Genomic DNA, 57,671 nt, shown 5'->3' on the forward strand with positions numbered 1-57,671 from the left:
AGGTATAGGAGAATGTGGTATTTTACGCGGCTTAAGTGCCGACGACAGACCTGATTACGAACAACAACTTAAATGGACTTGCCGAAATATCCATTTAGGTTTAGAAGAATTATATAAAGAAAATATAGAATTTCCAAGCATACAGTTTGGATTGGAAATGGCATTTAAATCGTTGGAAAGCGAAACGCCTTTTGAGTTATTTCCTTCGGAATTCACAAGCGGACATGCTTCCATACCCATAAACGGATTAATTTGGATGGGAGACAAATCCTTTATGAAACAACAAATTCAAGATAAAATCAATTTAGGATTTTCTTGTATTAAAATGAAAATAGGTGCTATCGATTTTCAAACAGAATATAATTTACTAAAATCCATACGGGCAGAATTTTCTAAAGATGATATTGAATTGCGTGTAGATGCTAATGGTGCTTTTAAATACAATGAAGCTTTAGAAAAACTAAAGTACTTAAGTGAACTAGATTTACATTCTATAGAACAACCCATAAGGCAAGGTCAACCGCAGGAAATGGCAAGACTTTGTGAAGAGACACCATTACCCATTGCATTAGATGAAGAATTAATTGGCGTGTTTCATGTAACAGAAAAACAAAAACTGCTACAAACCATACAACCACAGTATATTATTTTAAAACCAAGTTTTGTTGGTGGCTGGCAAGGTAGTCAAGAATGGATTAATTTGTCAAATAAACAACATATAGGGTGGTGGATAACTAGTGCCTTGGAAAGCAATGTAGGACTTAATGCCATTGCACAATGGACGCATACTTTAAAGAATTCTATGCCGCAAGGTTTAGGTACTGGAAGTTTGTTTACCAATAATGTTGATAGTCCTTTAGTTGTAAAAAATGGCACATTAAGTTATCATAGCAATTTAAACTGGAAATTTAATTTATAAAGCATGTATATAGCACAAGTGTTTAATGTATTGCACGATTGGTGGCGATATTTAGTAGGTTTTTTAATTGTAGTAGCTGCCGTAATTGTTGGTCAAATTCCTTTTACAGCAGTAGCTATTTATAAAGCAATGGATAGCGGTAGTAATTTATTTGAAATGAATGAAGCCGAAATGATGTCTATTTTAGAGCCTAACTTAAACCTCTTTTTAATGCTCTTATCGTTTGCAGCTGGTTTGGTTGGCGTATTTTTTGCAGTAAGAATGCTTCATAAACAAACAATAACAAAACTTACCACGGCAAGACCTAAAATTGATTGGAAACGTTTTTGGTTCGCCTTTCTGTTTTGGGGAATACTCTCTACAGGGATGACGCTTTTAGATTATTTCTATTTATCTCCAGACAATTATGTGCTTAATTTTCAATTAGTCCCATTTCTTATTTTATGCGTGATTGCTATTATCATGATTCCGTTGCAAACAAGTTTTGAAGAATACTTATTTAGAGGATACTTAATGCAAGGATTAGGGGTTTTAACCAAAACTAAATGGGTGCCATTACTTACAACCTCCTTGGTATTTGGTTTATTACACATAGCCAATCCCGAAGTGAAGCAGCTAGGCTATATTATTATGATATATTATATAGGAACAGGATTATTTTTAGGTATTATGACCTTAATGGACGATGGTTTAGAGCTTGCGTTAGGTTTTCATGCTGCCAACAACTTATTTACGGCTTTATTAGTAACAGCCGATTGGACAGCGTTTCAAACGTACTCGGTGTTAAAAGATACCTCGCAGCCTACAACAGCTGGATTTATAGATGTATTTATGCCTGTGTTTATTTTATTTCCAATCCTGCTTTTCATTTTTGCTAAAAAGTATAAATGGACCAATTGGAAAGATAAACTTTGGGGTAGCGTAGAAGCTCCAAAACAGCAAGATGAAACCACCACAACATTATAACTTTTGGAAACATTTAAACAAATTCATCACAAATTCAAATTAAACGGAATACACTTTTCGTTTGAAGAACTTAAAGAAGTCTCCTATAGTTTTATTAAAGAAGGGGAGGATTTTGAAAAACAAATAGGGCACTTTTTATTAGAATGGTTAGATAACAATCCATTTCTTAATTTAAAGACATCTGGTTCTACAGGCAACCCAAAGCTTATTAAAATAAATAAGCAAGCTATGGTTAATTCAGCTTTAGCAACGGGAGATTTTTTTAATTTGTCTCCTGGAAAATCAGCCTTACTTTGTTTGCCCGCTAGTTATATTGCTGGGAAGATGATGTTGGTAAGAGCCATGGTTTTAGGCTTAGATATAACATTAATAAACCCTAAAATAGTACTTAACATTAATACTAAAAAAAGCTTTGATTTTTGTGCCATGATTCCCATGCAAGTTGAGAAAAACTTGAGTAAACTAGACAATATAAAAACACTAATTGTAGGCGGAGCTGTAGTTTCAAATCAATTAGCTGAAAAAATGCAATCACTTAAATCGCATGTTTATGCTACTTATGGCATGACAGAAACAGTTAGCCATATTGCGCTTAAAAAGTTAAATCATACTAGAGAAAAAACATACTATAAGCTTTTACCAGATGTAACTATTGCACAAGATGACAGAGATTGTTTAATAATTGAAGCGCCTAAACTAACTAAAGGTAAAGTAGCTACTAACGATATTGTTAAGCTTTATAAAAACAATACATTCCAATGGTTAGGTCGTTTTGATAATGTAATCAACTCTGGAGGCGTTAAACTTATCCCAGAACAAATAGAAGCTAAACTACAACAGCATATACCAGAGCGATTTTTTATAACTTCACTTCCCGATGATAGCTTGGGTGAAAAGTTAATTTTAGTTATAGAAGGGAATAACAAACCAATGCCAGAGTCTATATATAAAACATTAGACAAGTTTGAACACCCTAAAGACGTTTATTTTATAGATAAGTTTATCGAAACAACTTCAGGCAAAGTTCAGCGAGAACAAACTTTAAAACTAATAAACTAAGTCTGCTTATTTAATTATTGCTGCATTTTAAAGTAATAGTCACATGAGTGCTTTCCTGATCCGTAGACTAGGAAAAATACACAAGCTATTAAAGTAATACTAGCCATAATTAAGCTAGTCATGTGCATGTCACCTACAAAGTTTATTAGAACAGCTCCAATCAAAATAGGTAACTGAGCGGCTATTGCCCAACGTGTCAACAAGCCAAAGGCTATCAAAGCGCCACCAATAAGATGTGCTGGAGCCACATAATGAATGGCCAGCATACCACCAGCCCAATTTTGAATGGGGTTGATTAAATCGACTAGCATTTGGCTATTGGCCATAAAATTAATGCCTTTTATAAATAAAAACACACCTAAGGCAATTCTAATAAGATCTAATGGATAATACGTATGTGCATTAGCCCATTTGTTTAAAAATTTTATCGTTTCCATAACTAATAATATATTGATTACCAGTTATTAAGATACGAAAAATTAATGATTTTTTTACTACACTTGTAGCACACCCATATTAAATTGTTTTTCAATAGGAGCGTGGTTAGCAGCTTCAATCCCCATACTTATCCATGTTCTAGTATCTAATGGATCAATAACAGCGTCTGTCCATAATCGTGCGGCGGCATAATAAGGAGACACCTGATTATCGTAACGTGCTTTTATCTTATTATAAAGTTCGTCTTCTTTTTCTTTCGTGATTTTTTCACCTTGCTTTTCCAAAGAAGCTTTTTCAATTTGAAGTAATACTTTAGCAGCACTTTTTCCGCTCATTACAGCAAGTTCGGCACTTGGCCAAGCAAAAATTAATCGTGGATCGTAAGCCTTACCACACATAGCATAATTTCCGGCACCATAGCTATTACCAATAACTACAGTAAACTTTGGTACTACCGAATTACTAACGGCATTTACCATTTTAGCACCATCTTTAATAATACCTGAATGCTCACTTTTACTACCTACCATAAACCCCGTAACGTCTTGTAAAAATACCAACGGAATTTTCTTCTGATTACAATTAGCAATAAATCGTGTAGCCTTATCGGCAGAATCGTTGTAAATCACCCCACCAAACTGCATTTCGGCAGGTTTAGTTTTGGCGCCTTTGGTTTTTACAATATGACGTTGGTTAGCCACAATACCAACAGCCCATCCATCTATTCTAGCATAGCAGGTAATAATAGTTTTACCGTAACCCGCTTTGTATTCTTCATATTCGCTGTTATCCACAAGACGCTTTATAATCTCATACATATCGTACTGATCGGCACGGCTTTTTGGTAAAATACCATAAATATCATCTTGGTTTTCTTTGGGTTTTGCCGCTTTAGTTCTGTTAAAACCAGCTTTATCAAAATCACCAATCTTATCAATAATGTTTTTTATTTTATCTAAAGCATCTTTATCGTCTTTAGCTTTATAATCGGTAACACCGCTAATTTCACTATGTGTCGTAGCGCCACCCAAGGTTTCATTATCTATACTTTCACCAATAGCAGCTTTTACTAAATAACTACCTGCTAAAAAAATGCTCCCTGTTTTATCAACAATCAAAGCTTCATCACTCATTATGGGCAAATAAGCACCACCAGCAACACAGCTTCCCATAACGGCAGCAATTTGAGTAATACCCATACTGCTCATCACAGCATTGTTTCTAAAAATACGACCAAAATGCTCTTTATCTGGAAAAATTTCATCTTGCATTGGTAAATACACTCCAGCAGAATCTACCAGATAAATGATAGGGAGCTTGTTTTCAATGGCTAGTTCCTGAGCCCGTAAATTCTTTTTGCCGGTAATAGGAAACCAAGCTCCTGCTTTTACGGTAGCATCGTTAGCTACTACAATACATTGTTTGCCTTTTATGTAACCAATTTTCACAACCACGCCACCAGATGGGCAACCGCCGTGTTCTTCATACATATCATCACCAGCAAAAGCTCCAATTTCAATACTATGGGCTTTGTTGTCCAATAAATAATCAATACGTTCTCTGGCAGTCATTTTGCCTTTTGCGTGGTGTTTTTCAATGCGTTTCTCGCCACCACCAAGTTTTACTTTTGCTAGTCGTTTCTTAAGTTCAGAAACCAATAATTTATTGTGATCTTCGTTCTTGTTGAAGTTTAAATCCATCTATTTAAGTGTGTTTGTTTTGGGCGTTACCACGTTTTACGTGGTCGGGCTTTTCACTATATCTCCCAAAGGGAGGATGCCGCTGCAATCCCTAACGCAAGTTGTTAATTCCAGGCTAAAAATACAAAACTTAACCTTGCTACGAAAACGTTATAATGCAAAAGCTATGTTAAAATATATTACAAGGAAATAGTTTCCTTGGTAAATAAATGTTTTTGCCATATATTTGCCTAGAAAAATAAAATAATACTTATGAAACATATAATTGCCTTTGCGGGGAGCAACAGTAAAACATCCATTAATAAACAATTAGCAACTTATGCAGCAAATTTGGTGGACAATGTTAAAGCAGAAGTCCTGGACTTGAACGATTTTGATGTGCCATTGTTTAGTGTTGATCTAGAGACAAGTATGGATGGTCAACCTGAAAATGCACATAAACTATTAAACAAAATTAAAGCAGCCGATGGCATAATAATTTCTTTGGCAGAGCACAACGGCGCTTATTCTGCAGTATTTAAAAATATGTTTGATTGGATGTCTAGAATAGAATCAAAGACTTTCTTTGGTAAACCAATGTTGCTTATGGCAACATCGCCAGGAGCTAGAGGAGGCCAATCGGTGTTAACCATTGCAGAAGATCGCTTCCCAAGACATAATGCCAATATTGTTGGTGTATTTTCACTCCCAAAATTCAAAGACAACTTTTCTGAAGGTAAGATAAATGATAAAGAACTTAATAATCAGTTAATAGCTGAACTTGATAAATTCAAAAACGCACTATAACTATGGAGATTTTACACGATAGCGACAATAAAAAAGGTGTTTTTTACATTAAAAAAGACAAGCACCGCATTGCAGAAATGACCTATGTATTTGCTGGGCCGTCAAAAATAATTATCGACCATACAGAGGTCGATTCTAGTTTAAAAGGTCAAGGTGTTGGTTACAAACTGATTGAAGAAACAGTACAATTTGCCAGAAAAAATAATTTGAAAATCACACCGCTTTGTCCCTTTGCTGCAGCTGTTTTCAAAAAGAAAGCAGATGATTATAACGATGTAAAAGCATAACGGTTATGGGAGATATTTCAAAAGATATTAACTCGTCTTTTAAAGATAATCGGTCTAAAGCGTTAATCAATATTTTGTATACCGCAAATTGGATTTCGGCTAAGCAAAACACGTTTTTTGCACAATTTGGGCTATCGCCACAACAGTACAATATTTTACGCATACTACGTGGTGCAGACGAGCCATTAACAATGCAAACAGTAAAATCTAGAATGATTGAACGTGCACCTAACGCCACACGACTAACCGATAAATTATGTGCAAAACAATTAATAGAACGTATACCTTCTAAAACTGATAGAAGGGTAGTTCAGGTAGTCATTACGGACTCTGGACGACAACTTTTAAAAGATATTTCAGAAGACTTTAATGACGATTGGTTAAAAAAAATCACACAAAAAGAAGCATCGCAACTAAGCGACTTATTAGATAAATTAAGATAAAAAAGGGAAACCCAGAAAGGATTTAAAAATGAAAACTATAATACATAAAGCAGATACAAGAGGATTTGCAAACCACGGATGGTTACAAGCTAATCATTCGTTTAGTTTTGCTGGCTGGTTCAATCCAGAGCGTATTCATTTTGGCGCATTACGCGTATTAAATGATGATACTATTGCTCCAAAAATGGGATTTGGAACACATCCGCACGACAATATGGAAATCATTACCATTCCGCTTAAAGGCGTGTTAAAACATCGTGATAATATGCAAAGTGATTGGCAACAAGTTTTGCCAGGCGAAGTGCAAGTAATGAGCGCTGGAACAGGTGTGCAACACTCTGAGATTAATGGCTCGGCAGATGAATACTTGAGTTTGTTTCAAATTTGGGTTATACCAGAAAAGCAAGGCGTAACACCACGTTATGACCAAAAACAATTTAAAACAGAGGACAGACAAGGCAAACTACAAACACTAGTAAGCTCGTTTAATGATGCCGAAGCTGGTAGTTTAAAAATCCATCAAGATGCTAGATTATCTCGTATTGATTTGGAAGAAGGACAAACATTTACCTATAATCTTAAAAGTGATAATCACGGGGTTTATATAATGACTATTTCTGGAGCAATTGAAATAAACAACAATTCATTAGAGTCTAGAGATGCTATGGGTGTTTATGAAACTAAAGCATTTACCATTAAAGCAAATAAAAACTCAGAATTGCTGTTTATTGAGGTTCCTATGATAACATTATAATATTGTAACAAGGCTGTTTTTTTATCAAGAAAAGCGGCCTTCTAATTTAGTTGCTTCAGGAAATAGAATGTTATTTTCTAAATGAATATGTAAATGTAAATCTTGTTCAAACTCGTTAAGCATGGCAAAAGTCACACGATAGGTGTTGCAGGCATCTGCTGGCGGATTGTAGTTATTAGTGAGTTCTGCTATTTTTCTAAAACGCTCACCTTCGTTATCGTGCTCTTCCATCATGGTTGCGATGGGATTTTCTACGGTTCCAAAACCTGGAACTTTAATAGGTTGCCCAGACATTGTGGCTTTCACCATTTTTTTTACAAACGGGAAGAGGATGAGCTCTTCTTTTTTCATATGTGCAGCTAGTTCGCCAGCTGATGCCGTAAAAAGTTCGTTGATTTCAAACAATTCTGGGTGTCGACTTCCGTGTACTTTACATAGTTTAGCTAAAAACTGTTTTAGTACTGGAATTTTTTCCTCGACATAGCGATGATGCTTTTTTTCTATATAATCGGCAAGTAGATCTAAGGGCCAAGATTTGTAATCTATACTTTCGCCAGAATGTGAAGTCATAATAGCGTTTAAGTCATCCAGCAATACATTGGAATCAATGTCTTTCTTTTCACAAACCTCTTGGATGGTTCTATGACCTTTGCAGCAAAAATCGATACCGTATTTTGAGAATACAGCAGCCGTTCTGTAATCGTTGGCGACATAACTTCCTATTTGTTTTGTTGTGTCTTTTTGTAAGGTTTCCATAATTATTATTTTTATTCGGATATATTTGTCCTGTTTATATTTAAATTTTTTTAAACACGCAAAAAAGAGTTGCCAGAATGCACGTTTAAAGCTAATTGCTTCAAATTTGTTGTCTCTAACAAGTCTCTTAAACTATTTCTAACTTTTTTAAAGTCGTTATGAATAGGGCAAGGGTGGAGTTCATTACATTCTTTTAAACCAATCCCACAACCTTTGTAAATGTCATCATCATCAATAGCTTTAACTATATCAGATAAAAAAATAGTTTCTAATTTAGAAGGTTCAATTTCAAATCCACCATTAATACCTCTTACAGAAGTAACTATATTTTCTCGAGCAAGTATTTGGAGAATTTTTGCGGTAAAAGCTTCGGGTGAATTAATATGTTTTGCAATACCTTTTAGGCTAACACGTTTACCTTCGTTAGACTTAGCGGCAATATAAATTGCTGCTTTAATACCATATTCACAAGCTTTTGAAAACATAATTATTATGATAATAATACAAAATTAAGAATATTTTTTTAAACAAGACTATTTTATCCTTTTTTAAACACCTTTTTTCTTGGAAATATGACAATTAATCGTTTGTATTTTCTTAATAGGAGTATGAATAATGCAATAAAAACACCACAGCAGGCCATAGCAGCACCAACCCAATCTGCAGCAGTGTATCCGTATCCCATAGCAATAGGAAGTCCTGCAAAATAAGCCCCTGATGCATTACCAATATTAAAAGCACTTTGATTAAGAGATGATCCTAATGTTTCAGAACCTTTAGCTGATTTTATAATAAGCATTTGTATAGGGGTGGATATAGCAAACGATACAATACCAATTATAAATGTCATAACTAAAACGAGTATTTTGTTTGATGCTAAAAAGGTATTTAAAGAAAGACATAAAGCCATCATACATAATACTATTGCAACAGTGTTTAATGGCGAGTATTTTTCTGTGAGTTTTGCCCCTAAAAAGTTTCCAATAACCATACCTAATCCAGCTAATATCATAGCATAAGACACCACACTTTCAGCATATCCTGCAACATCAGTAATTAAAGGAGCTATATAACTATACCATGCGAAAAAACCACCAGTACCAATAGTTGTAAGTAATATAATAAGCCATAACTCCAATCGTTTAAAAATTTTAAAATCACTTAAAAAATTTGTTTTTGTTGATTGTGTTAACTTAGGCATCCAGAATTTCACACCTAAAACCGCAACTATACCAACTAAACCTACCATTAAAAAAGAAATACTCCAACTAAAATTTTTACCTAAATAAGTTCCTAAAGGTACACCTAAAAGGTTTGCAACAGTTAATCCGCTAAACATAATAGCAATCCCTTGCGCTTCTTTACCGTCTTTAGATAATTTTCCGGCAACTACAGCACCAATACCAAAAAAAGCTCCATGAGGTAAACCCGATAAAAAACGTAAAATTATAAACGAATAATATCCCGTAGCAAATGCAGATAAAGTATTAAAAATTGTAAACCAGACCATAAGTAATAATAATACTCTAGTTGCAGACCATTTATTACCTATAGTTGTAAGTATAGGCGCACCAATAACAACACCTAAAGCATAGGCAGAAATAAAATGTCCAGCATCCGGAATACTAATATCAAAAGCTTTAGCTACATCAGGTAAAATACCCATAATAACAAATTCTGTTAATCCTATCCCAAACCCTCCAATAGCCAATGATAGTAAAGCTTTATTCATATATTATATATTGATTTTTTTTAAATACAATAAACAAAATTAGTTTCGTTGTAAGTAATGAGAGAATAAAAAATGATAAGAAAAAGTTAATTAAGAAATTAAGAAAAAATGAAAGCTAGATTTACGAATTTCAAAATTTATTATAGCATAAAATAGTATATTTATAAGGCTAATTTAATAGCTTCTTGAAGCGCATATTCTAAAGATTATTTAAAACAATGTGCTTTGGTTGAATTATGTTAGTTAAAACACGATATTTGTATTCTTAAACAAAATAGTAAATTAATGGCAATGAATAAAAACACCGTGTTAGCTTGGGCAACATGGATTATGATAATAGTAGGATTAAGTTTAATAGCATTGGGTGCTTTCAGATATGACGATGTCGCTGGCTGGGGATTTGCTGCTGTAGGCATAGGTTTCTTTGCCATTGCATGGGTTTTTAACGCTTTAAAAGGGCGTGTTTAATCCTAAAATATTTTAAGAATTTAAAACTAAAACGTATTTATGAGTGACGATAAAAAAGTAATTTTTTCAATGTCTGGGGTTACCAAGACATTTCAAAGTGCTAATACACCAGTGCTTAAAAATATATATTTAAGTTTCTTTTATGGGGCTAAAATTGGTATTCTAGGTTTAAATGGTTCTGGTAAGTCTACGCTGTTAAAAATTATCGCAGGAGTCGATAAAAACTATCAAGGCGATGTGGTATTTTCACCAGGATATTCTGTAGGTTATTTAGAACAAGAACCAAAATTAGACGATGAAAAAACTGTCTTAGAAATTGTAAAAGAAGGCGCTGCAGAAACTGTTGCTATCCTTGATGAATACAACAAAATAAACGATATGTTTGGTTTAGAGGAAGTATATAGCGATCCAGATAAAATGGAAAAGCTTATGAATCGTCAAGCCGAACTTCAGGATAAAATTGACGCCTCCAATGCTTGGGAATTAGACACCAAGTTGGAAATAGCTATGGATGCACTTCGTACACCTGAAGGTGATAAAAAAATAGGCGTGCTTTCTGGTGGTGAGCGTCGTCGTGTAGCACTTTGTCGTTTATTATTACAAGAACCAGATATTCTACTCTTAGATGAGCCTACTAACCATTTAGATGCCGAATCGGTACATTGGTTAGAACATCATTTAGCACAATATAAAGGCACTGTTATTGCCGTAACGCACGATCGTTATTTTCTAGACAATGTTGCTGGTTGGATTTTAGAGTTAGATAGAGGTGAAGGCATTCCTTGGAAAGGAAACTATTCTTCATGGCTAGATCAAAAGTCTAAGCGTATGGCACAAGAACAAAAAGCTGCCTCTAAGCGTCAAAAAACATTAGAACGCGAGTTAGAATGGGTAAAAATGGCTCCAAAAGGACGTCAAGCAAAACAAAAAGCTCGTTTAAATAACTATGATAAGTTAATGAGTCAAGACCAAAAACAACTTGACGAAAAGCTTGAAATTTATATTCCTAACGGCCCACGTTTAGGAACCAATGTAATAGAAGCCAAAGGAGTAAGCAAGGCCTATGGCGACAAATTACTTTATGAAGATTTAAACTTTAAACTTCCACAAGCAGGAATAGTAGGAGTTATTGGACCTAACGGTGCAGGAAAAACAACCATTTTTAGAATGATTATGGGAGAAGAAACTCCAGATAAAGGTGAGTTTGAAGTAGGCGAAACAGCTAAAATTGCTTATGTAGATCAAAGTCATTCAAATATAGATCCCGAAAAAACTATTTGGCAAAACTTTAGTGACGAACAAGAATTAGTCATGATGGGAAGCAGGCAAGTAAACTCTAGAGCCTATTTAAGTCGATTTAATTTTTCTGGAAGTGAACAAAACAAAAAAGTTTCCTTACTATCGGGAGGTGAACGAAACCGTTTACACTTAGCCATGACACTAAAAGAAGAAGGCAACGTCTTATTATTGGATGAGCCTACTAACGATTTAGATGTTAATACACTTCGTGCTTTAGAAGAAGGTTTAGAAAACTTTGCAGGATGTGCTGTAGTCATCTCTCACGACCGTTGGTTTTTAGACCGTATTTGTACACATATATTAGCTTTCGAAGGTGATAGCCAAGTGTATTTCTTTGAAGGTAGCTTTAGCGATTACGAAGAAAATAAAAAGAAACGATTAGGCGGCGATATTATGCCTAAACGAATTAAGTACAAAAAGTTAATTAGATAGCAGTATCTAAAAATATAACACTCTTAAAGCCAACGTTCTCAACAATGTTGGCTTTTTTATTGTTAATTACTTTATAAAATCTAAGTTTCATTTTATATCACTATATCTTATATTAGCAGTCTATCGCTAACGTTCACGCATATTAATTTTATGGCAGATCAAACCCAATATACCGAAGATAACATACGCTCACTCGATTGGAAAGAACACATCCGTATGCGTCCTGGAATGTACATCGGGAAATTAGGCGATGGTTCTTCCCAAGACGATGGTATTTATATTCTACTAAAAGAAGTCTTAGACAACTCCATAGACGAATTTGTTATGGGAGCTGGAAAAACTATCGAAATTTCCATCCAAGGTAATAAAGTTATTGTTCGCGATTATGGTCGCGGTATTCCTTTAGGAAAAGTGGTTGATGTGGTTTCTAAAATGAATACGGGTGGAAAATACGATTCAAGAGCCTTTAAAAAATCGGTTGGATTAAATGGTGTTGGTACTAAAGCTGTCAACGCCTTATCAACACATTTTAGAGTAGAATCTACCCGTGATGGTAAATCGGCCTCAGCAGAGTTTGAACTTGGTGAGCTAAAAAACGAAGAATTTTTAGATGAAACCTCAAGACGAAAAGGGACCAAAGTCTCTTTCGTGCCAGACGAATCTATCTTCAAAAACTATAAGTATCGTCACGAATATGTGGCAAAAATGCTTAAAAACTATGTATACCTAAATCCTGGACTGACTATAGTTTTTAACGGCGAAAAATATTATAGCGAAAACGGATTAAAAGATTTATTAGAAGAAAACATTAATGATGCCGATAAAATCTATCCCATTATTCACCTGCGTGGTGACGATATAGAAATAGCGCTTACGCACCATAAAACACAATATAGCGAAGAATATCACTCTTTCGTTAACGGGCAAAATACCACACAAGGCGGCACACATTTATCTGCTTTTAGAGAAGCTTTAGTAAGAACCATTCGAGAGTTTTACGGCAAAAATTACGATGCCTCCGATGTAAGAAAATCTGTGGTGTCTGCCATTTCCATTAAAGTGATGGAGCCAGTATTTGAAAGTCAGACCAAAACTAAATTAGGGTCGACAGATATGGGAGGCGATTTGCCAACCGTGCGTACTTATGTTAACGATTTTGTAAAAACACATTTAGATAACTTTTTACATAAAAACCCAGAAACAGCCGAAAAACTTCAACGTAAAATTTTACAAGCCGAACGTGAGCGTAAAGAACTTTCTGGTATTAGAAAACTTGCTAAAGAACGTGCTAAAAAGGCAAGTCTTCATAATAAAAAACTACGCGATTGCCGTGTGCATTTGGGCGATTTAAAAAATGACAGACGTTTAGAAACCACGTTGTTTATTACCGAGGGAGATTCAGCATCTGGAAGTATTACAAAGTCACGAGATGTTAACACCCAAGCGGTTTTTAGTTTGCGTGGTAAACCCTTGAATTCCTATGGCATGAGCAAAAAAATTGTTTATGAAAATGAGGAATTTAACTTACTCCAAGCTGCCTTAAACATAGAAGAATCCATGGAGGATTTACGTTACAATAACATTGTAATTGCCACCGATGCCGACGTAGACGGTATGCACATACGTTTGTTGTTAATTACATTTTTCCTGCAGTTTTTTCCTGAATTAATTAAAGAAGGGCATTTATATATTTTACAAACACCATTATTCCGCGTAAGAAACAAAAAGAAAACTATTTACTGTTATTCTGAAGAAGAACGAAGAAACGCCATAAATGAACTGAAACCAAAACCTGAAATCACCCGATTTAAAGGACTTGGTGAAATTTCGCCCGATGAATTTCAATTCTTTATAGGAGAAGATATCCGCTTAGATCCTATAATGTTAGATAAAGATAAGTCTATCGAGGAATTACTAAGTTTCTATATGGGAAAAAATACTCCTAATAGGCAAGAATTTATTATTGATAACCTAAAAGTAGAGTTAGATATTGTCGAGGAATAAAATATGAGAACCAATAACGGAAAAATGAAAAATGTTATTATCTCGGTATATTTTATACTGGTGGTTCTTGCCATACTTTTGGCAACCGTATTTAACGCCTTTCGCGATGTCACCAAAGATCCAGTTGTAACATTTGCTATAATTTTTGGCGGATTTGCTTTATTATTTTTTCTAGTACATTTTATTTCAAAATATTTCGAATATGATAGCGATGGTGTAAAAGTTGTAGTAACCAACAAAGGACTATTACTTTCAGATCACTTTAATTATCGTGAAAAAACTATAGAATTTGAAAAAGACAGATTATCAGCCTTTAAATTTCATAATTATGTTATTTATAAAACTTTAGTACTATATATTAAAAACTCAAAAAATCATACTAGAAAAGAAACATTTAACGTCACACTAGTATCAAAAAAGAAACGAAAATATATCAAGCAATCATTAAGGAAAATGATTAAGCATAATAAAAAATATAAAACGAGTCAATGAGCGAAGAGTTAGACGATTTGAACGAACAAAACGAAGACCAAGGCACTATTACCAAAGTTACAGGCATGTACAAGGACTGGTTCTTAGATTATGCTTCTTATGTAATTCTTGAACGTGCAGTACCTGCCATTGAAGATGGCTTTAAACCTGTACAACGCCGTATTATGCATGCTATGCAAGAGCTAGACGACGGACGCTACAATAAAGTTGCCAACATTGTAGGGCATACTATGCAGTATCATCCGCATGGAGACGCTAGTATTGCAGATGCCATGGTGCAAATTGGTCAAAAAGACTTGTTAATAGACACACAAGGTAACTGGGGAAATATTCTTACTGGCGATAGTGCAGCCGCTTCTCGTTACATCGAAGCACGTTTATCTAAGTTCGCTTTAGATGTTGTTTACAACCCTAAAATTACCGAATGGCAAGCATCGTATGATGGTAGAAGAAAAGAGCCTGTTAATCTTCCTGTCATGTTTCCATTACTTTTAGCACAAGGCGCCGAGGGAATTGCCGTTGGGTTGTCAACACGTATTTTACCTCATAATTTTATAGAGCTTATCGATGCCTCTATAAAACACCTACAAGGGAAACGCTTTAAAATACTTCCAGATTTTCCAACTGGAGGTGAAGCCGATTTTACAAATTATAATGATGGAAATCGTGGCGGAAAAGTACGCGTAAGAGCAAAAATTGGGCACCACGATAAAAATGTACTTAAAATTTCTGAAATTCCTTACGGAACAACAACAACATCTTTAATCGATTCGATTTTAAAAGCGAATGATAAAGGAAAAATCAAAATCAAAAAAATCGAGGACAATACAGCTGCCGAAGTTGAAATATTAGTGCATTTACATTCGGGTATTTCACCAGATAAAACCATCGATGCACTTTATGCCTTCACCAATTGCGAAAACTCCATTTCGCCCTTATGTTGTATTATTGAAGACAATAAACCTATATTTATTGGAGTTTCTGAAATTTTACGCCGCTCAACAGACAATACGGTTCAGTTGCTAAAAAGCGAATTAGAAATTAAGCTTAACGAGTATGAAGAACAATGGCATTTCGCATCGTTAGAGCGTATTTTTATTGAAAATAGAATTTATCGCGATATTGAAGAAGAAGAAACATGGGAAGGTGTGATTTCAGCAATCGATAAAGGCTTAAAACCTCATATTAAGCACTTAAAACGTGCTGTTACAAAAGAAGACATTACACGTTTAACCGAAATACGAATCAAGCGAATTTCAAAATTTGATATCGATAAAGCGCAACAAAAAATAGATGCTCTTGAAGATCAAATAGCGCAAATAAAACATCATTTAGAGCATCTTATTGATTACGCGATAGCTTACTTTAAACGTTTAAAGAAAGACTATGGAGAAGGGAAAGAACGTAAAACAGAAATTAAGATTTTTGAAGATATTGTCGCAACAAAAGTAGTTATTAGAAATACTAAGCTTTACGTAAATAGAAAAGAAGGCTTTATTGGAACATCATTACGTAAAGATGAGTATGTGTGTGATTGCGCCGATATAGATGATATTATTGTTTTTACTGCAGAAGGTAAAATGATGGTTACCAAAGTAGACACCAAAACCTTTGTAGGTAAAGATATTATACACGTTGCTGTCTTTAAGAAAAAAGACAAACGCACCATTTATAATATGATTTATTTAGATGGTAAAGGCGGAACAACTTATGTAAAACGTTTTGCTGTAACATCTGTTACTAGAGATCGTGAATACGATTTAACCAACGGTAAGAAAGGCTCGAAAGTCCTGTATTTTTCAGCTAATCCAAATGGTGAAGCAGAAGTTGTTACCATATTATTACGTCAGGTAGGCAGCGTTAAAAAATTAAAATGGGACTTAGATTTTGCCGATATATTAATAAAAGGGCGTAATTCAAAAGGAAATATTGTTTCTAAATATGCTGTAAAACGTATAGAGCTAAAAGAAAAAGGTGTATCTACATTAAAACCCCGAAAAATATGGTTTGACGATACAGTACAGCGTTTAAATGTTGATGGGCGCGGCGAATTGGTTGGTGAGTTTAGAGGAGAAGACCGTATTTTAATTATCACACAATCTGGTGTTGCAAAAACCATTGTTCCAGAAATAACAACTCATTTTGACAGCGATATGATTGTAATGGAAAAATGGCTACCTAAAAAACCTATTTCGGTAGTGTATTACAATGGTGATCGAGAGTTGTACTATGTAAAACGTTTTTTAATTGAAAACGAAGGTAGAGAAGAGGACTTTTTACCCGAGCACCCAGACACACAACTAGAAATTGTTTCTACCGATTGGAAACCTGTTGCCGAAATAGAATTTACTAAAGAACGTGGAAAAGACCGTAAAGCTAATCAAGAAATAAACCTTGAAGAATTTATTTCAATAAAAGGTGTTAATGCTATTGGAAATCAGTTGACTAAAGAAAAAGTAAATCAGGTTAATTTGCTGGATCCATTACCTTATGAAGCACCAAAAGAAACACCTGCAGATGAAATAGATGTTATAGATGAAGAAGAGATTTCTGAGAAGAAAAAAACAAATTCTTCAGCTAACAAGAACAATTCTGATGATGATAATGACTCAAAAGATGGTGAAGGACAAACAGCATTGTTTTAATGCTGTTTCTTTTTGCTATTGTTTTTTTGTATCCTAAAGTTTATAAATTCGACAAACAACGAAAAGGCAATAGCAAAATAGAGATAGCCTTTTGGTATTGCACCTACAGTTTGGTCAAAAATAGACGTATGCGATAGGTGAGCTGCTTCGGTAATTAGCATAAAGCCAATTAAAATTAAAAATGCAAGACCTAAAACTTGCATACTTGGGTGTTGGTCTATAAATTTCCTAATAGGATTAGCAAAGCCTATCATTATGATAATAGATATAACCACAGCAATTATCATTAGCACCAAAGCATAGTTATGATTAGGATGCAGACCGTTAGTCATACCAACCGCAGTAAGAATAGAATCGATAGAGAAAATAAAATCTATTATAAGTATTTGTGTTATAGCTTGCGATAATGATGTGATTTTTTTGCTTTTTATTTCTTTTTCATCATGATCTGGCATCTCTACTTTTTCTCGTATTTCGGATGTACTTTTATAAATTAAAAACAACCCTCCTGTAAACAATATTAAGGCTTGCCAGCTTATAGAAATATGTAGCCAATCTTTATCAATTGTATAAAAAGGCTCTTTTAAACCGATTAAAAATGAGACAAAAAATAACAAAACAATACGCTGAAACATAGCTAACAACAACCCAATATTTGTTGCCTTGCTTCGTTGGTGTTCGGGTAATTTGTTTGCTGCAATAGATATAAAAACAATGTTGTCTATTCCTAAAATGATTTCTAGAAATGTTAAGGTTAATAATGCCATAATGGCATCGCCCGTTAGTAAAAAGTCTAGCATATTATTCTATTTTTTTAGCCACACCACGCATTTTTCGGTTATCTCTATTTAAATCATCAACAGCATACTTGTATTCAAATGTATAAGAATCTTCAGTAGTACTTATAATCTTCATATGAATGGGCTTCTTCTCCAAATTTGAAGTTGGATGTAATTTTTTTAAAATAAACTCACAATCGTTTATCCATCGTATTGATGAGGAATCTACTTTTTCACCTATATAATCTACGCTATATGCTTCTGTTCTTACAAAAATGGCTGTTTTTTCTTCACCTTTCTCTACATAAGTAAATTCAAATGTACCTGTTTTATAATCAGCACAATTACGATTAGAGTTATAACAGCTTGTTAGCAATAAAAAACTAACAACTAAAACGGAAAAAGTATTAACTAGTGATTTCATAAGTCAAAAATAACAAAAGACATTTATAAAACAGACATTAAATAGTTGATTAATTCTTAATAAAACTATCTTAAAGTCCTACCAAATTGTTTCTTAAAGTATTATTTTGGCATAGTTTTTAGTTTATTATAATTGAATTAAAACCCAAGTACCTCTATGCGTTTAAAAAGCTGTTTAATACTCACTATATTCTCATTTTCATTTTGTTTTTCTCAACAAAATAATCCATTAGCGTCAACCAACCCCAAAGCCCAAAACAAATGGGTTGACAGCCTTTATAACAACATGACCTTAAAAGAGAAAATAGGACAACTATTCATGGTTCAAGTATTTTCTGACAAAGGGCTTAGGCATGAAAATATTATTTTACAACAAGTAAAAAACAATGCTATTGGTGGTGTTATTTTTTCAACAGGCGACCCTATTAGCCAGGCGAAGTTAAATAACAGACTTCAGTCTGCTTCAAAAATTCCTTTATTAGTAGGTATGGATGCCGAATGGGGACTAAGCATGCGTTTAGATTCCACTTATGCTTTTCCTTGGAATATGACTTTAGGTGCTGTAAACGACCTTAAACTTATTGAGGAAACAGGAAAACATATAGGCGAGCATTGTAAACGTTTAGGCGTGCATTTTAATTTTGCGCCAGTTGTAGATATAAATACAAATCCTAAAAATCCTATTATTGGAAATCGTTCTTTTGGTGAAAATAAAGATAACGTCACCGAAAAAGCATTAGCCTTTATGAAAGGTATGCAAAGTGCTGGGGTTTTAGCAAATGCAAAGCATTTCCCTGGACATGGCGATACCGAGAGCGACTCGCATAAAACATTACCATCTGTTAATTTTACTAAACAACGTATAGATTCGGTTGAATTATATCCTTATAAAACATTAATTAAAGAGGGACTTTCAAGTGTTATGGTAGCTCATTTAAATGTTCCTGCTTTAGATTCCAGAGACAACTATCCGTCATCTATTTCTAAACCTATCGTTACAGGAATTTTAAAAGACTCGCTAGGTTTTGAAGGACTTATTTTTACTGATGCATTAAACATGAAAGGAGCTGCAAATTATAGCGAACCTGGCGATATAGATTTAGCAGCTTTCTTAGCAGGAAATGATGTATTATTAATTTCTGAAAACGTTCCCAAAGCTATTGAAAAAATTGCTGAAGCCTATAAAAACGGTGATATTACTGAAGAGCGATTAGCACTCTCAGTAAAAAAAATACTAAAAGCTAAATACAAGGTTGGCTTAAACCATTATAATCCTATTTCGTTAAATAATCTAGTTTCCGATTTAAATAGAGTAGAAGACAACGTACTTTCCGAAAAGCTTTTCGAAAATGCTATTACAGTTTTAAAAAACAAAAATGATTTTTTACCTATTCGTAACCTTGAAGATAAGCATATTGCCTATGTAAGTTTGGGAGATGATGATGGCTCAGTGTTTTTTAAAGAACTTCAAAAATATGCTAAAGTCCATAAAATTTCTGCCGATAATTTAGATGTTTTATTACAAAAATTGTCGGGTTATAATACAGTTGTTGTTGGATTCCATCGTTCTAATGCCAATCCTTGGAAAAGTAGTTCGTTTAAAAATAAAGAATTAGTGTGGTTATATGAACTTGCACGAACAAAGAATGTCGTGCTCGATATATTTGTGAAACCATATGCCTTATTGGATTTATCTACGGTAGAAAACTTTGAAAGTATTGTAGTAAGTTACCAAAACAGTGAAATAGCCCAGCAAAAATCGGCACAATTATTATTTGGCGCTTTACCAGCTAAAGGAACACTACCCGTTACTGTAGGAAATGGTTTTCATGCTGGAGACGGCATTATGTATAATGATATTTTAAACCTAAGTTATGGCACTCCTGAACGTGTAGGAATGAGCTCAGAAAAACTTAAAAAATTAGATTCTGTTGCTAATTATGCTATTAAAGAAGAAATGACACCTGGCATACAACTACTTGTTGCTAGAAAAGGCAAAGTGATTTACAATAAAAATTTTGGTAAACATACTTACAATAAAAACGCCCAAAATGTTCATTTTGATGATGTTTACGATGTTGCTTCGTTAACCAAAATTTTAGCCACGTTACCATTGCTTATGGAAATGGAAGAGAATGGCATTATTTCTTTAGACACAAAACTATCTAAGATTTTACCTGAATATGCAAATTCAAATAAAAAAAATGTCACTATAAAAGAAATGCTATCACATTACGCACGACTAAAACCTTGGATACCGTTTTATTATGCCACTTTAGATTCTGTTACAAACAAACCAAGCGCAGCATATTATCGTAATGAAGCGTCAGGTAAATTTAGTGTTAAGGTAGCTAATGAACTCTATATGAGAAAAGACTATATGGATTCCATACAAAAAACAATTAAAGATAGTGATTTGCTAGATAGACTCAAATATCGTTACAGCGACTTACCGTATTACATATTAAAAAAGTACATCGAAAAATATTATAAAAAAAGCTTAAGTCAATTAGCTAACAATCACTTTTACAAATCTCTTGGAGCCAATTACACTACCTATAACCCAAACACAAAATTTAGTGGAGATAAAATAGTTCCTACCGAAGTTGATGATTATTATCGTTATCAAGAAGTACATGGTTATGTACACGATATGGGAGCAGCCATGCAAGGAGGTATTGGTGGTCATGCAGGTATTTTTAGTAACGCTAACGATGTTGCTAAAATTATGCAGATGTATTTACAAAAAGGATATTATGGTGGTAAACGCTATTTAAAACCTGAAACACTAGAAAAATTCAACACCTGTTATTTTTGTAGTGAAGACAATAGGCGAGGTGTAGGGTTTGATAAACCTCAATTAGGTGATGTAGGACCAACTTGCGGGTGTATTTCTATGACAAGTTTTGGGCATTCTGGATTTACAGGAACATATGCATGGGCCGATCCAGACGAGGAAATAGTATATGTCTTTTTAGCAAATAGAACTTACCCAAAAGCAGGTAGAAATAAACTATTACGCGAAAATATAAGAACTGAAATTCAACGCTTAATTTACGAAGCAATAATAGATTAAAAATTAATACATGAAAATAGGAATTGTTTGCTATCCAACCTTTGGCGGGAGCGGTGTTGTTGCAACCGAGTTAGGGATAGAATTATCAAAAAGAGGTCATGAAGTTCACTTTATAACTTATAAACAACCTGTTCGGCTAGAACTATTAAGTAATAATGTACACTTTCATGAAGTGAATGTTCCTAAATACCCACTTTTTCATTATCAACCCTATGAATTAGCGCTTTCAAGTAAGTTAGTAGACATGGTAAAACTTCATGGGATTGAAGTCTTACATGTTCATTATGCCATTCCACATGCATATGCCGCTTATATGGCCAAAAAAATGCTTCAGGAGGAAGGTATTCATCTGCCAATTGTTACCACACTTCACGGAACCGATATCACTCTAGTAGGAAGTCACCCGTTTTACAAAACCGCTGTCACATTTAGTATTAATAAATCTGATGCTGTTACGGCTGTTTCCGAAAGCTTAAAGAACGATACCTTACGACTTTTCGATATTAAAAATGATATTCATGTCGTGACTAACTTTATCGATACAGGAAAGCAAAAAGAGGAGTTTTCAGATTGTCAACGTGGCATGATGGCACAAGATCACGAACTTATTATTACACACATTAGTAACTTAAGAAAAGTAAAACGCATTCCAGACGTTATAAAGGTGTTTTATAAAATACAAAAACAACTACCTGCCAAATTAATGCTTGTAGGCGAAGGCCCTGAAAAGAAAGCCGCCGAAGCACTTTGCGATGAGTTAGGCATAAGTAATCAAGTCGTGTTTTTAGGTAACAGTCATGAAATAGATCGTATTTTATGTTTTTCAGACTTGTTTATTTTACCATCCGAAACGGAAAGCTTTGGACTTGCTGCATTAGAAGCTATGGCAGCGGGAGTTCCTGTAATTTCAAGCAACTCTGGTGGAATCCCAGAGGTAAATAAACATGGTGTTTCTGGTTATTTAAGTCCCGTAGGAGATGTTGAGGATATGGCTAAAAATGCTTTATTAATCCTTAAAGACAAAACGACTTTAAAACAATTTAAACAACAAGCCAAAGAACAAGCTTCAAGATTTGATATTCATGAGATTGTCCCTCAGTACGAATCAATATACAAAGAAACCTTATCTAAATATATGGTTTCAAAATAAAAACATACAGCATAAAAAAAGCGCCTGAATCAGGCGCTTTTTTTATATATAAATAAGTAGTTGATTAGAACTGATATCGTACACCTAAACCTATATCAAAATCTAGATCATCATTATCGTATAAATCATCACCAAAACCTAATTCTGGTCTTACATCTAAAGAAAGAAGCAAAGGAAAATCGAATGTGTATTCTATACCAACATCTCCCGATAAAATAACAAAAGAGTCACTATGTTCTTCTTTAACATAACCATAAACAGGGTGATTATATCTATATTCATTTTTATAAGCTCCAAATCCAGCTCCAGCTCCAGCATACCAGTTAAAACCACCATCAATATTCCAAATCCATTGGTATAAACCAATAAGTTTTACACCGTCATAATGTTTACCATCACGCCAACCAAAATCAAACTCTAGTCGGTTATTGTCCATAATGGCGCGTTGATATGATATTTCGGCTCCAAAACCATCGCTGTCTCCCAAACGAAGTCCAATAGCGTTTTTAGAAATATCTTGTGCATAGGTTAATACCGTGACTGCTAATAAACTAGTAAGTGTTAAAAGTACTTTCTTCATAATGTTATGTTTCGTTTATTTATATATACGTTTTTTCTGTCAAATTAGATGACACTAAAAAGCTAATCCATGTGTAAAATAACGTTAAAAACAGAAATTTATTAAATATCTTTAGCCAGTTAACATTTCATTATGACAAAAACAGAAATTGAACAATTAACTAAATTGAAGAAACAACTTCAAGGAAATCTTTTGTTTGATGACTTAATAAAGGCTATTTACGCTACTGATGCTTCGGTTTACAGAATACTCCCTAAAGCTGTGGCTTACCCTAAGAATAGCGAAGATATCATTTGTTTAATTCAATATGCTAATCAATACAATATCAGTTTAATTCCAAGAACAGCAGGAACCTCACTTGCTGGACAATGTGTTGGTGATGGTATTATTGTGGACACCTCAAAGTATTTTAACCAGATTTTAAATTTAGATGAAGTAAATAAAACGGTAACGGTACAACCTGGTGTGGTTAGAGACGAATTAAATAACTATTTAAAACCTTTTGGTTTGTTTTTTGGACCAAATACATCAACCAGCAACCGCTGTATGATTGGTGGTATGGTAGGCAACAATTCATCTGGGACAACATCTATCCAATATGGTGTCACTAGAGATACTGTTTTAAAACTAAAAACTATTTTAAGCGATGGAAGCGACGTTGTCTTTGAAGCTTTATCAAAAAAAGAGTTCGATGTAAAACTAGAATTAGATACGCTCGAAGGAAAGATTTACAGAAAAATTTTTAACCAACTAAAAAGCTCCCATGTTCAAGAACAAATCAGAAACAACTTTCCTAAACCAGAAATTCATAGAAGAAATACAGGTTATGCTATCGATGAGCTTATAAAAAGTGAGGTTTTCACGAATAGCTCTATTCCTTTTAATATGTGTAATCTATTGACTGGTAGCGAAGGAACGTTAGCGTTTACTACTGAAATTACTTTGCAGCTACAAAAGCTTCCACCTAGAAAAAGTGCTATGGTAGCTTGTCATTTTAATTCTGTAGAGGATTGTTTAAATACCGTAGAAACTGTCATGACACATAATTTACACACCTGTGAAATGATGGATAAAACAATTCTGGATTTAACTAAGCACAACAAAACACAACAAAAAAATAGACAATTTGTACAAGGCGACCCTAAAGCTATTTTAATGTGTGAATTAAAGTCTGAAACCGAAAATGATTTAAATAAACAAATTGATACTTTATTAAACAGCTTAGAACAAGAAAAATCTTATGCTAATGTAGTCCTAAAAAATGATGCTATAAATAAAGCGATGGCGCTTAGAAAAGCTGGGCTTGGACTTTTGGGGAATATGATAGGTGACAAAAAATCTGTAGCTTGTATTGAAGATACAGCAGTTGCTTTACCAGATTTAGCTAACTACATTAAAGCGTTTACACAAATTATGACTAATTATCGGCAAGAAGCTGTTTATTACGCTCACGCTGGTGCTGGAGAATTACATTTACGACCTATTTTAAATTTAAAAGATAGCCATGATGTTACATTATTTAGAAAAATTACCACAGATGTGGCTAAGCTGGTAAAAGAATATCAAGGCTCTATGAGTGGCGAACATGGCGATGGAATTGTTCGCGCAGAGTTTATCCCAATGATGATTGGAGATGAAAACTATAAGCTCATTAAACAAATTAAATCTGTTTTCGATCCTAATACTATTTTTAATCGTGGAAAAATTGTCGATGCTTTTCCAATGGACGAAAACTTACGATATACTCCAGGTAGAATAGAACCAAAAATTAAAACTAAAATAGACTTTTCGGCATCTAAAGGTATTTTACGTGAAACCGAAAAGTGCAATGGCTCTGGTGATTGCAGAAAATCACCAGAATTTGGCGGAACCATGTGCCCGAGTTACCGGGCTACAAAAAATGAAAAAGATACGACTAGAGCAAGAGCCAATGCCTTACGGGAGTTCCTAACACATTCCGATAAAGAGAATAAATTTAATCATCAAGAGTTAAAAGAGGTTTTCGATTTGTGTTTAAGTTGCAAAGCCTGTGCAAGCGAATGTCCAAGTAGTGTTGATGTTGCGTCATTAAAAGCCGAGTTTCAATATCAATACCAAAAAGCAAACAGGACATCTTTACGCGATAAATTATTTGCTTACAATAATAAGCTTAACAATATTGCCAGCTACACTCCCAAATTAACCAATGCTATCTTTACTAATAAAATAACGTCTAGTTTTATTAAAAACCTCATAGGAATTTCTCCACAGAGAACGCTTCCTTTGATTTCAACTAAAAAGTTTCCTAACAAGACTAAGTTAATCTCAAATCAAGAGTATAAAAAAGAAATTTATTTGTTTGTCGATGAATTCACCAATCATTTAGATACACAAATAGGGTTAGATGCGATAGAACTACTAACAAAGCTCAATTATAAAGTAACTATGGTAAAGCATGAAGAGTCTGGACGTAGCTTTATATCAAAAGGTTTTTTAGATCAAGCCAAAATTATTGCTAATAAAAATGTCTCTATTTTCAAAAACCTTATTACCGAAAAAACGCCATTAATTGGTATTGAGCCTTCGGCTATTTATAGCTTTAAAGATGAATACCCTAAACTAGCTGATGATAAAGATAATGCCACAAAAATTGCAAAGCACACCTATTTAATTGAAGAGTTCTTAAACCAAGAAGCTCAAAAAGGCAATATTGTTTCTAGTCAGTTTTCAGAAGATAGTAAAACTATAAAAATACATGCACACTGCTATCAAAAAGCATTAGGTAATACAAGCGATACGTTTCATATTTTAAACTTACCTAAAAACTATAATGTGACTATAATATCTAGTGGTTGTTGTGGCATGGCTGGAAGTTTTGGTTACGAAAAAGAACATTACGAAATAAGTATGCAAATAGGCAATCAAACGTTATTTCCTAACATAAGAAACACAAATAAAGAAATTATTGTTTCTGCTAATGGGACGAGTTGCAGACATCAAATATTGGATGGCACAGCAAGACAAGCTCTGCACCCAGTAACCATTTTAAATCAAGCGTTAATCTGATTTCTTTTTTTTACGATCAACCACAGTAATAGCGGCGATTAAATCAGTTATTTCCATGTCTTTCAAATCTTCATCTGCAAAAAATGGTGATAATTTATCGTTGTTATAATTGTAAATTTTCCAACGTTTAAATTGATATTCTAAAGCCGTAAAATTTTCAACCCAATCACCAGAGTTTAAATACATGGTTTGTCCAAACTTATTCTCTTTAATAAGCATTTTGGGTTGATGGATGTGACCACAAATTACGTAATCGTAACCGTTTTCTATAGCCAAGTCTGAGGCCACTTCTTCAAAATCGTTAATATACTTTACAGCACGTTTTACACTGTTTTTAATTTTTTTGGAAAGCGAATACTTTTCTTTACCCATACGCTCTAAAATCCAATTAACAAAACGATTTAAAAGAATAAGCACATCATAACCATAACCACCTAATTTAGCTAACCATTTGGCATTCTGAATAGAGACATCAAAAACATCACCATGAAAAATCCAAGCGCGTTTACCATCTAAATCAAGCACTTTTTTATTAACTATCGATATATTTCCAATAGTCGTATCAGCAAAACGCCTTAACATTTCATCATGGTTACCTGTAATGTAAATAACTTCAACACCATCCGATGCAAAGTCCATAATCTTTTTTATAACCTTTAAATGCGATTTAGGAAAATAACGCTTCTTAAATTGCCAAATATCTATAATATCGCCATTAAGTATAAGGGTTTTTGGCTCGATACTATTCAAGTAAGTCAAGAGTTGTTTAGCATGGCAACCATAGGTGCCTAAATGCACGTCGGATATAACAGCTATTTCTACTTTACGTTTTAATTTCAAGAGCTAAAAGGTTTGTACAAAGAACAGCTTAATTATTCACTTTTACTTTAAGCCTTAATTAATTAACTGTGAGTAATTTGTTAAAAGAATGTAACCAGAATATTAAGCCATATATTAAGGAAAAGTAATGTCGATTTTTGTTTCTTTAAGAATAGGGTTACATTAGCATAAAAATATAGCGATTAATGGCAGGAAATACCTTCGGAAAATTATTTAAACTCACCACTTTTGGCGAATCGCATGGTTCTGCAATTGGCGGTGTAATTGATGGCTGTCCAGCTGGTTTAAAACTCGATTTTAAAGCCATTCAACATGAATTAGATAGAAGAAAGCCAGGGCAATCCAATATCGTAACTCAGCGTAAAGAGCCAGACACCGTCGAGTTTTTATCAGGTATTTTTGAAGGTCAAACCACAGGAACTTCTATTGGATTTATTATTAAAAACACCAATCAAAAATCTAAAGACTACTCACATATAAAAGACGTTTACAGGCCAAGTCATGCCGATTATACTTACGATAAAAAATATGGCCATCGTGATTATCGTGGTGGTGGACGTAGTTCGGCAAGAGAAACAGCTTGTAGAGTAGTGGCAGGAGCCATTGCCAAACAGTTTTTAAGCACCACTTCAATACATGCATACACCTCTTCTGTAGGCAATATTTATTTAGAAAAACCCTACCAAGATTTAGATTTTAACCTAACAGAAAGTAACGATGTACGCTGTCCAGACAATGATGTAGCAGCTAAAATGATTGATAAAATTAAGTCTATAAGAAAAGAAGGCGATACCATAGGCGGAACGGTTACCTGTGTTTTAAAACACGTGCCTGCTGGTCTTGGAGAACCTGTTTTCGATAAACTTCATGCCGAACTAGGTAAAGCCATGTTATCTATAAATGCCGTAAAAGGTTTTGAGTACGGTAGCGGATTTTGTGGTACTAAAATGAAAGGAAGCGAACACAACGATCTTTTTAATAAAGACGGCAGTACAAAAACAAATTTATCAGGCGGCATCCAAGGCGGAATAAGCAACGGTATGGATATTTACTTTCGCATTGCCTTTAAGCCCGTAGCAACAATAATGCAAGAACAAAACACTTTAAATGCTAAAGGAAATATGGTAAAAATGCAAGGAAAAGGCAGGCACGATCCCTGTGTTGTTCCAAGAGCCATTCCCATTGTAGAGGCTATGGCAGCATTAGTTCTTGCAGATTATTATTTACAACATAAAATTTATAATAAGTAGCAAATACCTGCTTTCGGCTTTATCTTTTATGACATAAAAGGATATCGCCTCTATCAGGGCTAAAAAAAATAAAATGAAGAAACTCGCATTACATTGGCAAATTATTATCGGAATGGTTTTAGGTGTTGTTTTCGCACTTATTATGGCAAATTTTGAGTGGGGAAGCAAATTTGTGACCAATTGGATAAAACCCTTCGGAACCATTTTTATAAACCTTTTAAAACTTATTGCCGTTCCTTTAATTTTAGCGTCGTTAATAAAAGGCGTGTCCGACCTTAAAGATATTTCCAAACTATCTAAAATGGGCGGACGTACAATAATCACCTATATCTTCACAACCATTATAGCCGTTTCTATAGGATTAACTGTGGTAAACATTGTAAAACCTGGAAAGTCTATTTCTCAAGAAACCAGAACCGAGCTAGTAGAAAGCTATAAAGGCGATGCCGATTCTAAAATATCTGCCGCCGAAAATCAAAAAAATGCCGGGCCATTAAAAGCGCTTGAAGATTTGGTGCCTAGTAATATTTTTAACGCTGCGAGCGATAATGGCAATATGCTTCAAGTTATTTTCTTTGCTATTTTCTTTGGCATTGGACTAATTTTAATACCAGAAGAACAAGCCAAACCCGTAAAACAGTTTTTTGATGGCTTTAACGAAGTCATTTTAAAACTTATAGATCTTATTATGCTAACAGCTCCTTATGGGGTATTTGCACTTTTAGCAGCTTTAGTGGTAGAATCACCAAGCGCCGATTTATTTAAAGCCTTGGGTTGGTACGCTCTATGTGTTGTTTTAGGTTTAGCCTTAATGATTTGTGTTTACATCCTTATTGTTTGGATTTTCACCAAGAAAAAACCGTCTTTCTTTATAAATGGCATTTCACCAGCACAACTTTTAGCGTTTTCAACAAGTAGTAGCGCAGCAACACTTCCAGTAACTATGGAACGTGTTGAAGAACATTTAGGCGTAGAAGAAGAAGTGGCTAGTTTTGTTTTACCTATTGGCGCTACCATTAATATGGATGGTACTAGTTTATATCAAGCTGTAGCTGCAGTTTTTATTGCGCAAGCTTTTGGTATGGACTTAAGTTTTGGTGTCCAATTAGGAATTATTGCTACTGCAACTTTAGCATCTATTGGGAGTGCTGCTGTTCCAGGCGCAGGAATGGTTATGCTTGTTATTGTTTTAGCTCAAGCAGGGATTCCAGAAGCTGGTTTAGCCTTAATTTTTGCCGTTGATAGACCGTTAGATATGTGTAGAACTACGGTTAATGTTACTGGAGACGCTGCTGTTTCTATGTTAGTAGCAAAATCGGTAGATAAATTGAGTGACCCTGAAACCAAAAACTGGGATGATAACTATCCTAAAAAATAAATTATTAATTTCTTTTGTGTCTCCTAAAGGTGTATTTCATGGAAGATTTTTGCATAAACAACTAACAAAACAATTAAAATTCACGCTTCATCGAATAATTAAGTGTTTTTAAATCAAATGTTTATAAATTAGAGGAAGGAAATTAGAATTTTGTGCCATAATTTTAAATTCTAAATTTCATTTTAGTTTAATTTTTTGGTTAGTTGTTAAGTTTTTAAAAAAGTTCCTTTTCAAAAAAAGGAACTTTTTTCATATAAACTTGTTTTTTAATTCTGGCGTTGGAATCATACACGCCTCACGTTTACCGTACCATTTATATCTATTTTTAGCAATGTAGTCGTAAACCCAATTTCTTATAAATGCAGGTATAATTAAAAATATAGACATTAAATTCCTAGGAAACCCTAATTGTGACGCAATTTTTAAAGCTGCTGTAGATTTATGTGTTAAATTCTTAGAGGACGAGTAGAGTAGTATAGAATCTATTTTAGACGTTTCTATATTAAAATCTTTAATAATCTGTTGGCCAACCTCGCTTTGCAATGCCGTAAACATAAAGCGGTTATGCTTATCATGCTTTATAACATATTGCACAGAACTGTTACAGAGGTTGCAAACACCGTCAAATAGAATAAGTTGTTTATTTTCAGGTAAATTATATGTCACTTTATTTAAGTTTTACGGCTTCAACCAATTCTAATTTATCTAAAGAAACATTGGTTGTAAACAGCCCATAATTTACTATTGCCTTATTTTTTTCAATTTTATCTATACTGCCAACAGCACGTCCATCTTCAAGTCGTACACGATCGCCCACCTTTAATTTTGGTTTAGGTTTTGGTGGCTTTAAAGCTGCTTTTTTCTTTTCAGCTTTCTTTTTCTTTCTAATTACTTCTACCTTTTTTTCAGCCTCTTGTTTTACTTGTTGTTCTTTGGCTTTTTCAACGCGTTTTTCCTTTTTAGATTTTCGTTTACGCTTAGAGTTTTCTATTTGAACAAGTTTAAACAATTCGTTCATTAAATCACGTTTACGCTTATTTTCAAAGTAGGTTTCAGCTAAATCATTTACTTTTTGTCCCAAATAAATTAGACGTTGATTGCTATCGTAAAGTTCTTGATAATCTTCAAGTTTTTTTTGAATTCTGGCATTAACTTCTTCTAGTTTATCGGCTTCACTTTGCTTTTTACGTTCGTTTTGCTTTAAGGAACGTTCGGTTTTTTCTAATTTACTACGCTCTTTTTGAAGTTTCGCAATAGTACGATCAAAACGTACCTTACCACGTTCTATTTTCTTTTTTGCCTTGTTTATTAAACTGTATGGAATACCATTTTTCTGAGCCACTTCAAAAGTAAACGAACTACCTGCTTGCCCTAAAACTAATTTAAACATGGGTTGGAGCGAACGTTCGTCAAAAAGCATATTGGCATTTTGCATATAAGGTAATTCGTTGGCTAATATTTTTAAGTTGGAGTAGTGGGTTGTTATAATCCCAAAGGCTTCACGTTCGTAAAATACTTCTAAAAATGTTTCGGCCAATGCACCGCCAAGTTCAGGGTCACTTCCAGTACCAAATTCATCTATCAAGAAAAGCGTATTCTTATTACATTTTTTAAGAAAATAATTCATTTGCTTTAAACGATAGCTATAAGTACTTAAATGGTTTTCTATAGATTGATTATCGCCAATATCGCTTAAAACTCTATCAAATAAACACATTCTACTGCGTTCGTGAACAGGAATAAGCATACCTGTTTGTAACATAACTTGCAATAAACCTACAGTTTTTAGGGTAATACTTTTTCCACCAGCATTTGGTCCCGAAATAACGATTATACGGTTATCTTGTTTTAGTTCTATGGTTTGCGGAAATGTTTTTTCGCCTTTTCTTTGATTGTTTAAATATAGTAACGGATGATAAGCGTCCCGCAAAAACAAATCACGTTCGGTTGAAATTTTGGGTAAAACAGCCTGCAACGATTGAGCATATTTTGCCTTTGCAGAAATAACATCTATTTTAATTAAAAAATCTTGATACTCTTGAAGTAACGAGGTAAAAGGACGAATAAACTGTGTTAATTCTTTTAAAATACGTGTAATTTCTTCTTTCTCTTCGTATTCTAAATTGTTTAACTCTCTAGTAAATTGCAGCGTAGTTTGCGGTTCTATAAAAACAATACTACCAGTTTTACTTCCGCCTAAAATAGCGCCTTTTATTTTTCGCCTGTACATGGACTTAACAGCAAGTACACGCTTGTTTTCGACTACAGATTCTCTAATGTCATCTAAATATTCTAACTCTGCATAATGGTTTAAAGCCGTTGTAAAACTTTGGTTTATAGTTCCTTTTAGCTTATTTATTCTTTGACGAAGCTCGAAGAGTAGAGGTGATGCATCATTTTTTATATCGCCAAAACGATCTATAATTATATTTATTTCTTTAATAAGTAGTTTGGTTACTTCGATTTTTGAAGCAAAAGAATTTAAATTTGAATAATATTCTTCAAATTTTTTAAGAAATAAAACAATCGTATTACATGTTTCTGATACCGAAGCTATTTTTTGAAAACTATGTATTTCTAAAAACGTATTATCAATTTTTAGTAATTTAATTTCTCTTGTTAATGGCTCGAAATGATGATTTGGTATACGGTTATCGTTATCAAAAGACGCTAAATACTCGTTTGTTAACGCTAAAGAAAACAAGACTTCTTCCTGAGTTTTGTAGGGCAAACTTTGTAAAATAGCTTCATTTCCTAAAGCAGTAAGGGCATATTCACCAACTTGCTCTAGTACAGTAGGGAATTCTAAATCTTGTAATGTTTTCTTATGAATGTTAATCATTTTAATGTGCTACTTTAAAAAGAAAATTACAAAAATACAGATAATTTGCTTTTGTTAAAGCTTATTGCACGATAAAGCCCATTTATACCTTGATTTAAGGTATAAAAAATGATCAGAAGAAATATATATGTAAAGTGTTTAAGGTCTAATTTAACTTAATAGCTTCTTTTTTACATTAACAAACATTAATTGATAGATATAATTATGCTTGCTTTAGATAAATATTATTCATGAATTAACCACACCTAGAGTGCATTCCTAACTAGGATATAAAATAATATTTAAATAAACAAGACGTTCTATCTATTAGAGAAGGTTATTGTTAACAACAACAATATGTTAGGATTTTTTTATATGAATCTTAACTTTCTGTTACTGAAAACTCCCCTCAGGATAGATTTTTGTATCTCCTCTTAAAATTAAAGGTGGTACATTATTAACTTTTTTATTAGTCTTTGTTTTGTTAGAACTAAAGAATAACAACAAAAAATTAATAACTACCAATACTGTTAAAACAATAGTAATAGTTATAACCATATAGGATAGATTTAAAAGCTTACTCAAAAACAAATCTAACCTATTTAATTAAAAAAAAAAATAACTATTGTTGTTTTGCGTTATTTAGAATATTGAAAGTTAATATTTTACATTAAACAAAAACTAAGATAACGTTTTATTAAATTAACAATTAATCAAAATAAATTGTAGCTACAAAACCATAATTGTCAACCATATCATGGTTATAACTGTTAAAATAAGAACTAAAGGATATACAAACTTTAACCATTTATTAAACCCTATTTTCACCATTGCTAATGATGCTAAAATCAAACCAGTAGGATTTAAGAATGAAAAAATTCCCATACCATATTGGTAGCAATTAACAATAACTTCTCTACCAAAACCAAATGTGTCGGCTAAAGGAGACATAATAGGCATTGTCAATACAGCCATACCTGAAGAACTTGGTATAAAAAACGACAAACCACTATAGGCTAATAAAAGAATGTTTGCAAAAACACCTTTATGCAATCCGCTAGTTACTTGAGTAATATTATGTAATATAGTATCACTTATCATACCGTCTTCCATAATAACCGAAACACCTCTTGCTATACCAATAATTAAGGCTACACCAAGTAAGTCACTAGCTCCATTTACAAAGGTTTCAACAAAATGAGCTTCCTTTATTTTACCAATAACACCTATTAAAATAGCGCCAACTAAAAACACTGTTGTCATTTCTATAAACCACCAGTCTAGTTGAGATACGCCAATAATCATAACAATAAAACATAAAGCAAACACCAGTAAAATTAATCGTAATCTGGGTGTTAAGGCTCGAGTTGTTTCTGTATTTGTACCAAATAAAGATTCTATCATAGCTTTTTCCTCAAAGACAAGAGATTTTTCTGGATGTGCTTTTACTTTACTAGCATACCTTAAAATGTATATAATACATACAGTAGTACATAAAACCAACATGAAAATTCGCCCATATAATCCTGTTGTCCAATTTATACCAGCTGCATCTGAAGCTATAATGGTACTAAACGGATTAACTGTAGAACACATTGTACCAACCGAAGTTCCTATATAAATAGCGGCTAATGGCACCATACCATCATATTTTGCAGCTAAAAAAATAGGGATTAAAATAGGGTAGAAGGCTATTGTTTCTTCAGCTAGTCCAAATGTTGTACCTCCTAAAGCAATTAAACTAGTTACTAAAATAATTAACCAATATTCATGACCTTTAAGCTTTTTAGCTAACCAGGAAATACCTGCTTCAAAAGCACCAGTAGTATTCATAATACCAATAAGTCCACCAATAATTAAAACTAGGAAAATAATATCTGCTGCTTCAATAACACCTTTTATAGGAGATTTTAAAAAGGCTGCTAAGCCTTGAGGTGTTGCCTCTAACTCACGATATGTTCCTGGTACAGAAATAGGTTTCCAAATATCGCCATTAGTAAATTTTTCTAACGGTATTTTTATGTTAAGCTTTTCTAGAGTTTCGCTCGAGGCAGGAAGGTTTTTTGCATCAGCATTTGATTGCTGTATAACAAAAGATTGGCTATTCTTATTGTATTGTAATGTATCGTACTTTCCAGCGGGAATTAGCCAAGTTAGCAAAGCTGCAAAAGCTGCAATTATTAATAAAATAGTTTGTGCGGTGGGAAACTTTATTTTTTTCACTAGTAAATATTCTTAAAAAATAAAGATAATACTATTTTAGTATTCCTATTTTAAAAACACATAAAATACATGAATGTTAAAATAAATGACAGTTGGAAACCCTATTTACAAGCTGAATTTGAAAAAACGTATTTTAAAAATCTTGTTTCTTTTATTAAAAGTGATTATCAAAAACACACCTGTTATCCACCAGGAAGTTTAATTTTTTCTGCTTTTAACCATTGTAGTTTTAATGATGTAAAGGTTGTTATTATAGGGCAAGATCCTTATCATGGACCTAATCAAGCAAATGGATTGTGTTTTTCGGTTACAGATGATGTTCCACATCCACCGTCTCTTATAAATATTTTTAAAGAGATTGAAAAAGATATTCATGTATCTTATCCTAAAAGCGGTAATCTTGAACGTTGGGCAGATCAAGGTGTTCTTTTATTAAACGCAACGCTAACTGTAAGGGCAGGACAGGCAGGAAGTCATCAAAATAAAGGTTGGGAAACGTTTACAGATGCTGTAATAAAAACCATTAGTGATAATAAAAAGCATGTTGTTTTTTTACTGTGGGGAGGTTATGCTAAAAAAAAGACTAGATTAATTGATGGTAAAAAACATCATATTTTAACATCTGGACATCCATCACCACTAAGTGCTAATAGAGGATATTGGTTTAATAACAAGCATTTTAGTAAAACTAACTCCCTGTTGGAGCAAGATGGTGCTCAGCCAATTTCTTGGTAGGTGATGAAACTGTTTTTTTTGTTGTTAAGAAGTTAGGTAATTTAATGTCGTTGGCTTCACGCTTGGTTGTTTTATTACAGCTAAAAATAAGAAGTAAAAAATTAATAACTATTAAAGCCGAAATAATAAATACAATTGTTAACAACATAAATGATTGACAGTTTTTAGCTTACTTTATTATGAATATAACAATTTAATACAAAAAAATGTAGTTTTAATAATAATAATAGATGAACAGTCGCTTTTTACAGTTTTTTAACCAATTTATTATATGGTAATTGATTACTTATTATACCTAAGCTTTTTAATTGATCTTGAACATTCATAATTGTTTTCTCGTCGATAAGCTCTTGAGACCACTCGGTTAAAGACAACCATTCTTGAACATCTTCTAATTTTTGGTTATACCTATTAGCTATAGTATTATCGATACTTGGGATTTCTTTAAAATCTTCGGTGACTACATTAACAATATTTAAGATTGATTGCAATTCTTCTGGATGTTGTTCTATAAACTCGTTTCTAGCAGCAACAACAAAACACGGCCAAGGGGTAGGGCAATTTCCAATGCGTCTAAAAATACCATCATCTACAATGGGTTTTGTTGTAAATTTTTCCCACATAAAATAATCGGCAGCACCAGATGACAGCCCTTTAACGGCGCCATCAAGATTTTTTATAACTTCAAAGTGTAAATCTTCTTCTAAATCCCAATTATTATTTTTAGCATTAATATAAGCCATCAAGTGAGAACCAGAACCATAGCGACTAATAGCAGCTTTGGTACCTTTTAAATCGTTTATTTCTTGATAATCGGAATTTTTAGCTACATGTATTCCCCAGATTAATGGCGATTTCACAAAAGTTTGTACAATACTACTCGGGTTTCCTTCAACAATATCCTTTATTATACCTTCAGTAAGAATAACAGCTAAATCTATATCGCCTTTTCTTAACGATTTACACATATCGCCGGTACCACCATAATAATCTTTCCATCTTAGGTTTATACCTGCTTTTTTAAATGTGCCACTTTTTAGTGCTAAATACCAGGCTAAATTAAAGTGCTCTGGAACACCTCCAACGTTTACTGTTTTCATAAATTATTGTGTAAGTTTTTCTAGAGCGTATTGTATTAATTTTTCTGTAATAATTTTGGGAGATTTACTAAATGTACCATTAGGTCTATTAGCTATAATCGCATTTGCAGATAACGCATTGTGCCCTAATAATGAAGACAACCCGTAAATACCTGCAGTTTCCATTTCTAGGTTTGTTATTTTTATACCTTCATAATCAAAACTAGCAAGTTTATCATTTAATAAATCGTCTTGCAATGGAAGGCGTAAAACACGCCCTTGTGGCCCATAAAATCCAACATTGGTTGCTGTACAACCAACAAATGTTTGGTTAGATGATAACTTTTCTAACAATCTATTGTCACCTTTTACAACATAAGGTTGTGACTTTTTTTGATGCCAATTTGTATGTGCTATTAAAGCGTTAGATATATTTTGGTATTGTACTTGTTCGCTATCATAAAAATGAAGCAAACTATCAAAACCTATGGCATATTCACTAAGTAAGAAACTATCAACAGGAATATTCTCTTGTAATGATCCGGATGTTCCTATTCTAATAATATTTAACGATGTATGGTTAGGTTTTACTTCTCTGCGTTCTAAATCGATGTTAACTAAAGCATCTAATTCGTTTAAAACGATGTCTATATTGTCTGTACCAATTCCTGTTGATACAACACTTAAACGTGTTCCGTTTAGTGTTCCTGTTTGTGTATGAAATTCTCTTTTTCTAACCTTAAAATCAATAGTATCAAAATACTTTGTCACCTTGTCAACCCTGTCAGGATCGCCTACAGTAATAATAGTCTTTGCAATATGTTCTGGTTTTAAATTTAGGTGGTAAACACTACCATCTGGATTTAAAATTAATTCTGAATCTTTAATTGGCATTAATAGGTGTTTTTATAAGTTTATTTTCAGTTTTACTAAACTGATATTCTAATCGGTTTACACCACCAAAATCAATATTATTATTAAGTTCTAAAGCAAAATTATGCTGTCCTAACAATGCTTCATGGCCTTTTCTGTTTAGGGTTATATTGTCTTTGGTTTCTTCAAAGAAAATAGATAGGTTTTCTATAAGACGTTCTATTTGTAAATCGCCATAGCCATAGTAACCTTGATAATTTAATACATAACCCAACAAATGATGCCGGGATTTAATGTCGTGATCTTTAATGAGCTGCAAAATATTGTTTTCTAAAACACTTAAACCATTAACCGAGCTAGGGAAACGTTCTAAATGGGCTTTTAAACAACTATTTAAATACTGAAAAGAAGACTTTTTGAGTATAAAAGGTTTAAATAAATTATGATCTTTCCCACAATAAATACCCCAAAGTGTTTCTGCTAACTCTAAGTCGCTTTTCTTTAATGTAGTTTTGTTTTTTAAGTGACTTAACAACTGATTTTGTGAAAGTTCGCCTAATCCTTTTAAACTATCTTCACCTTCAATTCTACCGCTACAAACCAAATAAATAGGTAAGTTAACATGCTTTTGCCTTAATAGACTAATAGCAGCCATTAAGTTAATATGACAAAATAAGTCGTATTCAAACCATAATATTACTTCTGTATATTGATTTGCGTGGTTTAATTTATCTATATCATTTTGAAACTTATCATCTTCAAATTCTAAACCATATACTTCACTAAAAAAAACCTTTCGTTTGTTTATATGAGCCTCAGAATCTAACTGTTCCATAGTTTGGCCTTCACATAACATCTCGTTCCAAGTTAAAATATCACCTGGAATAGAGAGCTCTAATAAACGCTCTGTCATAACGTCTCCATTTGTTATGTGTAGCGTTTGCATACTAACCTCCAACGCGTTTAACAGAAAACCCTTTATCTTTTAAAATAGCCATAATTTGATCGCGATAATCGCCTTGAATAATTATCGTGTCGTTTTTAAACGATCCGCCAACACCAAGTGTTGTTTTAAGCTCTTTGGCTAATTGCTTAAAATCACTATCGGCACCAGTATAACCTTCTAAAATGGTTATAGGTTTTCCTTTTCGTTTTTCGTACTTGCAAATAATAGGATCGTCTTGTAGCCATAAATCATCATCTTCAGAATGATTAGTTTCTTCTGAAGGTTCTGGCACATGATCTGGAAATAAATTTTTTAATTGATCTTGTAAATCCATAAGAAATTACTTTTTAATAAGACCTAACTCTACCAAGCGTTCATGTAAAAACTCACCTGCAGTAATATCTTCGTATTGTTTTGGATGCTCGGCATCAACACAACTGTCTAAAACATCTAATTTCATTTCAGAAATAGGATGCATGAAAAATGGAATCGAGTAGCGTGAGGTTCCCCAAAGTTCTTTTGGTGGATTAACTACACGATGTATTGTAGATTTTAATTTGTTATTAGTATGTCTTGATAACATATCGCCTACATTAATCATTAATTCATCGGGTTCGGCAATTGCATCTATCCATTCACCTTTATGGTTTTGTACTTGCAAGCCGCGACCTTGAGCGCCCATTAATAACGTAATTAAATTAATATCGCCATGTGCAGCAGCTCTTACAGCATCTTTAGGTTCTTGGGTAATTGGTGGGTAATGTATAGGACGTAATATAGAATTTCCATTATGAATATAGCCATCGAAATACGTTTCCTCTAAACCTAAATGTAACGCTAATGCTCTTAAAACATACTTAGCTGTTTTTTCTAGCATTTGGTAAGTTTCTTTCCCTACTTTATTAAACTCTGGAAGTTCTTTTACTTCTACATTGTCTGGGTATTCTTCAGCTAATTTAGGATTGTCATCAACATATTGTCCAAAATGCCAAAATTCTTTTAAATCGCCTTCTTTTTTTCCTTTGGCACTTTCTTTTCCAAAAGAAACATAGCCTCGCTGTCCGCCAATGCCTGGCACTTCGTATTTTTGTTTAACTTCAAGAGGTAACTCAAAAAAGTTTTTAATTTCAGTATAAAGTTTATCTACTAAGGTTTCATCTAAAAAATGCCCTTTTAAAGCAACAAAGCCAATGTCTTCGTAAGCCTTTCCTATATTATCAACAAACTGTTGTTTTCGTTTAGGATCGTCAGAAAGAAAATCTGATAAATCTACGCTTGGTATACTATTCATGGTATTACTATTTAAAATCGTATGTCTTACAAATGTACGAAAACATTGCAAAGTTTCCGCTTCATATAACGACTAAGATTTTTCATTTTTCCTACATAACATTTAGCTATATTTGAGAAATTTTTAAAATTTGAACCTAAAAGGTGACTATTACACATATGATTGCATATAAAAACACAAAACTTACTAAAGATACTTTAACGCAACTATATAAAAGCATGCTTAAGCCTAGGCTAATAGAAGAGAAAATGCTTATTCTATTGCGACAAGGAAAAATTTCCAAATGGTTTTCTGGAATTGGCCAAGAAGCCATTTCTGTAGGTGTTACTACTGCCATGAAAAATGAAGAGTATATACTTCCTATGCACCGTAATCTTGGTGTGTTTACTACTAGGCAAGTGCCTTTAAAACGCTTGTTTTGTCAGTGGCAAGGAAAAGCCAGCGGATTTACCAATGGCCGTGATCGTTCTTTTCATTTTGGAACTCAAGAGTACAATATTGTAGGAATGATTTCACATTTAGGCCCACAATTAGGCGTTGCCGATGGTATTTCTTTAGCTAAAAAACTAAAAAACAAACAACACGTAACGGTTGTGTTTACTGGTGAAGGAGGTACTAGTGAAGGCGATTTTCATGAAGCGCTAAATGTCGCCTCGGTATGGCAACTGCCAGTTATGTTTTGTATTGAAAATAATGGTTATGGACTCTCTACGCCAACCATTGAGCAATATAACTGCGATAATCTAGCGGATAGAGGTATAGGATATGGTATAGAATCTCATATTATAGATGGGAATAATATTCTTGAGGTCTATGAAAAAGTTAATGCTATTGCCAAAAGCATTCGCTCCAATCCACGACCTGTACTTATTGAGTTTAAAACTTTTAGAATGCGTGGTCATGAAGAGGCGAGTGGCACCAAGTATGTTCCTAACGAACTTCTTGAAACTTGGGCTGAAAAAGATCCTGTTGATAATTTTAAACGCTACCTTATAGAACAAAGCATCATCACTGCAGAAGATAATGACAGTTTTATTAAAAGTATTAAATCTGAAATAGATCAAGCACTAGAAGAAGCTTATGCAGAAGAGGCTATAACACCTAATTTAGAAAAAGAATTAACCGATGTTTATAAACCCTTTAACTACCAACATGTAGAAGCAGAAGAAACCAAAGAAGAGTTACGTCTTGTCGATGCTATTTCTCAAGGCTTAAAACAATCTATGGAGAAACACGACAACCTAGTAATTATGGGACAAGATATTGCCGAATATGGTGGCGTGTTTAAAATTACCGAAGGTTTCGTTGAACAATTTGGTAAAGATCGTGTTCGTAATACGCCTATTTGCGAATCGTCTATTATTGAAGTAGGTATGGGGTTGTCTATTGCGGGAATAAAAAGTATTGTTGAAATGCAATTTTCCGATTTTGTGACGTCTGGATTTAACCCTATTGTAAATTATTTAGCTAAAGTACATTACCGTTGGAATCAACACGCCGATGTTGTTGTACGCATGCCTTGTGGTGCTGGCGTAGCTGCTGGACCATTCCATTCGCAAACTAACGAAGCATGGTTTACAAAAACTCCTGGATTAAAAGTGGTGTACCCTGCGTTTCCTTATGATGCTAAAGGGCTTTTAGCTACAGCTATTAACGATCCTAACCCTGTAATGTTTTTCGAGCACAAAGCATTATACCGTAGTATTCGTCAAGACGTTCCAACAAACTATTACACCATTCCGTTAGGAAAAGCGGCAATCTTAAAAGAAGGTGAAGACATCACCATTATTTCTTATGGCGCTGGCGTGCATTGGGCTCTAGAAACCCTAGAAAACAATTCAAATATTAGTGCTGATCTTATTGATTTGAGAACTCTTCAGCCGTTAGATACAGAGACTATTTTTAATTCAGTAAAGAAAACTGGTAAGGCTATTATCTTACAAGAAGATTCTTTATTTGGAGGTATCGCTTCAGATGTTTCTGCATTAATTATGGAACATTGTTTCCAATATTTAGATGCTCCAGTAAAACGTGTGGCTAGTTTAGAAACACCAATTCCGTTTATTAATCAATTAGAAGATCAATATTTACCAAAAAATAAGTTTCAGCAAGCGTTAATAGATTTATTAGAATATTAAATTGTGCTTTTTGTTATATTTAAGCGTGATTAAATATTTATCTATCATATTATTTACTGTATTTACAGGCTGTAATAAGACGCCTAAACAGTCCATATCTCAATACAAATGGGAATGTTTAGATGTTACAGTAACAGCTTATAACAGTCTTTCATACCAAACCAATAGTCAACCTAATATTACAGCGTTTGGCGATACGTTATCTCCTAATTTAAAATGTATTGCTGTTTCTCGTGACCTTTTAAAGTTAGGATTAACTTATAACACACCTGTTGTTATAGAAGGGTTGGAAGGGATATATCTTGTGAAAGATAAAATGCATAGACGATGGCGAAAACGTATTGATATCTACATGGGCAAAGACGTTAAAAAAGCCAAACAATGGGGGCGTCAAAAATTAACTATTAATTATCAGGTAAAACGAGATTCTTTAGACATAAAAAAAGCCAGTAATTAAACTGGCTTTCGACTAATTCTAAACTATTAATGGGCGTAACGTTCGTGTCTGGTCCATAAAGCATCATGATAGCTATTTATACTTTCTACAAGCTTTTGCCTTGGTAATGGCTTATACTTATTTATTGAATCTCTAGTTAATGTAATAATAGCTTTCATGATGTGTTCGTTTTTTTTGATTGATGATTAGTTTAAAAGGTCTGTACTTATCTGTAACGTCTTTTCGTATTCCAAGTATAACTCTTAGTATTACTTAATGTTCCAGAAATCTGATTGTTGTTTAAAGTTCTCATAATAAATGTGTTTTTTGATTGATTTACACCTAATAGACGACCAAAATCTAAAATTGTTACAGTACTATGCATTACACAATAGTATTTTAACATTTTTTAACGATTTTAATAAAAGTTTACATAGGGTAGAATAAGATTATTTATAAATTTACCACTTGGTATAGTATTTGTTAAAACTGCTATAGTATCGATTTGTATGAAAAAACTGTGGTGTATTCTTATATTTTTAACTAACCTAAGTCTTATGGCTCAGGTAACTGATTCTAATAGCCAGTCTACTAGCATTCCTGCCGTAGAAACTGAAGAAGAGCAAAACAAAAGTTCGGTTTTAGATATACAACCATTAAGTCAAGACAACAATAATCAAAATAACAAGCTTAATGGGATGACACTTCCAGAAAGTCGTCAATTAAATACACAAAACCAAAAAGAGTTCTCCATGTTTGGAGAAGACTTTGGTAATCCTGGAGAACTTTATCAAAATAAAGTTAAAAAACATAATAAAACATTTCAAGAAGAAGGCGAACGTCGTAATAATGGTAACACCACAAATCAATACTTGGGGGATTATAGGGTAAAAGTAGGTAAGGTAAATGTTATATATCGTGATTTTGCTGATCCTGATGGCGACCGTGTTAAAATTCTTGTAAATGATAAAGAAGTTAAAATGGCTGTATTAAGGCGTAACTTCGATGGCTTTAAACTTACCCTAGAAGAAGGCTTTAATAAAATAGACTTTCAGGCTTTAAACCAAGGTCGTTATGGCCCTAACACAGCTGAACTTCAAATACTTGACGAACACGGTAATATTATAGCTGCCAGCCAATGGAATCTAGCTACTGGTGTTAAAGCGACTTTAATTTTAGTAAAAGAATAACCCTCAAAATATACTGTTTTAAGGTTATCAACGGTCATTGTTGAAAAATTCAATCATATTTTTCCCTAATTTATTCCTAAAAAACCTACAAAACGCCTTATTTTTGCACATCGCAAAAAATTATGAGCAAAAACAACATTACATCATTCGAATTAGAAGATAGGCAAGTTGGTAAAGACTTGTACAGCTACCAAAAAGGCGCCATAAATAAAATATTTAAGTGTTTTGAAGAAGCGCCAGAAGACTACCATTTATTATATCAATTACCAACAGGTGGTGGAAAAACAGTTATCTTTTCCGAAATCGTAAGACAATACCTTAAGCATCATAAAAAAAGAGTATTGGTTATGACGCACCGTATAGAACTTTGTAAGCAAACCTCTAAAATGCTTAAAGAGTTTGGTGTTGTAAATAAAGTAGTAAGTAGTAAAGCAAACCTAGACGACCAAGACCAATACAGTTGTTTTGTAGCCATGGTAGAAACCCTTAATAACAGGTTACAAGATAACAAACTCGATATTTCGGATATTGGTTTAGTTATTATTGATGAAGCACACTACAACTCGTTTACCAAATTATTCAAGTTTTTTGAAAAATCTTTCATTCTTGGCGTAACAGCAACACCGCTAAGCTCCAACATTAAATTACCTATGAAAGACAATTACGATGAGCTTATTGTTGGCGAAACCATTCAATCGCTTATTGAAAATGAATTTTTGGCAAAAGCTAACGTTTACTCTTATAATGTAGGATTAACCTCTTTAGTTGTTGGTGCAAATGGCGATTATACTGTAAAATCTTCAGAAGATTTATATACCAATACCGATATGCTTTCTAAGCTGATGCAAGCTTACGAAGAACGCTCTAAAGGTAAAAAAACACTTATTTTTAATAACGGTATTAACACCTCGTTACATGTTTACGACACCTTTAGGCGCGCAGGATATCCCGTGGCACATTTAGATAACACACATACTAAAAAAGAGCGTAAAGCCATTTTAAAATGGTTTAACGAAACACCTGATGCTATTTTAACATCGGTAAGTATTTTAACCACAGGATTTGATGAACCTACTGTAGAATCTATCATTCTTAATAGAGCAACTAAATCGTTAACGTTATATTACCAAATGATTGGTCGTGGATCGCGTATTCTAAAAAATAAAAACTCATTTAATGTTATTGATTTAGGAAACAATTTCCATCGTTTTGGTCCTTGGGGATCGGATATTGACTGGCAACGTATTTTTAAATCGCCTAACTATTATTTAGATAGTTTACTAAATGATGAAGAAATTGAAGAAAATTTCCGCTACGAAATGCCAGACGATTTACGAGAAGAGTTTGGAAATTCAGAAGAAGTTTATTTCGACATTAAAGAAGCCTATATAAGTGCTGTAAGAGCAGGGGAGTCGTCTAAAAAAGTCTTAGAACGTTCTATCGAGCATCACGCTAAAATATGTGTAGAAAACAGTGAAGATGTTTACGATGCTTTAGATTTAGCCAAAAAATTAAGCGACGATATAGACCACCGTATTCACAAATACACCAAATGTATTAGTAAAAGCACTTATAACTTTGTGAAGTGGTTGGAAGACGATTACCGCAAAAAGCTACGTAGTTATTTACGTAATAATTTTGATGATGTTTTCCTAGACGTACATGGCAAACCAGCCGAGAACTAATAAAATACCACGATTAAAAATAAGAAAGGCTGTCTATTTTTAGACAGCCTTTTCTATGGACTAATTAAATATACTTGAGGTTAAGTACATATTATCCTTGTATATCTTGCTTGCTTTGCATTAAAGCAAAGAACTTGTTTAGATTTGGTAAAATTATAATGTTAGTTCTTCTGTTTTTTGAACGCTCTTCAGCAGTATCATTACTAGCAACAGGAGAGAAGTAACTTCTACCAGAAGCAATTAGCTTTTCTGGAGCTACATTATAATCGTCTTGTAATTTACGTACAACCGATGTGGCACGTAATACACTTAAATCCCAGTTATCTTGGACTTTACTGTTGTGAATGCTTCTAGAATCGGTGTGACCTTCAACCATCACTTCAATGCTTGGCTCAGAGTTAATCACATCAGCTAATTTTTGTAAAATGTCGTTTGCTCTAGAGCTTACGCGGTAGCTAGCAGTGTTGAATAACATTTTATCTGATATAGAAATCATCACCACAGTTTCATCTACATTAATGGCAATATCCTCGTCATTTTCTAGGCTAGAGGTATCAACCGATTTTTGTAAATTGTACGCAACCGCAAGGTTCATTGAATCTTTTAATGTTTTAGCTTCTGCTAATTTTTCTTGATCAACATGTTTCAGCGTTTCATTCATTTGCTCTCTAACATCGTTTGAAATAACCACATCGTCACCAACAGTAACTAGTTTAGCATCATTTTCATCGCTTAGCGAGTTAATTTTAGTGTTATACTCATCAACACGAGCTTGAATAACAGCAAACTTATTTTCTAAGTCTTCTTTTTCAACACGTGTTTTTGTTAGTTCACTTTTTAATTCTCCGTTTTCATTTTGTAGTGCGACATATTTCTTTTTAGACACACAAGAGAACACAAAGATTCCGGTTAGTAAAAGCAATCCTAATTTCTTCATAATCGTTTAAGTTTGGTTTTAATTGTTTGTGTATATGTACGCATACAAAAGCCATCTTGGATGTTAACAATTACTTTTTAACGGCATTTTAAGGATTTTACCGAGAAAATATTAAGTGGTAAAACGCCGTATTGGTTTATAAATGTTGTATTTATAAGCTGTAAATCGAATACATGTAAATACATACATAAATATAGATTTACTTACCATTTTATTATTGTAGAGTAGTTTCTAAAATATTCTATTTTACATAATATTAATTATAGTACAAATGTATGGTAATTTATGTATAGCCGTTTTTCAGGCTATTTGGCATAATATCAGATATGACGTCTTTAGACTCATATCGTCATATATTATGTTAAAAGAAATTACGGCTTATGCTTTATAGTTTTATTTGATAGCTATAATTCTCTATTATATAAAATATCCCAGAGTATTTATTAAGTCCAGCTGAAACTTCTCGTTTTGGGTCATTAAACTTTAGTTTTTTATAAATCGTATAAATTGAATATTCTGGACAATGGTTCGAAAATTTTCAAATACACGATTCTCTGAGATTTGAAAAACATGGATTGTTCGTTTTTTGAGTGATGATTATGATTTATGTAACGTAAATTGTTATTAGGCTATAGTCTATTTTTCAATTACTAAGTTCTCCAAATACCTGAGTGCTGAAGCTATTAGGTTCTTCCTGTTTTTTGCCTTCTCTCTAAAAGAATCCAAAGTCTTTTTATTTAATTTTCGTCCTTTCACAAAAACATAGGTCGGATTTTTGAGAGACGACAAATCCTCAAGCGGGTTTTCATCCACTAACAATAAATTAGCAATCTTGCCTTCCTCAATAGTCCCCAATTGATTCATAATTGCATGCGTCTGAGAAGCGTTTACAGTAGCTGTTTTCAACACTTCATAATTAGAAAGGCCTGCTTCTTTGTAAAAAGCCAGTTCTTTATGAATGGAAAAACCTGGAAGGGTAACACCAATACCAGCATCCGTACCACAAATTATAGATACACCTGCTTCATGTAGTTTTTTAACAATAGTCAAGTGAAAATCATGCTGTTTTTTTATCCTATCAATTGTCGAAGGATCTTGTTGCTTTGCATTAAACCAACGTTCAAACTGCATTTCACTATCTGTTCTTTTAATGAGAGGATTCATATATTGCAATGATTCTGAATCTAAAATGGAATCATCCATCATCATCTGATAAATATTATTAAATACCGTAAGTGTAGGACAATATCTTGTATGTTTGGATTGTGAAATGGAATCAATTATAGGTTGCAGCTTATTAGCATCTAAATCAAACTGTAAAGGTTGCTGTACTATTTCTTCTGCATGTTCTATGGATTTGATTTGTGAATTTAAATGATATGAAAACGGCACTTTTTGAGAAGGGTGAGCAACGATATCAATTTCAGATTTTTTGGATTGTGCAATCACAGCATCAAAAATTTCCTTGTCTAATCCATAATACGTTTTAATGAAATCGTAACCTTTTTCTTTATATGAAACAACCTTGTCCTTGGCTTCACTCGGATTACTTAGATTTAAATTGTCATCACCAATGAATTCTGGTCCTGTTAGTTTTGGGCTTGTTGTAAAAAACGCTGGTGAATACATATTGTCTTCTATTACATCTTCTTTCATTCTTAAATGCATGGGCATACCCCACAGATTTCTAACTGCGGTTACACCGTTTGAAAGATAAAGTCCTAGCTCATACCTATCCCATACATGCACGTGCATATCGATTAGGCCTGGTGTTAAATACTTATCCTCTCCGTCAAGAATTTCAATCTCTTTGACCTTAATAGTATCTGCAATCTTTTCAATAATTCCTTCTTTTATAAACACCATTTTACCCACTAAAACAGTGTCTTGGTTCATTGGGATAATATTGACATTTTTAATGAGATAAGTATTATTAGATACTGATTCATTCTTATGAATATCTAGATAATTTGTCCTTGTTGAATCTATCCAAAGTGTAATGATTCCTATTAGCATAAGCAAGCCAATGAGAGCGAAGACAATTTTTAAAATTCGTTTTACTATTTTCATGTGTGTCAATTTAAACAACGGATTATATCAGTTAAAAATAAGTTGTAGTTGCGGTTTTATCTTTTCTTTTCCTTCTTTTTATTTGAAAAACATATACTGTTCGTTTTTTGATGGATGATTTTATGGATTGACAACTACGATATTACCAACTTTACGACCTGTTTCCAGATATTGATGCGCTTCTCTTATTTCGGAAAGACTATATTTTTTATCGATATTCGTTTGAAGTTTTCCCTGTTTGAAAAAGTCTACTAATTCTAAGAATAATCGTTTTAATTCTTTAGTCTTTTTAATACCCGTAGCGGCAAACTTTACTTTTTTAGGATTCCATAACATTTGCCATAGTACTTGACAACTCAATACCGGTGTCATAAAAACACCATCAGTAGTCAAAACATTTTTAGTCATTTTATAATTAAGTTTACCAACAGTATCATATACCACATCATATTGACTTTGTAGCTGGTTCACATTTGTTTTGGTATAATCAATCACTTCGTCTGCTCCTAATGATAGAACAAAATCGATATTTTTGATGCTACAAACACCGGTAACTTTTGCACCCATTATTTTTGCTAATTGTACAGCTGCAGTACCTAAACTTCCAGAAGCACCATTAATTAAGACACGTTGACCTGGTTTTACATTGGCAATATCTTTAAGAAAATTATACGATGTTAAAAACCCATCACAAATTGGTGCTGCTTCAATATGCGACATGTTCTTGGGTTTTCTAGCTACAACTAAATTTTCTGCAATACACAAATACTCCGCATTACAGCCATTACTAAATAGTTTTTCGCCAAACACCTCATCTCCTATTTTAAATTTAGTGACTTGATCACCTACAGATTCTACAACACCTGAAAAGCCAGTTCCTAAAGCTGTGTTCTTGGGTTTAAATAGGCCTACAAACAATCTACCAAATTTAGGTATACCCTGTCGCATCATAGTATCTGCTCTTGTTACTGATGATGCCTTAATTTTTACTAAAATTTCGTTTGGTTGCGGTGAAGGAACTTCAACATCAATAATCTGAATAACTTCTGGTGAACCGTATTTTGTATAAATTGCTGCTTTCATTATCACTAATTATTTATTGCAAAGTTGAAGATAATCAAACTATTAAAGGTTCGTGTTTGGAAATTGAAACTAATTTAATTATTCAATTAATTTCTCAATTTTGTTATCAGTTAAGTTCTGAATATTGCTTGTGATTTTTTCAATATCCCAATGCCACCATTGAAGCTCTAGAAGTTTTGTAATGATTTCTTTTGAAAATCTCTTTTTAATTTCTTTTGCTGGATTTCCACCAACAATTGAATACGGTTCCACATCTTTGGTTACCGTTGCGTTTGTGGCAATAATTGCTCCATCTCCAATAGTCACTCCTGCCATAATTGTTGCGTTATAGCCTATCCAAACATCATTACCAATATTGATGTCTCCCTTTTGCGGGTATGATTTTCCTTCCATCGCATGTTCCCAGCCATTACCAAAAATGGCGAAAGGGTAGGTTGACATTGCATCTGTTAAGTGATTGGCACCATTCATTATGAATGTAACATCGGAAGCAATCATACAGAACTTTCCAATTTTTAATTTGTCGCCAACAAAATCAAAATGGTATTTTACATTTTTCTCAAAATTCTCTACATTTTCAAAATCATCATAATAGGTGTAATCTCCAATAATGATATTGGGGTTCTTTACTATGTTTTTTAAGAAACATAGCTTATCGTAATGCTCAAGTGGGAATTTTATGTTTTTGTCTGGGCCTGTCATACCGATTTAATTTTTAGTGATTTTTATTGAATACCGATTTCCATTGTCTGCATATACATTGGAAAGTGAATTAGTCTTCTTTCATCAATTTGTTCAATATACTTTGTGACCCTTCACTACCTAATTCAACCGCTTTTGTATAACTTTTTATGGCATCTTCTTTTTGATTGTATTTTAAATAAGCTTCACCCAATGAGTCCCATAAATTACCATCTTCAGGAAATAATTTTACATTGAGTTTAAACAATTCTAATGCCCAACCAGGTTGATCTTCTTTTTTCAATCTACTATACCCTAGTCGATTTAGTATGGCATGGTCGTTAAATTTATTTTGAAGTTCTTTCTTTAAAAAATCTGGTAATTTTTCCACATTTGTAGATGAATTGGTTTTCATGAATTCATGAATCAATTCATAAATATTTCTGGGAATTGGTGTGGCCTTATAATCAGTATCAAAAATCATGTTACCAATTTCTCTAGCCACGTTTTCTGATTCACGCCCTAAAAATACGTTCGTTATGTATATAACGACTACATCATTGTCTGTAAATCTAACGAAGTCTGCAAAATACAGTCCATTGCTACCATTATGGGCAACGATTTTTGTATCTCTATCAGTTTTGGATATAGCCCAACCATATCCATAATACGATGTCATGTTATCGTTTTCAGCTACGTGTGCCTTTTCTTGGGTCTCTCTAGTTTTAGAAGTTAATACTGCATTGTTTTTTAAAGCAACATGCCATTTATATAAATCTTCAATAGTAGAATGAATATCTCCTTTACCAATACTATACCAATGATTGTTATTGTAAGGCAGGTGTTGTTGAGTTGTTCCCCAATCTGTCCATTTTTCATCATCTCTATTATAGTAATAGCCATGTGCCAGTCGTTCCGTACTAAAATGGATACTTTTATATCCTGTACTTGTCATTTGTGCAGGTGCAAATAGGTTTTCCTGTAAAAAAGCATTATAAGTCTGGCCTGAAACCAACTCCAATATGGCCGTTAACATGATGTAATTGGCATTTGCATATTGGTAGGTTGTGCCGGGTTTAGACTGTAATGTGGACTCAAAAAATTCTTTTAAAAACTGTTCTTTGCTTGCTTCATTATATCTAAAACCTCCTGCCCTATTAGAAATTCCAGACGTGTGCGTTAATAATTGATGAATGGTAATATCCTTCTTATCACTAGGTGTCTGAGCAAAATATGAACTTATCTTATCTGATGTTTTTATTTTTCCTTGCTCCACAAGTTTTAAAATAGCGGATGCTGTAAATTGCTTGGTTACAGAACCAATATTAAAAACGGTTGCTGGGGAATTGGGTATTTTATTTTCCCTGTCTGCCCATCCATAACCTTTAGATAAAATAACTTCACCTTTTTTAGCAACCAAGACAACTCCGGAAAAACCATTTGTTGCACTTGCTTTTAAATAAGAGTCTATTTTATTGAAAAGTTTTTTATCGGTATTTTGAGAAAAAGCGCTTAACGTTGAAAACGTTATGAAAGTAAAAAATACTATTTTTATTGATGATTTCATTTTTTGATTGATTGATTGATGATAAATAAGTCTACTTATTTTATAAAATGTTACAGTTTTTTAAATTTTTGTAAAAAGGGTATTTATTTATTAAAATTCCAGACTGGCAAAGAAATACTGCTGTTACCTGTAAAAGTTATTTTTAAAGGAATTTCCGCATCTTTAATGCTTTCGCTATTTACATCTCCACCTGTCCCATAATTTATTTGAGCATTGTTGTTTTTATTCACATTAACAACTACAACTATCCTACTCCCCTTTTCTATCTTTTTACTGATTAGTTTTGAATTGTTAAAAGACACTTGCGCCTTTTTATTCGGCACAAGTAAATTTCTATACTCTCTGTCTTTAGCAAAGCTAGCTCTACCAATATAATAGCTTAAATGAAAGTATTTATTTTCTGGTGTTAATTGATAAACTATAACAGAATAGTCAACATCTTTTTTATTGATTGAAAACTCAAGATTCCCAGTAAAAGAACCATTGATAATGATATCTTCTTTTAGTACTTCTGATTTAAAAATTAAACCATCTTTTAAATTGATGTTGTCTTTTTCTAAAGGCCATGGATAATATTCTGTATTAGTCATGCTTTCTCTGTCTTTAAGGTCAACAGTCAGATCAACTTTAGAAGAATTTGCTTTAGACTTTAACTGATGAAAATCATCTATTTCTGTGCCACTTAAATAATACGTTAGGGTATCATTTGTCATGGCACTTAAACTCGGTTTATGCATCCAAGTATCTGTATCCATTACCTGAAAGTTTACTTTATCTTTTAAAATACTTGGTTTTTCTTTTCCGTTTAAAACATAATCAAACCATTGGTAAATAATATCTTCTTCAATGTTGATTAGTGCGGATTTGTCTAATTTGTAATTCCTTAAACTTTCTTGTGGTTTTGTTTGTGCTGTCCAATGATCATAAGGTCCAACCAATAAATAATGATTCGGATTTTTTGCGTATTTATGATGTTGATTGTAGTAATACATCGCACCTCGTTGTGAATCATCATAATAACCCGTAATCGTTAAAATTGGAATATCGATTTTAGCAAATTCCTCCTTATATGGAATCATCTTTTTCCAATAATCATCATAACTTGGATGTTGCATGTAGGTGTTCCATAATTTGTTTACCTGGCCATCTAAACTATCCAGTTTGTTAAATGCTACGCCTGTTTTGTACCATGCGTTTTTTAAAGTATTCCAACGATTAAAATCATTTGAAGCTTCAAAGTCTAAAAACTTGTTGTTGGTGACATAAAAGTTCCATGAATACGAATAATTATGAAGTACATTATTTTCCATAGGGTAGTCAATTCCAGGCGCAATGGCTACCATCGGCACAATGGTTTTTAATGCAGGGTGTACTTTGTGCTTCATAGAAGCCCATTGTGTAAAACCATTGTAACTACCACCAAACATGGCTACTTTTTGATTAGACCATGATTGTTTACTAATCCAATCAATGACTTCATAAACATCTGTATTTTCATATTCAAGAGGTTTTATATCGCTTTTACTCAATCTTTTTCCTCTTGTATTAGCAATAACGCCTACATAGCCTTTAGATGCTGCTAACATTGCTGAAGCTACATTTGTACCTGTATAGATAGAAGACACTAATATTGCAGATTTTTTAGTAGTTGTACTTCCCTTTCGCTGTACTATTACCACAGAAACTTCTGCACCATCTTTCATAGGTATTACAATACTGTCATTTACAGTATATCTGCGTTTATGGTCTTGCTTTATTTCTTCAAAATAAATAGCTCTGGTTGATGAAAATACAGTGGTTAAAAAATATTTTTTTACTAAATCCTGAGCTGTTGCCTGTGATATTTTTTCTGATTTAATATTAGCATAGGTAGTATTAAAATTACTCACGTAATAACCTGTAGGATCTCTTAATATCAACGCTTTATCTAAATTAATAACTTGTATATCATCAGAGTTATTTACGTATTTGTTATAAGAGTTTTTAAACGCATCTTTAAAATTCGAAGAAAGCCTTGCCTCTGCATAATGCATGTATACATCTAAATACGGTCTTTGATCTTTTTGTATTTCTTTAATTCTTTTTTTGAAAGTAACTAATGCCGCTTTATAATTACCTCTAATGACCTCAACCTTAAACACATCTAATTCTGATAAATTTTGAGTATCACATAATACGGCCAATTGCTGCATTTGATTTGCAAGTGCTATTGAATCTGAGAGTTCTACCTTCTTAAATGGTATTTCTTGTCCAAAAGAAGCTATACTCATTGCAATTAAAAATAATATCAGGACTGATTTTTTCATTGTTTTGCGATTGAAAATTGATAGTAACCTATACTATTTCTCATTTGGGTTTTTGTACTTGATTAACTCTTCATTGTATAAAAAGCCATCTTGAGTTTGTGTCATTTTAATAAAGTTTTTAATTTCTGGTGCATACAACCAAACTTCATCTGTTTGCGCATTGTATCCTCTGGAATTTGAAACAGTTCCTTTGTATTCAATGGTGTACGCCATAAATGTACCTGCGTCTACAGTTTCTTGTTTATAAGATACTACTTTTGCATCTTGACTTTGAGTTCCTGTAGTACCATCTTGACTGGTCCAGTTTTTTTCATATTTCCATGTCTCACCAACTTTTAAAGGCCACTTGTATTTTGGTGTTTTGCTTTCTTCTGGCTTTGTAATGTCTGATAGTGGAATTGTATCTTTTCCGATGGTCATACCTAAAACGCCATTTTTACTAACAATTTCTCGTGTGTCTTCTCCTTCTGAACGTACTTCTCCTTCTGTGGTTACTCCTTTATATTTCCAAGTCCATGTTTCTCCAACCATATAATCGTTTAATGTTGGTTGTTTTGCTAATGAATCAGTGTTATCACTACAAGATGTCAACAATGAAATAAGCACTAGATATACAATTTTTACTATTCCAAATACTACTTTTAAATAATTCATAATAAGACTTTTAAATTAATGATAGTACAAAGTAAATGTCTCTATTTCTATCAAAAAAGGAAAAGTACATGAGCGTAAATAAATGTAAATGAACGTTATAAAATTAAACGATTGCAGCTTTATAGACTGTTCCAGTTTTTAAATTTAACAGATTGTCTGCTAGATACTTCTACCTTTTCTCCAGTAGTTAATATTATTTGTAATTTATTATTGAAGTATGGATGAATCTCTTTGATGTAGTGTATATTAATCATTTGGCTACGATTAACACGGAAAAAGACTTTAGGGTCTAATTTTTCTGCTAATAAATTTAAAGAGCGCTTTATCATTGCTTTATCCGAACCAAAATAAAGACGTGCATAATTTTCTAAAGATTCAATAAAATAAATATCTGTTAGTGGAATGAAATGACATTTTTCACCATCTTTTATGAATATCTTTTGATGCATCGGTAAGGTTGTAGGCTCTAATTTTACCCTATTAGAAAGTTCTTCCTTCACTTTTTCAATAGTTTTAGAAAAACGTTCATCTCTTAAAGGTTTTACTAAATAATCTAAAGCGTTCATCTCAAAAGCTTTTACAGCGTATTGATCGTAAGCTGTTGTAAATACAACGTCTGGCACATTGGTTAACTCTTCCAATAAATCAAACCCAGATTTCCCTGGCATGTGGATATCTAAAAACAATAGATCTGGCTGTAAGTCTTCAATTAAAGTTATGGCCTCATCTACATGACTTGCTTCGCCTATAATTTCAAACTCTTGATGTTTTTCTAATGCACGTTTTACTTCTTCTCTCGCCAAACGTTCATCATCAATGATTATGGTTTTATATCTTTTCATCTTCAATATGCAATGGAATTATTATTTCTGCAACTACACAGTCATTTACTTTCTCTTTTAAACTAAAACTAGCCTTGCCTTTATATTGGATGTCTAGGCGTTTTTTTAAGTTTTTTAAACCTAGCCCAGCACTTTTTTCGGTATTAATTACTCCTGGGTTCTCAACAGTAATACAAATATTAGCATCCTGCTTATTTATTTTTAAGAAAACAACACCACCTCCAACTTTTAAGTCGATTCCATGTTTAATGGCATTTTCAACTAACAACTGAATACTTAACGTGGGAATCTTATAATTAATGAGTTCATTATCAATATTGGTTTTTAGTTGTAGCCGTTCTTCAAAACGCATTTTTTCTAATTCAATATAATCATAAACTAGAGCAAGTTCATTTTTAATAAATATTAAACCTTTGTCTTTTTCATATAATGATGACCGCAATAAATCTGATAATAAATCAATTGCTCTTCTTGCCACGTTAGGATTTTCAATTACCAACGATTTAATTGAGTTTAAGGAATTGAATAAGAAATGTGGATTTAATTGAGCTGATAAATTATCTAATTGAGCTTGTTTAGCTATTAAAGATAATTGAGCATTTTCTTTAGCTGTAACAACTTCCTTCTGATAATAATGATACAGGTGATACGCCAAAATCCAAATAGACATTAATCGTAGTCCTGTAAGTAATATTGGATCCCAATAAATAATAGCCTGTAATAAATTTTTATTCTCGCCTGCTATGAAAGTCCAGTAGGCATACCATTTTAAATTATTCAATAACACATATAAAACAGCTAATAAAAGTATGGTAGGCACTAAACGGATTAGTAATTTTTTTATAGGTAAACTACTCCATTTTGCTTTTAAGGCAAATTGTCTGTACATATGTGTTAAAAATATTCCAATGGAAATATCTAATACATAATTTAACAGCGTATAAAAAATGCCGTAATTATCTCTTGTATATACTGTATATGCCCAATAAATAGAAACGGCACTCCATCCTATTAATTGACATTTCCAATAAAGAGATAGTTTTGTATTACTATTATTTGTTTTTTTATTGATATCCATTCCTAAACAAAGCAACAAAATACTTTAAAATAGTGAAAGAAAAAGTACAGGAACGTCAAATATGAGGTTTAAGTGCTATTATAAAATTGCATACTACGCTTTAACCTTTCGCTTTCTTAATCCGAACAAATCAATTTACATGCTCTAAAACCCAGCTCGATACTTCTTTTAATGCGATTGGGGAAAATGTTTGCTCAATCTTTCTATACTCATCCATCTTTCCTGTTTCACACTCTTGAAAGAAGTGGTTTAAGTTCTCTAATTCTATGATTTTATAATCCTTGTTGCCGCCTTTAATCAAAGCTTCACGTATACCATTCTGATTTATTTTGGCATTTACTTGGGTATCTTTACTACCGTTTAAAGACAACACAGGGATTTTCAATTTCTCGATTTCGTCAGCTGGGTTGTACTGTAAAAAATAGCGCGACCAAGGTTTTATACTTGTGTTTACCTGATTCTCTATAAATGCATTGATGTTTTTTTCAGGTACGTTTAAATCTTTTAAAATGGGTCTTATAAAAGCATTGTAATGTGCTGTTAATTCTGTTTTAATTTCAGGCTCACTTTTATCAGAAGTAACAATGGCTATGGCTTTTCTTGCGTTTTTCTCATAAGTTACTTCATCTTTTACAGGAAATTCTCTTAATGTTTTAGACTGCATTATAGATAATTCAGTTCCAGAAATACTAGTAGAGGCAAGCAATACCATAAAAGCAACATCGTTTGTATTATTTGCCGCTAATGGTGCAATAATACCACCTTCACTATGGCCAATTAACCCAATGTTCTTTTTATCAACGTCCTTTCTGGTTTTTAAATAAGCGATGGCACTTAGCACATCTTTAGAAAAATCTTCTGTGGTTGCATTTCCAAAATCTCCTGTAGATGCTCCCTGCCCACGATCATCAAAACGCAATACACCAATGCCTTGTTTTGTAAGATGGTCTGCCAATACTAAAAAAGGTTTGTGTCCCATAAAGGTTTCATCTCTGTCTTGTGGGCCGCTTCCACTAATTAAGATAGCCACAGGAAATGTACCTTCTTTACTAGGTAAGGTTAACGTACCTGCTAAAGTGATATTGGCTTCCTTATTTTGAAACATCACCTCTTCTTCATAATAAGGATAAGGTTTTACAGGTTCTTGTGGTCTTCGTTGGTCTGCTACTTCTACAGCACCTTTCTTTAAATTCAGAGCCATTTCTATACCACCTTCTTTATAGGTGCCTTCAAATTGTTGCAGTTCAGCATTGTAGTTTGCTACATAAGACATCCCCAAATTTGAACCATCAATCGTTAGCTTTCCGTTTGTATAAGTAGTTGTCGCTGGTTTTA

51 protein-coding genes (2 of these 51 only partly in view) are annotated in these 57,671 nt (G+C 33.2%); 22 read left to right on the plus strand and 29 right to left on the minus strand.

Features of this window, described 5'->3' with window-relative positions; genetic code table 11:
• The 3 genes in view from R3L15_RS06055 to R3L15_RS06065 are tightly spaced (at most 3 nt apart) and all read left to right on the plus strand, a layout consistent with a single transcriptional unit that may run on beyond the window.
• Positions 1-919, plus strand: partial view of an o-succinylbenzoate synthase gene (locus R3L15_RS06055; protein ID WP_338733871.1) — the 3' portion only. Its footprint begins 116 nt before the window's first position; only the last 919 of its 1,035 coding nucleotides appear in the window; its start codon lies beyond the left edge, outside the window; its stop codon occupies positions 917-919.
• A gap of 3 nt (positions 920-922) precedes the next feature.
• The gene (locus tag R3L15_RS06060; RefSeq protein WP_338733872.1) at positions 923-1,885 is read left to right on the plus strand and encodes a CPBP family intramembrane glutamic endopeptidase; all 963 of its coding nucleotides are present in this window, start codon (positions 923-925) and stop codon (positions 1,883-1,885) included.
• 3 nt (positions 1,886-1,888) lie between these two features.
• Positions 1,889-2,944 carry an AMP-binding protein gene (locus R3L15_RS06065; protein ID WP_338733873.1) on the plus strand — a complete coding sequence of 352 codons (1,056 nt, stop codon included), beginning with the start codon at positions 1,889-1,891 and terminating at the stop codon, positions 2,942-2,944.
• Positions 2,945-2,958: 14 nt separating this feature from the next.
• Here R3L15_RS06065 and R3L15_RS06070 read toward each other — a convergent pair whose 3' ends face one another.
• Together R3L15_RS06070 and R3L15_RS06075 are read right to left on the minus strand one after the other, a co-directional pair.
• Positions 2,959-3,381 (minus strand): DoxX family protein, encoded by a 423-nt coding sequence (locus tag R3L15_RS06070; protein ID WP_338733875.1) that lies wholly within the window; start codon positions 3,379-3,381, stop codon positions 2,959-2,961.
• A gap of 57 nt (positions 3,382-3,438) precedes the next feature.
• Positions 3,439-5,082 carry a carboxyl transferase domain-containing protein gene (locus R3L15_RS06075; protein WP_338733876.1) on the minus strand — a complete coding sequence of 548 codons (1,644 nt, stop codon included), beginning with the start codon at positions 5,080-5,082 and terminating at the stop codon, positions 3,439-3,441.
• Between the two features lie 252 nt (positions 5,083-5,334).
• Here R3L15_RS06075 and R3L15_RS06080 point away from each other — a divergent pair, with 252 nt between their 5' ends.
• Genes R3L15_RS06080 through R3L15_RS06095 form a run of 4 tightly spaced genes read left to right on the plus strand, consistent with a single transcriptional unit; the run spans position 5,335 to position 7,352 of the window.
• Positions 5,335-5,868 (plus strand): NAD(P)H-dependent oxidoreductase, encoded by a 534-nt coding sequence (locus R3L15_RS06080; protein ID WP_338733877.1) that lies wholly within the window; start codon positions 5,335-5,337, stop codon positions 5,866-5,868.
• 2 nt (positions 5,869-5,870) lie between these two features.
• The gene (locus tag R3L15_RS06085) at positions 5,871-6,155 is read left to right on the plus strand and encodes a GNAT family N-acetyltransferase (protein ID WP_338733878.1); all 285 of its coding nucleotides are present in this window, start codon (positions 5,871-5,873) and stop codon (positions 6,153-6,155) included.
• A gap of 5 nt (positions 6,156-6,160) precedes the next feature.
• Complete coding sequence (locus R3L15_RS06090) at positions 6,161-6,598, plus strand: MarR family transcriptional regulator (protein WP_338733879.1); 438 nt, start codon at positions 6,161-6,163, stop codon at positions 6,596-6,598.
• A 28-nt stretch (positions 6,599-6,626) separates the two neighbouring features.
• Complete coding sequence (locus R3L15_RS06095) at positions 6,627-7,352, plus strand: pirin family protein (protein ID WP_338733880.1); 726 nt, start codon at positions 6,627-6,629, stop codon at positions 7,350-7,352.
• Between the two features lie 24 nt (positions 7,353-7,376).
• Here the strand turns inward: R3L15_RS06095 and ric are convergent, their stop codons facing one another.
• The 3 genes from ric to R3L15_RS06110 are packed head-to-tail and all read right to left on the minus strand — an operon-like array spanning position 7,377 to position 9,840.
• Positions 7,377-8,108 (minus strand): iron-sulfur cluster repair di-iron protein, encoded by a 732-nt coding sequence (ric, locus tag R3L15_RS06100; RefSeq protein ID WP_338733881.1) that lies wholly within the window; start codon positions 8,106-8,108, stop codon positions 7,377-7,379.
• A gap of 50 nt (positions 8,109-8,158) precedes the next feature.
• Positions 8,159-8,593 (minus strand): Rrf2 family transcriptional regulator, encoded by a 435-nt coding sequence (locus tag R3L15_RS06105; protein WP_338733882.1) that lies wholly within the window; start codon positions 8,591-8,593, stop codon positions 8,159-8,161.
• 53 nt (positions 8,594-8,646) lie between these two features.
• Positions 8,647-9,840 (minus strand): MFS transporter, encoded by a 1,194-nt coding sequence (locus R3L15_RS06110; protein WP_338733883.1) that lies wholly within the window; start codon positions 9,838-9,840, stop codon positions 8,647-8,649.
• Positions 9,841-10,125: 285 nt separating this feature from the next.
• Between R3L15_RS06110 and R3L15_RS06115 the strand changes: the two genes are divergently transcribed.
• The 5 genes from R3L15_RS06115 (at position 10,126) to R3L15_RS06135 (ending at position 17,180) form a co-directional block, all read left to right on the plus strand.
• Positions 10,126-10,308 (plus strand): CAL67264 family membrane protein, encoded by a 183-nt coding sequence (locus tag R3L15_RS06115; RefSeq protein WP_125468498.1) that lies wholly within the window; start codon positions 10,126-10,128, stop codon positions 10,306-10,308.
• Positions 10,309-10,347: 39 nt separating this feature from the next.
• A complete protein-coding gene (gene ettA, locus R3L15_RS06120) occupies positions 10,348-12,039 on the plus strand; it encodes an energy-dependent translational throttle protein EttA (RefSeq protein WP_338733885.1) in 1,692 nt (563 codons plus the stop codon).
• A 150-nt stretch (positions 12,040-12,189) separates the two neighbouring features.
• Positions 12,190-14,043, plus strand: a complete 1,854-nt coding sequence (locus R3L15_RS06125) for a DNA topoisomerase IV subunit B (protein ID WP_338733886.1) — start codon at positions 12,190-12,192, stop codon at positions 14,041-14,043.
• 3 nt (positions 14,044-14,046) lie between these two features.
• Entirely contained in the window at positions 14,047-14,535 is a 489-nt protein-coding gene (locus tag R3L15_RS06130; protein ID WP_338733887.1) for a hypothetical protein, read from the plus strand.
• A complete protein-coding gene (locus R3L15_RS06135) occupies positions 14,532-17,180 on the plus strand; it encodes a DNA gyrase/topoisomerase IV subunit A (RefSeq protein ID WP_338733889.1) in 2,649 nt (882 codons plus the stop codon). The genes R3L15_RS06130 and R3L15_RS06135 overlap by 4 nt, the downstream gene beginning before the upstream one ends.
• Here R3L15_RS06135 and R3L15_RS06140 read toward each other — a convergent pair.
• Positions 17,177-17,980 carry a TerC family protein gene (locus tag R3L15_RS06140; RefSeq protein ID WP_338733891.1) on the minus strand — a complete coding sequence of 268 codons (804 nt, stop codon included), beginning with the start codon at positions 17,978-17,980 and terminating at the stop codon, positions 17,177-17,179. The genes R3L15_RS06135 and R3L15_RS06140 overlap by 4 nt on opposite strands.
• A gap of 1 nt (position 17,981) precedes the next feature.
• On the minus strand, positions 17,982-18,383 hold the full coding sequence (locus R3L15_RS06145; protein WP_338733892.1) for a hypothetical protein: 402 nt from the start codon (positions 18,381-18,383) through the stop codon (positions 17,982-17,984).
• 156 nt (positions 18,384-18,539) lie between these two features.
• On the opposite strand from R3L15_RS06145, the gene R3L15_RS06150 reads away from it, so the two are divergent.
• Both R3L15_RS06150 and bshA read left to right on the plus strand, forming a co-directional pair.
• Positions 18,540-21,458 (plus strand): glycoside hydrolase family 3 N-terminal domain-containing protein, encoded by a 2,919-nt coding sequence (locus R3L15_RS06150; protein ID WP_338733893.1) that lies wholly within the window; start codon positions 18,540-18,542, stop codon positions 21,456-21,458.
• 10 nt (positions 21,459-21,468) lie between these two features.
• Positions 21,469-22,608, plus strand: coding sequence for an N-acetyl-alpha-D-glucosaminyl L-malate synthase BshA (gene bshA, locus R3L15_RS06155; RefSeq protein ID WP_338733894.1), 1,140 nt, complete (start codon positions 21,469-21,471; stop codon positions 22,606-22,608).
• A gap of 64 nt (positions 22,609-22,672) precedes the next feature.
• Here the strand turns inward: bshA and R3L15_RS06160 are convergent, their stop codons facing one another.
• The gene (locus R3L15_RS06160; RefSeq protein ID WP_338733895.1) at positions 22,673-23,188 is read right to left on the minus strand and encodes a hypothetical protein; all 516 of its coding nucleotides are present in this window, start codon (positions 23,186-23,188) and stop codon (positions 22,673-22,675) included.
• A 132-nt stretch (positions 23,189-23,320) separates the two neighbouring features.
• On the opposite strand from R3L15_RS06160, the gene R3L15_RS06165 reads away from it, so the two are divergent.
• Positions 23,321-26,233, plus strand: a complete 2,913-nt coding sequence (locus R3L15_RS06165) for an FAD-linked oxidase C-terminal domain-containing protein (protein WP_338733896.1) — start codon at positions 23,321-23,323, stop codon at positions 26,231-26,233.
• Here the strand turns inward: R3L15_RS06165 and R3L15_RS06170 are convergent.
• On the minus strand, positions 26,225-27,073 hold the full coding sequence (locus R3L15_RS06170; RefSeq protein ID WP_338733898.1) for a UDP-2,3-diacylglucosamine diphosphatase: 849 nt from the start codon (positions 27,071-27,073) through the stop codon (positions 26,225-26,227). The two genes, R3L15_RS06165 and R3L15_RS06170, sit on opposite strands and share 9 nt — an antisense overlap.
• A gap of 185 nt (positions 27,074-27,258) precedes the next feature.
• Between R3L15_RS06170 and aroC the strand changes: the two genes are divergently transcribed.
• Both aroC and R3L15_RS06180 read left to right on the plus strand, forming a co-directional pair.
• Positions 27,259-28,323, plus strand: coding sequence for a chorismate synthase (gene aroC, locus R3L15_RS06175; protein ID WP_338733899.1), 1,065 nt, complete (start codon positions 27,259-27,261; stop codon positions 28,321-28,323).
• Positions 28,324-28,396: 73 nt separating this feature from the next.
• Positions 28,397-29,701: a dicarboxylate/amino acid:cation symporter gene (locus R3L15_RS06180; RefSeq protein ID WP_338733901.1), complete on the plus strand. Its 1,305-nt coding sequence runs from the start codon at positions 28,397-28,399 to the stop codon at positions 29,699-29,701.
• 249 nt (positions 29,702-29,950) lie between these two features.
• Here the strand turns inward: R3L15_RS06180 and R3L15_RS06185 are convergent, their stop codons facing one another.
• The 3 genes from R3L15_RS06185 to R3L15_RS06195 all read right to left on the minus strand — a co-directional run bounded on the left by R3L15_RS06185 (position 29,951) and on the right by R3L15_RS06195 (position 34,745).
• Entirely contained in the window at positions 29,951-30,367 is a 417-nt protein-coding gene (locus R3L15_RS06185; RefSeq protein WP_338733903.1) for a DCC1-like thiol-disulfide oxidoreductase family protein, read from the minus strand.
• Position 30,368: 1 nt separating this feature from the next.
• Complete coding sequence (locus tag R3L15_RS06190; RefSeq protein ID WP_338733904.1) at positions 30,369-32,543, minus strand: endonuclease MutS2; 2,175 nt, start codon at positions 32,541-32,543, stop codon at positions 30,369-30,371.
• A gap of 708 nt (positions 32,544-33,251) precedes the next feature.
• Positions 33,252-34,745 (minus strand): YfcC family protein, encoded by a 1,494-nt coding sequence (locus R3L15_RS06195; RefSeq protein WP_338733905.1) that lies wholly within the window; start codon positions 34,743-34,745, stop codon positions 33,252-33,254.
• A 69-nt stretch (positions 34,746-34,814) separates the two neighbouring features.
• Between R3L15_RS06195 and R3L15_RS06200 the strand changes: the two genes are divergently transcribed.
• Positions 34,815-35,480 (plus strand): uracil-DNA glycosylase, encoded by a 666-nt coding sequence (locus R3L15_RS06200; protein ID WP_338733906.1) that lies wholly within the window; start codon positions 34,815-34,817, stop codon positions 35,478-35,480.
• A gap of 245 nt (positions 35,481-35,725) precedes the next feature.
• Here R3L15_RS06200 and R3L15_RS06205 read toward each other — a convergent pair whose 3' ends face one another.
• Genes R3L15_RS06205 through R3L15_RS06225 form a run of 5 tightly spaced genes read right to left on the minus strand, consistent with a single transcriptional unit; the run spans position 35,726 to position 39,669 of the window.
• On the minus strand, positions 35,726-36,580 hold the full coding sequence (locus tag R3L15_RS06205) for a substrate-binding domain-containing protein (RefSeq protein WP_338733907.1): 855 nt from the start codon (positions 36,578-36,580) through the stop codon (positions 35,726-35,728).
• Between the two features lie 3 nt (positions 36,581-36,583).
• Positions 36,584-37,453: a nucleoside phosphorylase gene (locus R3L15_RS06210; protein WP_338733908.1), complete on the minus strand. Its 870-nt coding sequence runs from the start codon at positions 37,451-37,453 to the stop codon at positions 36,584-36,586.
• Positions 37,443-38,378 carry a DUF1835 domain-containing protein gene (locus R3L15_RS06215; RefSeq protein WP_338733909.1) on the minus strand — a complete coding sequence of 312 codons (936 nt, stop codon included), beginning with the start codon at positions 38,376-38,378 and terminating at the stop codon, positions 37,443-37,445. The genes R3L15_RS06210 and R3L15_RS06215 overlap by 11 nt, the downstream gene beginning before the upstream one ends.
• A gap of 1 nt (position 38,379) precedes the next feature.
• Positions 38,380-38,712 carry a translation initiation factor gene (locus R3L15_RS06220; RefSeq protein ID WP_338733910.1) on the minus strand — a complete coding sequence of 111 codons (333 nt, stop codon included), beginning with the start codon at positions 38,710-38,712 and terminating at the stop codon, positions 38,380-38,382.
• Between the two features lie 6 nt (positions 38,713-38,718).
• Positions 38,719-39,669, minus strand: a complete 951-nt coding sequence (locus tag R3L15_RS06225; protein WP_338733911.1) for a 2-oxoglutarate and iron-dependent oxygenase domain-containing protein — start codon at positions 39,667-39,669, stop codon at positions 38,719-38,721.
• Between the two features lie 158 nt (positions 39,670-39,827).
• Between R3L15_RS06225 and R3L15_RS06230 the strand changes: the two genes are divergently transcribed.
• Entirely contained in the window at positions 39,828-41,807 is a 1,980-nt protein-coding gene (locus R3L15_RS06230) for a dehydrogenase E1 component subunit alpha/beta (protein ID WP_338733912.1), read from the plus strand.
• A 25-nt stretch (positions 41,808-41,832) separates the two neighbouring features.
• Positions 41,833-42,264 carry a 3D domain-containing protein gene (locus R3L15_RS06235; protein ID WP_405023546.1) on the plus strand — a complete coding sequence of 144 codons (432 nt, stop codon included), beginning with the start codon at positions 41,833-41,835 and terminating at the stop codon, positions 42,262-42,264.
• A 26-nt stretch (positions 42,265-42,290) separates the two neighbouring features.
• Here the strand turns inward: R3L15_RS06235 and R3L15_RS06240 are convergent, their stop codons facing one another.
• Both R3L15_RS06240 and R3L15_RS06245 read right to left on the minus strand, forming a co-directional pair.
• Positions 42,291-42,422, minus strand: coding sequence for a hypothetical protein (locus tag R3L15_RS06240; RefSeq protein WP_262706705.1), 132 nt, complete (start codon positions 42,420-42,422; stop codon positions 42,291-42,293).
• A gap of 47 nt (positions 42,423-42,469) precedes the next feature.
• A complete protein-coding gene (locus R3L15_RS06245) occupies positions 42,470-42,628 on the minus strand; it encodes a hypothetical protein (protein WP_338733915.1) in 159 nt (52 codons plus the stop codon).
• A 172-nt stretch (positions 42,629-42,800) separates the two neighbouring features.
• Here R3L15_RS06245 and R3L15_RS06250 point away from each other — a divergent pair, with 172 nt between their 5' ends.
• Together R3L15_RS06250 and R3L15_RS06255 are read left to right on the plus strand one after the other, a co-directional pair.
• Positions 42,801-43,433, plus strand: a complete 633-nt coding sequence (locus tag R3L15_RS06250; RefSeq protein WP_338733916.1) for a hypothetical protein — start codon at positions 42,801-42,803, stop codon at positions 43,431-43,433.
• A 122-nt stretch (positions 43,434-43,555) separates the two neighbouring features.
• Positions 43,556-45,118, plus strand: a complete 1,563-nt coding sequence (locus R3L15_RS06255; RefSeq protein WP_338733918.1) for a DEAD/DEAH box helicase family protein — start codon at positions 43,556-43,558, stop codon at positions 45,116-45,118.
• A gap of 91 nt (positions 45,119-45,209) precedes the next feature.
• Here R3L15_RS06255 and R3L15_RS06260 read toward each other — a convergent pair whose 3' ends face one another.
• From R3L15_RS06260 to R3L15_RS06305, 10 genes are all read right to left on the minus strand, one after another.
• The gene (locus tag R3L15_RS06260; RefSeq protein ID WP_338733919.1) at positions 45,210-46,055 is read right to left on the minus strand and encodes an OmpA family protein; all 846 of its coding nucleotides are present in this window, start codon (positions 46,053-46,055) and stop codon (positions 45,210-45,212) included.
• Positions 46,056-46,691: 636 nt separating this feature from the next.
• The gene (locus R3L15_RS06265; protein WP_338733920.1) at positions 46,692-48,125 is read right to left on the minus strand and encodes an amidohydrolase family protein; all 1,434 of its coding nucleotides are present in this window, start codon (positions 48,123-48,125) and stop codon (positions 46,692-46,694) included.
• A 120-nt stretch (positions 48,126-48,245) separates the two neighbouring features.
• Positions 48,246-49,208, minus strand: a complete 963-nt coding sequence (locus R3L15_RS06270) for an NAD(P)-dependent alcohol dehydrogenase (protein WP_338733921.1) — start codon at positions 49,206-49,208, stop codon at positions 48,246-48,248.
• 78 nt (positions 49,209-49,286) lie between these two features.
• Positions 49,287-49,910, minus strand: a complete 624-nt coding sequence (locus R3L15_RS06275) for a CatB-related O-acetyltransferase (RefSeq protein ID WP_338733923.1) — start codon at positions 49,908-49,910, stop codon at positions 49,287-49,289.
• 70 nt (positions 49,911-49,980) lie between these two features.
• The gene (locus R3L15_RS06280; protein WP_338733925.1) at positions 49,981-51,456 is read right to left on the minus strand and encodes a serine hydrolase; all 1,476 of its coding nucleotides are present in this window, start codon (positions 51,454-51,456) and stop codon (positions 49,981-49,983) included.
• Positions 51,457-51,539: 83 nt separating this feature from the next.
• A complete protein-coding gene (locus R3L15_RS06285) occupies positions 51,540-53,762 on the minus strand; it encodes a CocE/NonD family hydrolase (RefSeq protein WP_338733927.1) in 2,223 nt (740 codons plus the stop codon).
• 33 nt (positions 53,763-53,795) lie between these two features.
• Complete coding sequence (locus tag R3L15_RS06290) at positions 53,796-54,416, minus strand: hypothetical protein (RefSeq protein ID WP_338733928.1); 621 nt, start codon at positions 54,414-54,416, stop codon at positions 53,796-53,798.
• A 119-nt stretch (positions 54,417-54,535) separates the two neighbouring features.
• Positions 54,536-55,258 (minus strand): LytTR family DNA-binding domain-containing protein, encoded by a 723-nt coding sequence (locus tag R3L15_RS06295; RefSeq protein WP_338734114.1) that lies wholly within the window; start codon positions 55,256-55,258, stop codon positions 54,536-54,538.
• Entirely contained in the window at positions 55,245-56,336 is a 1,092-nt protein-coding gene (locus R3L15_RS06300; protein WP_338733929.1) for a histidine kinase, read from the minus strand. The genes R3L15_RS06295 and R3L15_RS06300 overlap by 14 nt, the downstream gene beginning before the upstream one ends.
• A 130-nt stretch (positions 56,337-56,466) precedes the next feature.
• Positions 56,467-57,671, minus strand: the 3' portion of a protein-coding gene (locus R3L15_RS06305) for an alpha/beta fold hydrolase (protein ID WP_338733930.1). Its footprint extends 193 nt past the window's final position; the window shows 1,205 of its 1,398 coding nt (coding positions 194-1,398); its start codon lies beyond the right edge, outside the window — the gene reads right to left on this strand; it ends in the stop codon at positions 56,467-56,469.

This window comes from Mangrovimonas cancribranchiae, from assembly GCF_037126245.1.
Taxonomy (GTDB): Bacteria; Bacteroidota; Bacteroidia; order Flavobacteriales; family Flavobacteriaceae; genus Mangrovimonas; species Mangrovimonas cancribranchiae.

Bases quoted from the DNA above. Each gene is read 5' to 3' on its own strand.
- R3L15_RS06140 (WP_338733891.1), bottom strand. From the start codon at position 17,980: ATGCTAGACTTTTTACTAACGGGCGATGCCATTATGGCATTATTAACC.
- R3L15_RS06240 (WP_262706705.1), bottom strand. From the start codon at position 42,422: ATGAAAGCTATTATTACATTAACTAGAGATTCAATAAATAAGTATAAG.
- R3L15_RS06190 (WP_338733904.1), bottom strand. From the start codon at position 32,543: ATGATTAACATTCATAAGAAAACATTACAAGATTTAGAATTCCCTACT.
- aroC (WP_338733899.1), top strand. From the start codon at position 27,259: ATGGCAGGAAATACCTTCGGAAAATTATTTAAACTCACCACTTTTGGC.
- R3L15_RS06270 (WP_338733921.1), bottom strand. From the start codon at position 49,208: ATGAAAGCAGCAATTTATACAAAATACGGTTCACCAGAAGTTATTCAG.
- R3L15_RS06130 (WP_338733887.1), top strand. From the start codon at position 14,047: ATGAGAACCAATAACGGAAAAATGAAAAATGTTATTATCTCGGTATAT.
- R3L15_RS06180 (WP_338733901.1), top strand. From the start codon at position 28,397: ATGAAGAAACTCGCATTACATTGGCAAATTATTATCGGAATGGTTTTA.
- R3L15_RS06230 (WP_338733912.1), top strand. From the start codon at position 39,828: ATGATTGCATATAAAAACACAAAACTTACTAAAGATACTTTAACGCAA.
- R3L15_RS06090 (WP_338733879.1), top strand. From the start codon at position 6,161: ATGGGAGATATTTCAAAAGATATTAACTCGTCTTTTAAAGATAATCGG.
- R3L15_RS06060 (WP_338733872.1), top strand. From the start codon at position 923: ATGTATATAGCACAAGTGTTTAATGTATTGCACGATTGGTGGCGATAT.
- R3L15_RS06150 (WP_338733893.1), top strand. From the start codon at position 18,540: ATGCGTTTAAAAAGCTGTTTAATACTCACTATATTCTCATTTTCATTT.
- R3L15_RS06285 (WP_338733927.1), bottom strand. From the start codon at position 53,762: ATGAAAAAATCAGTCCTGATATTATTTTTAATTGCAATGAGTATAGCT.
- R3L15_RS06265 (WP_338733920.1), bottom strand. From the start codon at position 48,125: ATGAAAATAGTAAAACGAATTTTAAAAATTGTCTTCGCTCTCATTGGC.
- R3L15_RS06300 (WP_338733929.1), bottom strand. From the start codon at position 56,336: ATGGATATCAATAAAAAAACAAATAATAGTAATACAAAACTATCTCTT.
- R3L15_RS06135 (WP_338733889.1), top strand. From the start codon at position 14,532: ATGAGCGAAGAGTTAGACGATTTGAACGAACAAAACGAAGACCAAGGC.
- R3L15_RS06215 (WP_338733909.1), bottom strand. From the start codon at position 38,378: ATGCAAACGCTACACATAACAAATGGAGACGTTATGACAGAGCGTTTA.
- R3L15_RS06260 (WP_338733919.1), bottom strand. From the start codon at position 46,055: ATGAAGAAATTAGGATTGCTTTTACTAACCGGAATCTTTGTGTTCTCT.
- R3L15_RS06225 (WP_338733911.1), bottom strand. From the start codon at position 39,669: ATGAATAGTATACCAAGCGTAGATTTATCAGATTTTCTTTCTGACGAT.
- R3L15_RS06085 (WP_338733878.1), top strand. From the start codon at position 5,871: ATGGAGATTTTACACGATAGCGACAATAAAAAAGGTGTTTTTTACATT.
- R3L15_RS06290 (WP_338733928.1), bottom strand. From the start codon at position 54,416: ATGAATTATTTAAAAGTAGTATTTGGAATAGTAAAAATTGTATATCTA.
- R3L15_RS06105 (WP_338733882.1), bottom strand. From the start codon at position 8,593: ATGTTTTCAAAAGCTTGTGAATATGGTATTAAAGCAGCAATTTATATT.
- R3L15_RS06095 (WP_338733880.1), top strand. From the start codon at position 6,627: ATGAAAACTATAATACATAAAGCAGATACAAGAGGATTTGCAAACCAC.
- ettA (WP_338733885.1), top strand. From the start codon at position 10,348: ATGAGTGACGATAAAAAAGTAATTTTTTCAATGTCTGGGGTTACCAAG.
- R3L15_RS06280 (WP_338733925.1), bottom strand. From the start codon at position 51,456: ATGAAATCATCAATAAAAATAGTATTTTTTACTTTCATAACGTTTTCA.
- R3L15_RS06070 (WP_338733875.1), bottom strand. From the start codon at position 3,381: ATGGAAACGATAAAATTTTTAAACAAATGGGCTAATGCACATACGTAT.
- R3L15_RS06075 (WP_338733876.1), bottom strand. From the start codon at position 5,082: ATGGATTTAAACTTCAACAAGAACGAAGATCACAATAAATTATTGGTT.
- R3L15_RS06295 (WP_338734114.1), bottom strand. From the start codon at position 55,258: ATGAAAAGATATAAAACCATAATCATTGATGATGAACGTTTGGCGAGA.
- R3L15_RS06160 (WP_338733895.1), bottom strand. From the start codon at position 23,188: ATGAAGAAAGTACTTTTAACACTTACTAGTTTATTAGCAGTCACGGTA.
- R3L15_RS06200 (WP_338733906.1), top strand. From the start codon at position 34,815: ATGAATGTTAAAATAAATGACAGTTGGAAACCCTATTTACAAGCTGAA.
- R3L15_RS06115 (WP_125468498.1), top strand. From the start codon at position 10,126: ATGGCAATGAATAAAAACACCGTGTTAGCTTGGGCAACATGGATTATG.
- R3L15_RS06250 (WP_338733916.1), top strand. From the start codon at position 42,801: ATGGCTCAGGTAACTGATTCTAATAGCCAGTCTACTAGCATTCCTGCC.
- R3L15_RS06110 (WP_338733883.1), bottom strand. From the start codon at position 9,840: ATGAATAAAGCTTTACTATCATTGGCTATTGGAGGGTTTGGGATAGGA.
- R3L15_RS06210 (WP_338733908.1), bottom strand. From the start codon at position 37,453: ATGCCAATTAAAGATTCAGAATTAATTTTAAATCCAGATGGTAGTGTT.
- R3L15_RS06165 (WP_338733896.1), top strand. From the start codon at position 23,321: ATGACAAAAACAGAAATTGAACAATTAACTAAATTGAAGAAACAACTT.
- bshA (WP_338733894.1), top strand. From the start codon at position 21,469: ATGAAAATAGGAATTGTTTGCTATCCAACCTTTGGCGGGAGCGGTGTT.
- R3L15_RS06220 (WP_338733910.1), bottom strand. From the start codon at position 38,712: ATGGATTTACAAGATCAATTAAAAAATTTATTTCCAGATCATGTGCCA.
- R3L15_RS06080 (WP_338733877.1), top strand. From the start codon at position 5,335: ATGAAACATATAATTGCCTTTGCGGGGAGCAACAGTAAAACATCCATT.
- R3L15_RS06145 (WP_338733892.1), bottom strand. From the start codon at position 18,383: ATGAAATCACTAGTTAATACTTTTTCCGTTTTAGTTGTTAGTTTTTTA.
- R3L15_RS06125 (WP_338733886.1), top strand. From the start codon at position 12,190: ATGGCAGATCAAACCCAATATACCGAAGATAACATACGCTCACTCGAT.
- R3L15_RS06205 (WP_338733907.1), bottom strand. From the start codon at position 36,580: ATGAAAACAGTAAACGTTGGAGGTGTTCCAGAGCACTTTAATTTAGCC.
- ric (WP_338733881.1), bottom strand. From the start codon at position 8,108: ATGGAAACCTTACAAAAAGACACAACAAAACAAATAGGAAGTTATGTC.
- R3L15_RS06255 (WP_338733918.1), top strand. From the start codon at position 43,556: ATGAGCAAAAACAACATTACATCATTCGAATTAGAAGATAGGCAAGTT.
- R3L15_RS06245 (WP_338733915.1), bottom strand. From the start codon at position 42,628: ATGCATAGTACTGTAACAATTTTAGATTTTGGTCGTCTATTAGGTGTA.
- R3L15_RS06275 (WP_338733923.1), bottom strand. From the start codon at position 49,910: ATGACAGGCCCAGACAAAAACATAAAATTCCCACTTGAGCATTACGAT.